The sequence below is a fragment of the Shinella sp. HZN7 genome (assembly GCF_001652565.1).
GTDB lineage: Bacteria > Pseudomonadota > Alphaproteobacteria > Rhizobiales > Rhizobiaceae > Shinella > Shinella granuli.
In genome coordinates, this window is record NZ_CP015736.1 from 396,825 (window position 1) to 442,500 (window position 45,676).

The window sequence follows — 45,676 nt, forward strand, 5'->3', positions numbered from 1 at the left end:
CGGCGTGTGGGCCTACGGCGGCGGCGAATTCGTCCGAAATCTCGCTGAACCGGCCCTCCGCATCGATCTTCCAGACGAAGCGGATCGGTCGGCCCTGCGGATTGAAGAGGAAGCTGGCCTTCGTGTTGCCCGTCCCGCCATTGTCCGCGACAGGTGTTTCCCGTTCGGCACCAGCCTCACCCGCATGCGCCGCAACGTGCTCCTCGGCAATGACCTCCGGCAGGCTTTCGGCTGGTGCACCGGCCTGCGGAAGATCGTCGGAGGCCAGCGCCTCGATGGCGTCGTCGTCGGAAGCGGCGATGGGCTCCACGGGGGAGGCCGAGGGCACGGCGCCGTCGATTGCCGCCTCGTCCTCGGCACGGCTGGCTTCGGGATCGGAAACCGGCTCCGCCGCCTCGACGATCTGCTCGTCCCGAACCTGTGTCTCCTCGGCAGGCGCCGGGATTTCGGTGTCCGCCGTCGCTGCCGCCGGCGTCTCGGCAACGGGTTCCGCCGCGCCCCCATCGGGGTCGAGGTGGCCGAGGATCGTTTCGACGGCGAAGAGCAGGTGGAGCGGCGGATCGGCGGCGATGCGGCCGATGGCGGCGGGAAGGTGGCCGCGGCCAGTGGCGATCGGGCGCTTGACGAGCCGCTCGGCGCTGCGCCCGGCGGCCTCGACGAGGGCGCGGCGCGTTTCCGGGCTGATGGAGAGCCCGTCGAACCCGTCCGATGCGGCGACGATCGCGCCGGCACCGTCGAGCACGGCCATGTGCGTGTCCGGGTCGTCGAAGCCGGTGAGCATGGCGGCGGCGGCCTCCTGCGGGCTCTGCCGCCCGGTATCGACGGGCGCACTGAACAGCATCGCGTCGTCGCCGGGACGGATGGTGACGCTCTCGACGGCGGCCGTCACCGGCACGCTGCGAAAGCCGCTGCCGATGCGCATGAGGAAGGTGCGTCGATCGCCCGGCACCTGCACCTGCCGGGCGGTCGCGACCAACTGGCGGAAGGCGACGTCGGCGCGGTCCGGCCTGGCATCGAGGAAGTCATAGATATTGTCATGGCCGAAGAGGGCCGCGCCGCGGCCGTTGGCCCAGAGCACGCGGGCCATGTCCGTGGAAAACAGCACGACCGCCTCGCCCCGGGCGAAGGGCAGGCGCACCCGTTCATGGACGGCGACGTCGATAAAGGGATACTGCTTTGCGGACATGTTCAGGCCTGTCTCAATCCGGCGTCCCGGCTTTCGATTAACACTTTATTAATAGCGGCGCACCGGCGGAGGGTCCAGCGCCCGGCCCGCAAAGCCCCGGGCTTTCGGGCAGAAGGGTTAACGGCCTCGCGATTTATTGTGCGCTGCACAATTTTGTTGCAATGCGAAAGAAGATCGATTATATAGGGGCCATCCAAGAACACGGCGCCTCTAGAGAGGGCCAAACCAAGGAGCGCAGACAATGGCTACCAAGAAGACCGACGACGTATTCTCCATCGCATCCATCGACCCGAGCAAGTTTTCCGAGAGCTTCCGCGAATTCGCCGAAAAGGGCGCCTCGCAGACCAAGGAAGCCTATGCCAAGATGAAGGAAGCTGCCGAAGACGCCACCAAGACCGTCGAAGCGACGCTCGAAAGCGCCCAGGCCGGCTCCGTCGAACTCGGCCTCAAGGCCATCGAAGCGCTGCGTACCAATGCCGAGAACTCGCTTTCGCACATGGAAGCCCTGCTCGGCGTGAAGTCCGTTTCCGAACTCTTCGAACTGCAGACCGCCTTCCTGCGCAAGCAGGCAGAAGTTGCCGTCGAGCAGGCCAGGACCCTGCAGGAAACCTCCAAGAAGGTTGCCGAGAAGGTCGCCGCTCCCGGCAAGTCTGCCGCCGAGAAGGCCATGAAGTCCTTCAAGACCGTCTGAGCACCGTCTGGTGCGGGGCTGGACCCCATGATAAAATGGCCGGGCAGTCGCTCGGCCATTTTCATTTGAGCGCTTGCAAAAAACGCTTGAAAAATGGTGCGGCTCCCCTTATGTGACGCACCAAGCGCGCAGGACGCGCCGTGTGCGGTTGTAGCTCAGTTGGTTAGAGCGCAGGTTTGTGGCACCTGAGGTCAGTGGTTCAACTCCACTCAACCGTACCACTTCTTCTCCCTTGAAATCCGGATGTCTGCAGTTTTCCCGCGGGACGGCGCCGTTTTGGCGATGCCTTGCCTGTGCCCTCTTGACTTGCGTAGAAAATAGGTAGATCGGTCTACATAATTTGTGGAGAGGCCGATGGGTAAGCGAGTGCCTGCGCGCGAGCGTCTGCTGAAGGCGGCGGCCGAGCTGTTTTACCGGGATGGGGTAGGGGCTACGGGGATCGATGCGATCACCGCGCATGCGGGCGTCGCCAAGATGAGCCTCTACAACAACTTCTCCTCCAAGTCCGATCTCGTGAACGCCTACCTCGAGGCGCGCCTTGCGGAATGGCATGGGGTTTGCGGCGAGCGGCTGGCGAAGGCCGGGACGCCGCGGGAGCGGTTGCTGGCGGTCTTCGATTCCTATGTCGACCATGCCGAACGCGCCTATGACTGGGGATTTCGCGGTTGCGGCCTGCTCAATGCCGCCGCCGAGCTGCCCGTCGGCGATGCCGGCCGGGCGACGGTGGCGCTGCAGAAGGAGGAGGTCGAGCAATTCTTCAGGACCTGTCTGCGCGAAATGAAGCCCGATGGCGGCGCCGCGATCGACACGGTGGCGGAACACCTGTCCTTCGTGCTGGAAGGCGCCATGGCCCGCGCCGGTCTCGACGGGCATGACGGGCGGTTGAAGGCGGCCCGCAGGATCGCCATCTCGATCATGGACCAGCTATGAGCCCCACCGATCTTGCGGCGCCGTCTTCCCTCCGTCCGAACCGGCTCTGGGCGCTCGGCATCCTCGTCCTTCTCGAGGCGGCACTGGTCGTGAGCTGGAGCGCGGGCTTCGTCGGCGTGCGCTTTGCCAGCGACCATGCGCCGATCTTCCTCATCCTCTTCTGGCGAAGCCTCGTGTCCGGGCTGGTGCTTCTGCCCTTCGCGCTCGCCCTGGGACCAAGGATGTGCGGCAGGGACATCGCCTTCCAGATGCTGCTCGGCGCGCTGGCCATGGCCGGCTATCTCTCCGGCTTCGCGCTGGCGATCGGCCTCGGCGTGCCCACCGGCCTCGTCGCGCTCATCACCGACATGCTGCCGCTGGCCGTCGCCTTCCTGTCCTGGCCCATTCTCGGCCAGGCGCTGACGGGTCGCCAGTGGATCGGTTCGTTCATCGGCCTTGCCGGCGTGCTCATCGCCTCCGGCTGGTCGCTGGAGATCGGCCATGTGCCGCTCTGGGCCTATGGTCTTCCCGTTCTCGGCACCCTGTCCCTGGCGCTGGCGACGCTCCTGCAGAAGCGCAGCCCGGTCAATGCCATGCCGGTCTATCAGAGCCTCTGCATCCAGTGCCTGTCGGCGGCCGCGATCTTCGCCGTGCCGGCCTGGTACGAGGGCGGCGTGCTTCCGGTTCTCGACCGGGGCTTCATCGGTGGCATCCTCTGGCTTGTCTTCGTCGCGACCTTCGGCGCCTGGAGCCTCTATTATCTCGCGCTTCGCAAATCCTCGCCCGCACGGGTGACCGCCGTCCTCTATCTCAGCCCGCCGGTGACGATGGTCTGGGCCTGGCTGATGTTCGGCGAGCCCCTGTCCTGGGCCATGGCCGGCGGGCTGGTCGTGTCCCTCGCCGGCATTCTCATCGTGGCGAAATCGCAGGCACCCGCTCACCCCTGACACCGCGTAAACCCTTCCTTTACCACGCTTTTGACGCCGTTCCCGATTTGGCACTCCATTAGGAATCCATTGACCAATGAATCCCTAGTGTCATCCCGTTCCTGTGTGGGACCGGTCCGCATGACGCGCTGCCGCGATGCAAATGGGGTTCTTCAAATGCACATGACGTGCGTCAAGTGGCTGGCGGTTCCCGCCGGCATGTTCGGGCTGTTCCTTCTCTGGCTGCCGATCAGCCTTCAGGCACAGCTCATTCTAAGTTTCGCCGTGCTCGGCGTGATGTTCCTGGCGATGACCCGCCCGAAGAACACCACCTTCCGGCTCGTCACCTTCATCTTTGCCGGCATCCTCGCCATGCGCTATGCCTTCTGGCGCACGACAGAGACGCTGCCGAGCATCCACGAACCGCTGAACTTCATTCCCGGCCTGATCCTCTATCTGGCGGAAATGTACTGCCTCGCCATGCTGGCGATCAGCTTCTTCATGCTGGCCGATCCCGTAAAGCGCGAAAGCCCGGAGGCGGGCGATGCGGCGAGCCTGCCGACCGTCGACGTCTTCATCCCGTCCTACAACGAGGAGCCGGAGCTGCTTGCCGGTACGCTTGCGGCGGCGAAGTCGCTGCTCTATCCGAAGGACAAGCTGAACGTCTATCTGCTCGATGACGGCGGCACGGAAGCCAAGCGCAACCACAAGGACCCGCGCATCTCGATCGCGGCGATCCGCCGCCACGAGCAACTGAAGGCGCTCTGCGCCTCGCTCGGCGTGCACTACCACGCCCGCAAGCAGAACGACCACGCCAAGGCCGGCAATCTCAACGAGGGGCTGAAGGTCTCGAACGGCGAACTCGTCGTCGTCTTCGACGCCGACCATGCGCCGGTACGCGAGTTCCTGCGCGAGACGGTCGGCTACTTCCGGCAGGACAAGAAACTCTTCCTCGTCCAGACGCCGCACTATTTCCTCAACCCGGATCCGCTCGAAAAGAACCTCCAGACCTTCGCGCGCATGCCTTCGGAAAACGAGATGTTCTATTCGATCCTGCAGCGCGGGCTCGACAAGTGGAACGCCTCGTTCTTCTGCGGCTCGGCGGCGGTGCTGCGCCGCTCGGCGCTTGCGGCGGCGAACGGCTTTTCCGGCCAGTCGATCACAGAGGACTGCGAGACGGCGCTGGCGCTGCATTCCAGGGGCTGGCACAGCCTCTATGTCGACAAACCGCTGATCGCCGGCCTCCAGCCGGAAACCTTCGTGTCCTTCATCGGCCAGCGCGCCCGCTGGTGCCAGGGCATGCTGCAGATCCTCATCCTCAACCGGCCGTTCCTCGCCAGGGGGCTGACGCTCGCCCAGCGCGTCTGCTATGCCGGCATCAACCTGTTCTGGTTGTTCCCGCTGTCGCGGCTCGCCTTCGTCTTCTCGCCGCTGCTCTACATCTTCTTCTCGCTGGAGATCTACCAGGCGAACATCCTGGAATTCGCCTCCTATGCGGTGACCTACCTCATCGGCTCCTTCGCCATGCAGAGCTATCTCTACGGCCGCGTGCGCTGGCCCTGGGTCTCCGAGCTCTATGAATATGTCCAGTCGGTGCTGCTCTTCGGCTCGATCGTCAGCGTGATCCGCAATCCGAGGAAGCCCACCTTCAACGTCACGGCCAAGGGGCAGACGCTCGACCGCAGCATGCTGTCGCCGCTCGCCCGGCCCTATTTCATCATCTTCTTCCTCCTTCTGGCGGCCGCGCTCTATTCCGGCTACCGCTTCCTGACCGAGCCGGTCGCAACCGAACTCCTGATGATCGTGGCGGGCTGGAACCTCATCAATCTCGGCCTTGCCGGGGCCGCCCTCGGCGCCGTCGCCGAGCGCCGCGAGCTGCGTCGCAACCAGCGTCTGCCGGTCAAGCGCCATGCGCTGATGAAGGCCGACGGCAAGCTCTGCAACATCATCATCCAGGATGCCTCCTTCGGCGGCGTCTCGGTGGAATTCGTCGACAAGGCGCCGGAGATCGACCTTGAAAACCCGCTCGAAGCGACGATCGAGCTTCGTCGCGCCGGTCAGGTCATCACCTTCGACGTCGTCTGCCGTTCCAGCCGCGCTGCCGGCGAGGGCGCGGTGCACGGCTTCGCCTACAAGGAGCGCACGCCGGAAACCTTCCTGGCGATCGCCGAGCTGATGTATTCCGACCAGGCTGTGCTGCAGGAGCGCATCGCCCGCCGCCAGGTGCGCCGCAGCTTCTTCTGGGGCACCTCGCGCTTCGCCCTCTGGAGCATCCGCGAGACGCTGCGGGCGTTGCAATATTCCGCCGGCCTCATCCGCGAAAGCGCCGTCCAGTCCTTCGCCGATGCCCCCATCGTGGTGAAGGAAAACAATGCCAAGATCCCCGGCCGCGCAGCCGACCTGCCGCCGGTCCTCACAGGAACCCAGGCCTATGGCTAAGACATTTCTTCTCGGAACGCTGGGGCTTGCGCTCCTTGTTGCCTCCGCCGCCCCCGGCCGGGCCGAGGGCCTGGTGGCCGACGCCGTCATGCCGCTTCTCGACGGTACGGCGCTTGCCGGCGGCCTGCTGCCCCAGCCGGTAGAGGCCGGGAAGGCCACGACGGCGCAGGATGCCCCCGCCACCATGCTCGTGCCCTTCGAACAGTCGGCGGGCGCCTTCACGCTCTCCGGCGAGGATGCCGTCGCGACCTTCACCTTCCGGCTCGACGGCCCGCAGGTCTCCGCCGGCGGTGCGCTGAACCTTGCCTATATCAATGCCGTCTCGGTGCTTCCCGACACGGCGAAGGTGGATGTCGAGGTGAATGGCCGGGAGGTCGGCAGCTTCGCCATCGCCGCGCCGAACGGCACGCTGACGCAGACGATCGCCGTCGCCCCGGAATACCTCCGGGCCGGCCGCAATGTCGTGCAGGTCCGCGCCCGGCAGCATCACCGGGTCGATTGCTCGCTCGATGCGACCTATGAACTCTGGACGAAGCTCGACCCGGCGCTGAGCGGCTTTGCCACCGGCGTTGCGGCGCCCTTCACCGATTTCGACAGCCTGCTCGCCGTTCGCCGCAACGCGGCGCAGCGCACGGAAATCCGCGTCGTCGTTCCCGGCGCGTCCGGTGCCGAGGCGCTGAACGAGGTCGCACCGGTGCTGCAGGCGCTCGTGCTGTTCCTGAACCGCGACGACGTGACCGTATCGGTCGCGGACAGGCCGGGCACGGGTCCCGGCATCGATCTCGTCATGGCCATGGACCGCAGCGGTGCCGGCGTGCTTTCCGGGCTCGGCCTCTCGGCCGCCCCGCGCGGGCTTTCCGTGCAGGCCGGCGCCTCGCCCGATCGCGCCGCGGTCGTGATGCGCGCCGCCGGCCTCGGCGATGTCAACGCGGCCGTGCTTGCCGCCGTGAAGGGGCCGATGGCCGACGGGCTGAAGTCCGGCATCTTCGAGAAGGGCAGGGGCGTGATCGCGGTCGATGCCGGCGAGCGCCGCACGCTCCGGGAGGCGGGCTACGAGACCCGCGTCTTCTCCGGCCGCCTCTCGCGCACCGAATTTGCCGTGGAGATGCCGGCGGATTTCTATCCGGCGGAATATGCGACGCTCGATCTGCGACTCTCCGCCGCCACCTCGCCGGGCCTCGATCAGACCGCCCAGCTTCTCGTGCGCGTCAACGACAAGGTCGTGAAGAGCTATCCGTTCCGCAACCGCGCGGGCGAGCAGTTCGACGGCAAGCGCATCGAACTGCCGCTGCGCGCCTTCCGCCCCGGCGCCAACCGTGTGGAATTGCTGGCCGAGCTGCCGATTGCGGCGGATGCCGCCTGCCGGCCGGAAGAGCGCGACGACGGCAAGCCGCGCTTCATCCTGCTCGACACCACGGCCATCGAGGTTCCCGCGCTCGCCCGGGTCGGCCGGCTGCCCGATCTCGCCGCGCTTGCCGGCAAGGCCTATCCCTATGGTGGCGGCAAGGCCTTCGATCTCGTCATCGACCGGGCGGATCACCAGTCGGTCGGCGCCGGGCTGACCATGCTGTCGCGCCTTGCCCTTTCCGCCCGTGCGCCGCTCAACGCGCGGATCGCTATCGGCACGCCCGCCGAGGGCACCGGCCGGGATGCGCTGGTCGTCGCCTCGCAGAACGATTTCGCCGAGCTCGGCACGGCGGACAAGGCGGCTTTCCCGACTACGGACGACATCGGCGCCTCCGTCGCCGATCTCCTGAAGCCCGATATGCTCGTCACCGCCTCGGTATCCGGTGCCGCGACGGGCAACGAGACCGCGGATCTCCTGCAGGCCTTCCACGATTCGACGGCGGGCGGAGAGGATGCGCTTTCCTTCGGCGACCGGGCGCAGCGCTGGCTCGCCGCCGCGACGAACAGTTTCGGCCGCTGGCTGAACTATGAGGGCGAGGATGCCACGCGGCTTTCGCCCCACGGTAAAGGTTCGCTCGTGACGCTCTCCCAGATGCGCTCGCCCGACGGGCTGGCCACCTGGACCGTCATCAAGGCCGATGCGCCGCGGGATGTGGAGGCGGGCGTCAACCGGCTCGTCGAACCCGCCGTCTGGCGCGACCTCCAGGGTGGCACCGCGGCGATCGAGACGGCGGGCCTTGCGCTCGTCAGCCTGCCGGCCGCCGATCACTACATCGCCGACCTGTCGGACCGCAGCCCCGGCAACCTGCGCCGGGTCGCGGCCGCCCGGTTCTCCGACAATTTCCAGATCTATGTGCTGCTCGTGCTCGCCTGCCTCGGCGCCTTCGCCGTCTGGCTCGGGCTGACGGTGCCGAAGAAGGGCGTGAGGTCCGACCGATGAGAACGCTGTTCCTTGCGACCCTGCTGCTCGGCTCCTCGGCGCTGTCATCGATGGCGCTGGCGGCCGATGCCAAGGCCGGCCCCGACGCGGTGGAACTGGCCGCGCTCTACTATTATGCCGGACAGAAGCAACAGGACCGGCTGGAGGCAGAGACGAACCGGCTGCGGCTGAAATATCCGGATTTCGTGGTGCCTGCCGACGTCTATTCGCCGGCCGCCCGGCAGGTGGATGAAAGCGCGCTCTGGGCGCTCTACGACAAGAACGATTTCACCGGCATCGAGGCCGAGATCGGCCGCCGCCGCTCGGAAAACCCGGAATGGACGCCGAGCGCGGATTTTTCCGGAAAGCTCGCCCGCCGCAAGCAGCGCGTCGAGATGATGGCCGCCACCGCCCGCAAGGACTGGATGGGCGTCATCGAGGCCGGCAAGGCCGTCGATCCTGCCAGGGAGACGGAAGTCGATCTCGTCTGGATGCTGCTCGATGCCTATGCGCAGACCGGGGCGAAGGATGCGCTGTCGGGTGCCTATCGCGGCCTGCTCTTCCGGCAGGGCGACAAGCGCCTGCCGGACCCGCAGATCCTCACCACCCTGCAGAAATCGACGCGCGATTTCCCCGCCGGGGACGTGCGCAAGGCGATGCGCCTGCTGGCGACCTCGCCGCTGCTGCAGGCCGGTCTGCAACCCGTCGAGCTCGATCTCACCCGCAAGGACGTCGCGGACTTCAATGCGGACGCGACGCGCCAGGCACCGATTGCCGAAGGAGAGGTCGGCACGCTGCGGGCGGCGGCGGAACGGGGCGAACGTCTCGAAGACCTCTCGCTGCTCGGCTGGTACGACCTGAAGCTCAAGGCGCCTGAAAATGCCGAGCGCTGGTTCAAGGCGGCGCTCGCAAAGCGCCGCGACGTGGAAAACGCCAAGGGCCTTTACCTCTCGCTCGCCGCGCAGAACAAGCAGGACGAGGCCTATGCCGTCGCGGAAGATCATATCGACGATCTCTCCGCCGACCCGGAATTCCTGATGAATGCGCTGTCGCTGCGCTTCTCCAAGCCCGACCAGCCGGATGCGGACGTCAGGACTGTCACCGCCTACAGCAATGCCATCCTCGCGACGTCGAATGCCGACCATGCAGAAATCCTCGCCTGGTATGCCTACAATTCCCGGCAATACGAGGCGGCGAAGGCCTGGTTTGAAAAATCGCTCGACTGGGAAAGTGCGCCGGTGCGCGTCAAGGGCCTCGCCCTCAGCCTGCTGCGCCTCGGCGCCAGGAAGGACTATGCCGCGCTGGAGGCAGAGTACCGCGCGATCTATCCGGAGATCTGGGCCGAGATCAAAGTTGCGACCCCGCCGAAGGGCCGGCGCAGCGTCGCCGTCGAGATGCCCGTCGCCTCCGCCACGGGCGGCGGCACCGGCTACCTCGCGCATTTCAAGGCAAAGCGCTTCAGCGCCTGCATCAAGGAGATCTCCGCGCTGGAAACGCGCGGCGCGATCTCCGCCGATGCCATGTTGATCAAGGGCTGGTGCCATCTCGAACTGAACCGGCTGGCCGAAGCCCGCAACGCTTTCGAGGCGGCGCTCGGCAACAGCCGCACGCAGGCGGATGCCGCCTATGGCGCGGCGCTCACCCTGCTGCGCGGCCGGCTGACGGACGATGCCGAGGCGATGATCGGCCTCTATCCGCTAACGGAAAAGCGCGATCGCGAGGTGCGGGCCGAGATCTACTGGCAGCGTGCCCGCTCGGCCTTCGACCACAAGCAGTACCAGCGCGTGCTCGATGCGCTGAACGCGCGCGCCAGCCTCGTCGCCGAGCCGGCGGACCTCAGCCAGCTGCGCGGCTGGGCCTACTACCATCTCGGCAATCGCGGCCAGGCGCAGGCGGTCTTCGCGCGGCTCAACATGCATCTCTACGACCCGGCGGCCGCCCGCGGCCTTGCCGTCTCCACGGCCCCCATCCGATAGGTTCCTTCATGCGCTGGCTGCTTCTCGCTGCACTTCCGCTCCTTGCCACGGGCTGCACCGCCGTGCACGACCCATTCCTCGAAACCGGCTCCATCCGGCCGGATGCGCCGCCGATATCGACGGAGGTCTCGCCGGAATTCGCCGCCGCCTACCTGCCGTCGATCTCCGGGCGCATCGAAAGCGTGCGACAGACGGTGCGCGGCGAATTCTTCGAGCAGGCGATCGTCTATTCCAACGCGACGGCTTCCGCCGGCGAGAACGTGCTGACGGTGCGGGTCGGCACGCCCGCCGAGGGCGTCGCCTTCCTGCGCGCGCCGACGCGGCGGGCGATCCTTGCCGAGATGCGGCAGGCCCTGCCGGGTGTGGCCATGAAGATCAACGCGGCTGCCGGCCAGAACATGCACGGCGTCTACGGCTATGCGACAGGGCCGCTCGGCACCTCCGGAAGCTGCCTCTATGCTTGGCAGTTCGCCAAGCGGACGGCGCCGCCCAGCGAAACGGCGATGGGTCGTATCGGGGATGGCAATTATTCCGCGCAGGTGCGCCTGCGCTTCTGCCATCCCACCATGCCGGAGGAGCGCATCGCCGCGCTGATGGGCGGCATGCGGCTGAAGCCGGTGACGCGCCAGACCTTCGACATGCTGCGCTATGCCGGCGGCAGCGGTATCCTGCGCAGTCAGCCCGTATCGGTGCGCGCCGAGCCCGTGGCGATGATCGACGATGGCGCAGAGCCGCGCCACACGCCGAAGCGCCGGGTTGTCGAGGAGACGCGGGTGGAGAAGCCGGCCGTCATCCGCAATGCCGTGCGCGTGCCGCTCCCGGGCGAGGCCGGCCAGAAGAAGGTTAAGATCGCCGTCGCCGAAAAGCCGGCAGAGCAGGCCGGAGAGAAGCAGACGCCGCGGACCAGAAGCGTTCTGGTGCCGATGCCCGAGACGGCCGCGCTGACCGCGGGCGACTGACGCTCACAGGAAGATGTGGTGCTCCTGCTGCACGATCTCCTGCACGAACTCGGCGACGGTGCGCACGCGCGTCAGGTCCCGCGCGCTTTCGTGCCAGGTCGTCCAGTAGGCACGGCGGATGGCGGTGCGGGGCAGCAGGCGGACGAGCTCGTCATATTGCCGGGCAATGTAATCGTGCAGGATGCCGATGCCGGCGCCGGAACGCACGGCCTCCGTCTGGCCGGTGGCGCTGGAAATCTCGAAGCCCGCATCCCAGCTGCGCATGATCTCGCCCGTGAAATTGAGCGAGGCGGTGAAGATCAGGTCTTCCACATAGCCGACCCGCCGATGGGCCTTGAGGTCCTCGACGGTTTGCGGCGTGCCGTTCTCTTCGAGATAGGCGCGCGAAGCATAGAGGCCGAGCGTATAGTCCGTCAGCTTGGAGGAGACGAGGCGCCCCTGTTCCGGCCGTTCCAGCGTGATGGCGATGTCGGCCTCGCGCTGGGAGAGAGAGAAGGAGCGCGGCACCGGCACGAGCTGGATCTTCAGCTCCGGATGGCGCGCCGTCAGCCGGCCGAGGCGCGGCGCGAGGAAGGAGACGCCGAACCCGTCCGGTGCGCCGACCCGCACCGTGCCGGCGACGGCGGTATCGATGCGGCCGATGCTCGCCTGCACCGTCAGTATCTCCGTCTCCATCCGCTCGGCTGCGCGCAAGAAGGCCTCGCCCTCGGCGGTGAGCTCGCAGCCATTGGTGCGGCGGATGAGGAGGCGCGTCTTCAAGGCCTCCTCCAGCGCGCTGACCCGGCGGCTGAGCGTGGCATGGTTCACGCCGAGGCGGCGGGAGGCGGCGAGGATCTGCCCGGTGCGGGCCACCGCCAGGAACATGCGGGCGTCATCCCAGTTCATCTTTGCCTCCGGCTTTAATTTCTGCACAACGGTTCCTTATCCAAGGTGATTGAGTTGTGCAAATTGAAGTGCGATGATCCTCTCACAACAAACGGAGGACTCCCCATGTACGAGATCGGCCATTTCATCAACGGCGAGAAGGTCGCCGGCACCAGCGGTCGCACCGCAAACGTCTACAACCCGGCGACGGGCGAGGTTCAGGCGACGGTCGCGCTCGCCAGCGATGCGGATCTCCAGGCCGCCATCGACAGCGCCAAGGCCGCGCAGCCGAAATGGGCCGCCACCAACCCGCAGCGCCGCGCCCGCGTCTTCATGAAGTTCGTCGAGCTTCTCAACCAGAACATGGACGAGCTCGCCCTGCTGATCTCGCGCGAACACGGCAAGACCATCGAGGACTCGAAGGGTGACGTCATCCGCGGCCTCGAAGTCTGCGAATTCGTCATCGGCATTCCGCACCTGTCCAAGAGCGAATTCACCGAAGGCGCCGGCCCGGGCATCGACATGTATTCGATCCGCCAGCCGGTCGGCATCGGCGCGGGCATCACGCCGTTCAACTTCCCGGGCATGATCCCGATGTGGATGTTCGCCCCGGCGATCGCCTGCGGCAACGCCTTCATCCTCAAGCCGTCCGAGCGCGATCCGTCGCTGCCGATCCGCCTTGCCGAACTGATGATCGAAGCCGGCCTGCCGGCGGGCATCCTCAACGTCGTCAACGGCGACAAGGGTGCGGTCGACGGCATCCTTGCGCATCCGGACATCGCCGCCGTCTCCTTCGTCGGCTCCACGCCGATCGCCCGCTACGTCTACAGCACGGCCGCCGCCAACGGCAAGCGCGCCCAGTGCTTCGGCGGCGCGAAGAACCACATGATCATCATGCCCGACGCCGACCTCGACCAGGCCGCCAACGCCCTGATCGGCGCCGGCTACGGCTCGGCGGGCGAGCGCTGCATGGCGATCTCGGTCGCCGTGCCGGTCGGCGAGGAAACCGCCAACCGCCTCATCGAAAAGCTGACGCCGATGATCGAGAGCCTGCGTATCGGCCCCTATACCGACGAGAAGGCCGACATGGGCCCGGTCGTGACCAAGGAGGCCCAGGCGCGTATCCTCGGCCTCATCGACAAGGGCGTCGAGGAAGGTGCAAACCTCGTCGTCGACGGCCGCGGCTTCAAGCTGCAGGGCTATGAGGACGGCTATTTCGTCGGCGGCTGCCTGTTCGACAACGTCACGCCGGACATGGAAATCTACAAGACCGAGATCTTCGGCCCGGTCCTCTCCGTCGTTCGCGCCAAGAACTACGAGGAAGCCCTCGACCTGCCGATGAAGCACGAATACGGCAACGGTGTCGCGATCTACACCCGCGACGGTGACGCTGCCCGCGACTTCGCCAGCCGCATCAACATCGGCATGGTCGGCATCAACGTTCCGATCCCGGTTCCGCTCGCCTACCATTCCTTCGGTGGCTGGAAGTCCTCGGCCTTCGGCGACCTCAACCAGCACGGCACGGACTCGATCAAGTTCTGGACCCGCACCAAGACCGTGACGAGCCGCTGGCCGTCCGGCATCAAGGGCGGTGCGGAATTCTCCATCCCGACGATGAAGTGATCCGTTCGACCGGATAGGATTGAAGGGGCTCCCGCATGGGGGCCCTTTTTCATTGCCGGTTTTTTGTGCTCTGCAAAGAATAGCCATACGGCCCGGCCCGTTAAGCCCTCGTGTTCTATGCATTTGGAAGGGGCAAACGACATGGCATTTGCAGCATCCGCTGCGCCCGCGGGACAGGCGGGCGGCTTTCACCGCATCACGTTTACCGGCAAGGCGTCGGAATATTTCGGCATCTGGATCGTCAATGTGCTGCTGACGATCCTGACGCTCGGCATCTATTCGGCCTGGGCGAAGGTCCGGCGCAACCGTTACTTCTACGGCAACACCGTGCTGCTTGGCCGATCCTTCGAATACCATGCCAAGGGATTGCAGATCCTCATCGGACGCCTCATCGTTCTCGGCGCCTTCGTCGTGCTCAACATCATCGCGACGCTGGTGCCGATCCTCGTCCTGCTGCCGACGCTGGTCGTGCTGATCGCGCTGCCCTGGCTCGTCGCCAAGGGGTTGCGCTTCAGCGCGCGCGTTACGAGCTATCGCAATGTGCGTTTCGATTTCGTCGGCGGCGCGGGCGGGGCCTTCAAGGCCTTCATTCTCGGCAGCCTGCTCGCCGTCATCACCATCGGCATCCTCACGCCGCTCGCCAGCCGCTGGGTCTCGCGCTATATCGGCTCGAACCTGCGCTACGGCGGCAAGGCCTTCGATACGGATCCGAAGCTCGGCCCGCTCTACAAGTCCTGGCTCCTGTCGCTCCTCATCGTCATCCTCGGCCTCGGCATCATCGCCCTGATCGCCTTTCTCAACCTGCCGCTCATCCTGGCGATGATCGAAACGCCCGGTGCGCTGTCGCCGGAACAGCAGATCCCGCTCTTCATCGCCGGCGCGATCGGTTACATCGTGCTCTTCGCCACCTTCGGCATTTCGGGTCTCTTCTACCGCGCGGGCGTGCGCAACATCGCCTGGTCGGCAACGACCTTCGATGGCCAGCACCGCATGCTGAGCGACGTCTCGCGCACCCGCTACACCTGGATCGCCATTTCCAACGTCATCGTCACGCTGCTGACCTTCGGTCTGATGCGGCCCTGGGCAGCGGTGCGCATGGCGCGCTATACATGGGAGCATACCGGCGTGAACTTCACGGGTGACATCGGTGAACTGTTCAGCCGCATCGAGGCGCAGGGCTCGGCCGTCGGCTCGGAGTTCATGGACTTTGAAGGTTTCGACTTTGGCTTCTGACAATGCCACCATCGTCGGCGGAGACTGGCATCCCGCCGGCTCCAGCCGCTCGGTCGAGGCCCGCCTCGTCGAGCGGGCCGGGGAAATCGCGGCCGTGCCCGTCGGCGGAGAAAAACCGCTTGCCGGCGCGGGCCTCTCCTGGGTCGAGATTTCCGGCCGCGTCGGGGCCATCCCGCGCCGGGTGACCTTTCCCGACGGCTCGGTCTTCGAGACCTGGGACAATGACGGCATCGACCGCTACCTCGCCGCGCGCGGCAAGGGCGGTGCCGGCCTCGTGCACTGGCTGGAGCAGTTCCGGCTCCGCCTCGTCGTCGTCGTGCTCGCCGCCTTCGTGCTCGGCGGCGCGGTTTATCGCTGGGGCGTGCCGGCGCTTGTCGAGCTCGCCATCCTCACCACGCCGCCGATCGTGCCGCAGTTGATGGCGCAGGGCACGCTGGAGGCGCTCGACCAGACGACCTTCTCGCCGACGAAACTGACGGACGGCCGCCGCAAGGAGATCGCCGATGGTTTCGCGCGCATCGCCGCCCAGTCGCCGCGCGGGGCAGGCGCCTACAATCTCAACTTTCGCGACGGCGGCGTGATCGGCCCGAACGCCTTCGCGCTGCCGGACGGCACGCTCGTCATCACCGACCAACTCGTCGAGCTGGCGGGCACCGACACGGAAATGATCGTCGGCGTGCTCGCTCACGAGATCGGCCATGTCGAACTGGAGCACAGCCTGCGCCAGTTCTACCGCGCCGCCGGCATGACCGGCCTCATCATGCTGATCGCCGGCGATGTCGGCTCGGCGGTAGAGGACGTGCTGGTGCAGGGCGGCGGTCTGCTTGCGCTCTCCTATTCGCGCAGCGCGGAAGCGGAAGCCGACCGGCGTTCGGTCGAGCTGATGGCGAAGGCCGGCTTCGATCCCGCAGCGATCGCCCGCTTCTTCGGCCTCTTGGAGGAAAAGCTCGGCGACAAGGGGAACACCAACATTCTCTCCACCCATCCGGGCACGCCGCAGCGCAAGAAGGACATCATCGACTACAGCCGGATCATCACCGGCCAGTCGGATCCGGACCTGCAATAACGAAAACGGCGGCCCGAGGGCCGCCGTTTCCTATCGCCTTGGAAGGCTTGCATGATTACTGCGACGGGCCGTCGTTGAAGCCGACCTTGTCCACCAGTTCCGACGCCTTCTTGCGGTTCGCCGCGATGTCGACGAGCGGCAGGGCATCCGGCTTCAGCGTGCCGAAGGACTTGACGATGTCGGAGGGCTCGGCGCCCGGCAGGACCGGGTATTCGTAGACCTGCTCGGCATAGATCTGCTGCGCGGTGCCGGCCGACAGGAATTCCATCAGCTTCAGCGCATTGTCCTTGTTCGGGGCGTTCTTGGCGAGCGCCATGCCCGAGACGTTGACATGCGAGCCGCGGTCGCCGGCATTCGGGAACAGCACCTTGATGGCGGCCGCCCAGTCCTTCTGCTCCGGCTCCTTCTCGTTGGTCATCATCAGACCGACATAGTAGGAGTTGCCAAGCGCGATGTCGCATTCGCCGGCGAGGATCGCCTTGGCCTGGTCGCGGTCGCCGCCGTCAGGCTTCTTGGCGAGGTTGTTCTTCAGGCCCGTCAGCCATTTTTCGGCTTCGGCTTCGCCGTGGTGGGCGATCATCGAGGCGATCAGGCCGATATTGTAGGAGTGCTGGCCGTCACGGGTGCAGATCTTGCCCTTCCACTTCGGGTCGGCAAGCTCCTCATAGGTGATCTCGTCCTGTGCGACGCGGTCCTTGGACGCGTAGACGACGCGCGAGCGCGTGGTCAGGCCGAACCAGTCGCCGTCCGGATCGCGATACTGGGCCGGGATGTCCTTGTTGATGACGTCGCTCTGGACCTGCTGCGTGACGCCGCCTTCCTTGGCTTCCGTCAGGCGTGCGATGTCGACCGTCAGGATGACGTCGGCCGGCGAGTTCGCACCTTCCGCCTGGATGCGCTCCACCAGGCCCTTGTCGAGGAAGAGCACGTTGGTGGTGATCCCGGTTTCCTTGGTGAATTCGTCGAGCAGCGGCTTGATCAGGTCCGGCTGACGGTAGGAGTAGATGTTGACTTCACCATCTGCAAAGGCGGGTGCGGCAAGCGCCAGACCGGCTGTCGAGAGGGCAAGGGCGGCGAGGGACGTCTTAAGCAGTTGCATCTGGTCCTCCTGGGTGCATTTATTCTTAACTGCTAAAGTCGTGTTTAACGGCTTGCCCCCCGCAGTCAACCGTGCGATCCCTGCCATAACATGAATGTGATTTTCCGCTTTTTGGAATTGTTCTAAACAGTGAAGTATCCTATATGTGTTTGGACTTGAAAACCGGATTCGGAGTTCCCGATGCGTCTGACGAAACAAACCAACTATGCGGTGCGCATGTTGATGTACTGCGCGGCGAATGGTGACAAGCTCAGCCGCGTTCCGGAAATCGCCAGGGCCTACGGTGTCTCCGAGCTGTTCCTGTTCAAGATCCTCCAGCCGCTGACGCGCGCCGGCATCATCGAGACCGTGCGCGGCCGCAATGGTGGCGTGCGCCTGCCGAAGCCCGCGTCGGAGATCACACTGTTCGACGTCGTGCGCGTGACGGAGGATTCCTTCGCCATGGCCGAATGTTTCGAGGCGGGCGAGATCGAATGCCCGCTGGTCGACAGTTGTGGCCTCAATTCGGCGCTGCGCAAGGCGCTGAACGCCTTCTTCGAGGTGCTGCAGCAATATACGATCGACGATCTCGTCAAGGCCCGCCCGCAGATCGGCATGCTGCTCGGCCTGGAAGACGTGGTCGCGCGCCAGCCCGCCGCCTGAGGCCAATAGGCCCTTCCGCTTTCTTCCATTGTGGAAAAACCCGGCCTTTCCGACATCGCGTGATGTCGGACCGGACCGGTTTCACAATTCTCTGGAATCGCACCAGGCGCCAGCGATCATTCTCCGGCGCTGATGTCGTGCTTGACGTATTCCCTGAGGATGAACTCGATGGCCGTCGGATCGAGTTCGGCCTTGTCGATGCGGAAATCGACGCCGTAGTCGTCGATCTTCTGGAAATAGGCATCGCTGATCGATGAGGAAATGACGCCGACCGGGCCGATATAGCCGTTGCGCCTCAGTTCCGGCACGGTCTCGCGAAAGTCGGCCTGGGGCTGGAGGCGGTTGTCCATCAGGATCATGTCGAGCCGCACGCCGGCCGCGCGGATGAAATCCAGCGCCGCCTCCACCGTCTCTACATAATGCAGGGTGATCGCATAGCTCGTCACCTTGCGCATCAGCGCACTGAGGATGACGTTTTCCGCGGGGTCGTCATCGACGAGCAGGATATGCACGGTTGCGGTCATGGCGGTGAGTGAACCTGATTGCATCGAATGGTTGGCCGGAGGCCGCGGTTACTCTCATCCAGGCCGCGACCATTAACAAGTCCCTAACTCTGCTATCCCCGGCATCGCGGCGATGTTTTGCGACGTTACTGGATGATCTGCTCGCGGATCGCCTTCGCCACCATCTGCGTGCGGTTCACCACGTCGAGTTTTTTCAGGATCGTTGCCGTGTGCGAGTTCACCGTATGCTCGGAAACCGAGACGATGAGAGCGATCTCGCTGGCCGTCTTGCCGTAGGAGATCCAGCGCAGGATTTCCGTCTCGCGCGGCGTCAGGCCCATGCCCGCCTTGTTGGCAAGCACCTTGCGATAGAAGTAGTCGAAGGCGCAGTTCGCCTCGTAGCAGATCTCGTAATGGGCATTGCGGCCGATATCCTCGCCGTCGCCGAGGAAGAGCACCACATAGCGTGTGCCGGCGATGGAGTGGACCGGAATGGCGAGGGCCATGTCGAAGCCGATCTGCTCGAGGAAATCGCTGCTGCCGGCCGCGCCGTTCTCCGCCGGATCGTCTCCCAGCCAGACGGTGGGGATCGTCGACTTGTAGAAGCTCTTGAAGATGGCGGAATCGTTGAGGCGGTGGCGCTTGTCATAGGCTTCGGCAAGGCCGGCCGGCAGGTCGTGCAGCACGAGGCGGCCCGCAAGGTGACTGGTCTCGTGCTCGTTGGCCAGTTGCAGGATGCCGAAATGCTCGAAACCGTAGCGCAGTGCCAGGGTATGGAAGATGCGAAAGAAATCGACGCGATTGAGAGCCTTCTCAAGATCGCTTTCGAAATCATAGCGCCGGTAATGTTTGTTCAAGACGGGCACGTGGTCTCTATCCCTGGGATTCCACGCGTTCAAATCTAACGCCACAATCTCTGGCGGCAAAGGGTTTTGCCGGACAATTTCGTGGGGGCGGGCCACTTTTTTGCGGCCGTTCAGTCAACATTTTGAAAATAAAGGGAAAATAAAAGAAGGGCTGCCCTTCGCTCTCTTCGTCCCGCCCTGCCGCCACAGGGAAGGACAGCGAAAGGCAGCCCCTCTTGCCTCGTTGTCCCGTTATGGCACGCCGCCTGTGCCGCCGCTATCCATTCAGGTCGGGATTGACAGGGCCGGGGGTAGGTGATTCGGAATGCTTTTGAAGCCGTTTCTAATGCTGTGGAGAATAATCTTCCGCGGTTTTTTCCGGTTGGACAAATTTGTTCGCGGACTTATTGCAATCCTGCGGCAAATGTCGTTCCATCCCCGGCAAGGTCGGGGCCGGAAGTGCACCCGAGCCTGCACAAGAGAACAAAAAAGCAAACCTGGGAAGCTCACTATGAAAAAGCTGACTACTCTCCTCGCAGCGACGGCGCTTGCCTCGTTGATGGGTACGGCCGCCTGGTCGAAGACCTTCGTCTACTGCTCGGAAGCGTCGCCGGAAGGCTTCGATCCCGGTCTTTATACCGGCGGTCAGACCTTCGATGCCGCAGCGCACACGGTTTACAACCGGCTGGTGGAGTTCAAGCGCGGCACGACCGAGATCGAGCCTGCACTGGCCGAGAGCTGGGACATTTCCGCTGACGGCAAGGAATACACCTTCAAGCTCCGCAAGGGCGTGAAATTCCAGACGACCGAGTACTTCACCCCGTCGCGTGAGCTGAACGCCGACGACGTGATCTTCTCCTTCGAGCGCCAGTACAAGGAAGACAACGCCTGGAACAAGTACGTGCCGGGCGCGTCCTGGGAATACTTCTCCGGCATGGGCCTGCCCGATGTCATCGAGAAGATCGAGAAGGTCGACGACCTGACGGTCAAGATCACGCTGAAGCGCCCGGAAGCGCCGCTGCTCGCCAACCTCGGAATGCCCTTCATCTCCATCGTCTCCAAGGAATATGCCGACAAGCTGCAGGCTGACGGCAAGATGGAGCTGATGAACCAGCAGCCGCTCGGCACCGGTCCGTTCACCTTCGTCGCCTATCAGCCGGATGCCGCCATCCGCTACAAGGCCAACCCGGATTACTGGGGCGGCAAGCAGCCGATCGACGATCTCGTCTTCGCGATCACCACGGATGCCGCCGTTCGCGCGCAGAAGCTGAAGGCCGGCGAATGCCACCTGATGTCCTACCCGAACGCCGCTGACGTCGCCGAGCTGAAGGCCGATCCGAACCTGCATATCTCCGAGCAGGCCGGCCTCAACGTCGCCTACCTCGCCTACAACACGCTCGTCGCGCCGTTCGACAAGGTCGAGGTCCGCAAGGCCCTCAACATGGCGGTCAACAAGCAGGCCATCGTCGACGCCGTCTTCCAGGGCGCGGCAACGGTCGCCAAGAACCCGATCCCGCCGACCATGTGGTCGTACAACGATGCCGTCGAAGACGACAAGTACGATCCGGAAGCCGCCAAGAAGATGCTCGAAGACGCCGGCGTCTCCGGCCTCAAGATGAAGATCTGGGCGATGCCCGTCGCCCGTCCCTACATGCTGAACGCCCGCCGTGCAGCGGAACTGATGCAGGCCGACCTTGCCAAGATCGGCGTCGAGGTCGAGATCGTCTCCTATGAATGGGCCGAATACCTGAAGCTCTCCTCCGACAAGGACCGCGACGGTGCGGTCATGCTCGGCTGGACGGGCGACAACGGCGACCCGGACAACTTCCTCGACACCCTGCTCGGCTGCGATGCCGTCGGCGGCAACAACCGCGCGCAGTGGTGCCACAAGGAATTCGACGACCTGATGACGAAGGCGAAGGAAACCGCCGATGTCGCAGAGCGCACGAAGCTCTATGAGGAAGCCCAGGTGATCTTCAAGCGCGAAGCGCCGTGGAACACCATCGACCATTCGCTCGCCGTCGTTCCGATGAGCAAGAAGGTTTCGGGCTTCGTCCAGTCTCCGCTCGGCGACTTCGTCTTCGAAGGCGTGGACATCGCCGAGTAATATCGGCTACGAGAAAGCGCACGCCGCAAAGAGCGTGCAGTGGCCGGCGGCTCGAAGACATTCGGGCCGCCGGTTTTTCAAAATAAGAAGGGATTGGCTCCCATGTTGCGCTTTATCTTCGGACGGCTTGCCGTCCTGATACCTACGTTCCTCGGGGTATCGCTCATCGCGTTCTCCTTCATCCGCCTTCTGCCGGGCGACCCGGTCATGCTGATGTCGGGCGAGCGCGTGATGTCGCCGGAACGGCACGCCGAGCTCATGAACCAGCTCGGTCTCGACCGGCCCATGTACATCCAGTACTTCGACTACCTCGCCGGCCTGCTGACGGGCGACTTCGGTTCGTCCATCGTCACCAAGCGGCCGGTGCTCGACGACTTCCTGCAGCTCTTCCCCGCGACGCTGGAGCTCTCGCTCTGCGCGATCATCGTCGCCGTCGCGCTCGGCATTCCGGCCGGCGTGTTCGCCGCGGTGAAACGCGGGACCTGGTTCGACCAGTCGATCATGGGCGTCGCGCTCGTCGGCTATTCGATGCCGATCTTCTGGTGGGGCCTGCTGCTCATCATCTTCTTCTCCGGCTATCTCGGCTGGACGCCGGTCTCGGGACGCATCTCGCTGATGTACTTCTTCCCGCAGGTCACAGGCTTCATGCTGATCGACAGCCTGATCTCGGGCCAGGCGGGGGCGTTCAAATCGGCGCTGACCTACCTGATCCTGCCGACGATCGTGCTTGCGACGATCCCGCTCGCCGTCATCGCGCGCCAGACCCGCTCGGCCATGCTCGAAGTGCTCGGCGAGGACTATGTCCGCACCGCCCGCGCCAAGGGCCTGTCGCCCTTCCGGGTCGTCGGCGCGCATGCGCTGCGCAACGCGATGATCCCCGTCATCACCACGATCGGCCTGCAGGTCGGCGTGCTGCTCGCGGGCGCCATCCTCACCGAGACGATCTTCTCCTGGCCGGGCATCGGCAAGTGGATGGTCGACAGCGTCTTCAAGCGCGACTATGCCGTGGTGCAGGGTGGCCTGATGCTGATCGCCGCCGTCATCATGATCGTCAACCTCGTGGTCGACCTGCTGTACGGCTGGGTCAACCCGCGTATCCGGCACTAGGAGGCGATCCATGAGCACGGTTCAAAACACGGCCGACACCAAGACGGGTGGCACGCCGCCCTCGGGCCTTTCCGAATTCTGGTTCTATTTCTCGCGCAACAAGGGCGCCGTCATCGGCCTCTTCGTCTTCCTGGTCATCCTGTTCGTGGCGGTCTTCGCACCCTTCGTCGCGCCGCACAGCCCGAGCAGCCAGAACCGCGAGCTGCTTCTCCTGCCGCCGGTCTTCCAGCAGGGCGGCATGTGGGGGCATATTCTCGGCACCGACGCCGTCGGCCGCGACATCCTCTCGCGCCTCATCTACGGCGCGCGTTTCTCGCTCTTCATCGGTCTCGTCGTCGTGACGCTGTCGGTGGTCTCGGGCGTGCTGATCGGTCTCGTCGCCGGCTATTTCCGCGGCAAGGTCGATACCTTCATCATGCGCATCATGGATATCATCCTGGCGTTTCCCTCGCTGCTGCTCGCCCTCGTGCTGGTGGCGGTCCTGGGCCCGGGCCTCTTGAACGCCATGATCGCCATCTCGCTCGTCAACCAGCCGCATTTCGTGCGCCTGACGCGCGCGGCGGTCATGACCGAGAAGTCGAAGGATTATGTCGTCGGCTCCAAGGTCGCGGGCGCCGGCACGCTGCGCCTGATGTTCCTGACGATCCTGCCGAACTGCCTCGCCCCGCTCATCGTCCAGGCGACGCTCGCCTTCTCGGCAGCGATCCTCGACGCGGCGGCGCTTGGCTTCCTCGGCATGGGCGCCCAGCCGCCGACGCCGGAATGGGGCACGATGCTCGCCGAAGCGCGCGAATTCATCCAGCGCGCCTGGTGGGTCGTCACCTTCCCCGGCCTTGCCATCCTCATCACCGTGCTTGCCATCAACCTCATGGGTGACGGCCTGCGCGACGCCCTCGATCCCAAGCTGAAGAGGTCGTGATGTCGCTTCTCGAAGTCAAAAACCTCACCGTCGAATTCCAGACGGCTTCCGGTCCCTTCCGCGCCGTGGACGGCGTCTCGCTCAAGGTCGACGAGGGCGAAGTGCTCGCCATCGTCGGCGAATCCGGCTCGGGGAAGTCGGTCTCCATGCTCGCCGCCATGGGGCTCCTGCCCTGGACGGCGAAGGTGACGGCCGACGTGCTCACCTTCAACGGCCGCGACATGCAGGCCATGTCCGACAGCGACCGGCGCAAGATCATTGGCAAGGACATCGCCATGATCTTCCAGGAGCCGATCGCCAGCCTCAACCCGTGCTTCACGGTCGGCTACCAGATCGAGGAAGTGCTGCGCATCCACACGGATCTTTCCCGCAAGGCGCGGCGCGACCGGGCGATCGAACTGTTCCAGTCGGTCGGCATTCCGAACCCGGAAGAACGCCTCGGCCACTTCCCGCACCAGATGTCGGGCGGCCAGTGCCAACGCGTGATGATCGCCACTGCGCTCGCCTGCAATCCGAAGCTGCTCATCGCCGACGAGCCGACCACCGCGCTCGACGTGACGATCCAGAAGCAGATCCTCGACCTCCTGATGAAGCTGCAGGCCGAACACGGCATGGGCCTCATCATTATCACTCATGACATGGGCGTCGTCGCCGAAACCGCCGACCGCGTCATCGTGCAGTACAAGGGCCGCCAGATCGAGGAGGCCGACGTGCTGTCGCTCTTCTCGGCCCCGAAGAGCGTCTACACCAGGGCGCTGCTTTCGGCCCTGCCGGAAAATGCCACCGGCGAGCGCCTGCCGACGATCACGGAAAAGTTGACCGACGCCGAGATTTTTGCAGGAGCAGTCCGATGACCCCTGTTCTCGAAGCAAAGAACCTGAAGCGCGACTACCATATCCCCGGAAGCCTGTTCAAACCGGCCAAGACCGTTCACGCCGTCAAGGGCGTGAGCTTCAAGGTGGAGCAGGGCAAGACGCTCGCCATCGTCGGCGAAAGCGGCTGCGGCAAGTCCACCCTTGCCCGCATGGTCACGATGATCGATCCGATCACCGAGGGCGACATGCTGATCGACGGCCGCAAGGTCGACATCGCGCAGGAGCCGCTGACGGCGGAAATGCGCAGCAAGGTGCAGATCGTCTTCCAGAACCCCTATGGTTCGCTCAACCCGCGCAAGAAGATCGGCGACATCCTGACGGAACCGCTGATCATCAACACCAAGGTGCCGGCGGACGAGCGGCGCGACCGCGCCATGGCCATGCTGAAGAAGGTGGGCCTGGAGGAGAAGCATTACGGGCGCTACCCGCACATGTTCTCCGGCGGCCAGCGCCAGCGCGTGGCGATCGCCCGCGCGCTGATGCTCAATCCGCGCCTGCTCGTGCTCGACGAGCCGGTCTCGGCGCTCGACCTTTCGGTCCAGGCGCAGGTGCTGAACCTGCTCGCCGACCTGCAGGACGAGTTCAAGCTCACCTACGTCTTCATCAGCCACGATCTTTCGGTCGTGCGCCACATCGCCGACGACGTGATGGTGATGTATTTCGGCGAGGCGGTGGAATATGGCAGCCGCGACCAGGTGTTCGGGAACCCGCAGCACAGCTACACGAAGACCCTCTTCGCCGCGACGCCCCGCGTCGACGTGGACGCCATCCGCGCCCGCATCGAACGCCGCAAGCGCGTGGCGTAAGGATAACGGCCCATGACGACGGTCCGCGTGATCGTCGTCATGGGCGTTTCCGGCCTCCGGCAAGGCCTCGATCGCCGAGCGTCTTGCCGGAACCCTCGGCGTCGCCTTCGTCGAAGGCGATAGCCTGTCGATGGATTGAATGCGCCCGGCCGACCCGTGGTGCATGCGAATTTCCCGTCCTGCCACTGGCGCCCGTGCGCCGGGCCTCGTATAGACGGCCCACCGCCGGCCTTTGTGCGCCCGCGGCCTCCCGCCCAGAATTCCAAGACCTGACAGGAACGAGACATGGACATCAAACGCTTTGAAACCGGCCCGCGCATGAGCCAGGCCGTCGTGCACAACGGGACCGTCTACCTGGCCGGCCAGGTCGGCAAGGCGGGCTCGGACGTCACCGAACAGACGAAGCAGGCGCTGGCCGAAGTCGACCGCCTGCTGGCGCTCGCCGGCACGGACAAGACCCGCATCCTCTCCGCCCAGATCTGGCTTGCCGACATGGCCGATTTCTCCAAGATGAACGCCATCTGGGATGCCTGGGCGCCGCAGGGCCACACCCCGGCCCGCGCCACCGGCGAATCCAAGCTGGCAACGCCGGACTATCTCGTCGAAGTCATCGTCGTCGCCGCGCTCTGAGTTGCGCTGCGGCTGAAACGGAAAGAGGCCGCGCAAACCGCGGCCTCTGCCATGAAAGCGTGCGCTTCAGGCGACGCTTCGAAGCCTCTCCGCCCCGGTCGGGCGCAGCGCGGCGGGAATCTGCTGGAGCACCTCCAGCGCCAGCGCCCTTGCATTCTCCTGCGCCTTGTCGAGGTTGCTGACACGCCGGGCGTCCATCGTATAGAGCGTGCCGCCGCAGCCGAAGATATCGCGGAAGGCGGAGCGTTCGATGATCGGCGTCTGCAAAAGGTGGACGCGTCGGGCGGCGAGCAGGTCCTTGACCGCATGCATGGCGCGCGTCGTCACCATGGAGTTGACGCGGGTGAGCACGACGGAATGGCGGATGCGGATATCGGCCTTGTCTTCCAGATATTGCAGGAGCTCGATGACATTGGCGCCGCCCTGCGCGTCCATGGCGGAACCCTGCACGGGGATGAGCACGTAGTCGGAATGGCCGACAGCCTTGGCGAGCAGGGAACTGCGCGAACCCGGAAGGTCGATCAGCACGAAATCGGCGCGCGCCTTCTCGTCGGCCAACTGCCGGTCGATCGTGCCCATGGTGACATAGGGCACCACGGAAAGGCGGTTGCCGAGAACGCCTTGGGAATTCTCGTGCCAGCGGGTGATCCAGTGCTGCGGGTCGGCGTCGAGCACCGAGACGCGGAAGCCGAGGCGGGCAAGCTCGGTCGCAAGCAGCAAGACGGCCGTGGTCTTGCCGGCGCCGCCCTTGGTGTTAGCGAAGGTGATGACGGGCATGGGGCTCCCCGGAACGGTTCTTGAGCCGGTCATCGCTCGCAAAGCACCTCGCATGGTGCACCGCCATCCTCGCCAATCATGGTTAACGGCCGGTGAAAACACCCGCAAACCGTGGCGCTTTCATCTCCGCCGGTCGGCGGCCAGGATCTCGCGGGCGATCTGGTCGAGCGGCAGGATCCTGTCAACGCCGCCATGGGCGATCGCCTCCTTCGGCATGCCGAAGACGACGGAGCTCGCCTCGTCCTGCGCCACCGTATAGGCGCCGGCCTGATGCATCTCGTTCATGCCACGGGCGCCGTCGTCGCCCATGCCCGTCAGGATGACGCCCATGGCATTCGCCCCGGCCGAACGGGCGGCGGAGCGGAAGAGCACGTCGACGGACGGCCGGTGGCGCGAGACGAGGGGGCCTTCGCGCACGGCGACATGGTAGCGTGCGCCCTGCCGCTCCAGCATCATGTGGCGGTCGCCGGGCGCGATCAGCACATGGCCGCGCAGGACGGGATCACCATGCACGGCTTCCTTCACCGCCACCTCGCACAGGCTGTCGAGGCGCCTGGCGAAGGCCGCGGTGAACTTTTCCGGCATGTGCTGCACGATGACGATGCCGGGCGAATTGGCCGGCAGTTGTTCCAGCAGCACGCGCAGCGCCTCCGTGCCGCCGGTCGAGGCGCCGATGCAGGCGACCATTTCGGTCGTCTTGGCCATGGCGCGGCCGGAGGGCGGGGGCAGCACGGCATCGGCGGTGAGCTTTGCGCTCGGCCCGCTTGCGGCGGCCGTGCGCCGGTTCTGGCCGAGGCGGGCGACGGCGGCGCCCTTGACGGCCTCGCGGATGCGCGTGCCGGATTCGGCGAGATGGTCGGCCGCGCCGATCTTCGGTTTCAGGATGATGTCGACGGCGCCGGCCTCCAGCGCCTGCATCAGCGTCTCCGAGCCCTCCTCGGTCAGCGAGGAGCACATGACGACGGGGATCGGCTTCTGCGCCATGATCTTGCGCAGGAAGGTGATGCCGTCCATGCGCGGCATCTCCACGTCGAGCGTGATGACGTCGGGGATTTCCTCCTGGATCTTCCGGGCCGCCATGAAGGGATCGGAGGCCGCGCCCATCACCTCGATCTCCGGGTCCTGCTCCAGGACATGGGTCAGTGCCTGGCGCACGCTCGCCGAGTCATCGATGATGAGCACGCGGATCTTCTTGCCGGGAGGGACCATCAGATCTTCTTGAAAACCGTGTTGGCGACCTGGCGCACCGGCAGCGAAATGCCGGTCACCGTTTCGGAATGGCCCAAATAGAGGAAGCCGCCGGGCACGAGGCAGTCGCAGAGCCGCGCCAGCACCTTGGCCTGCGTCGGCTTGTCGAAATAGATCAGCACGTTGCGGCAGAAGATCATGTGCATCGGCTCGCCCACCCTGTAGGCGCTGTCCATGAGGTTCATGCGGGCAAAGCCGATCGTCGAGCGCAGGCGCGGATGGATGCGCACCTCGCCGCGTCCGGCATCGCGCGAGACCATGACGTAGCGGCGCTGCATTTCCGGCGGCACGGGCTGGATCATGTCGCGCGGATAGACGCCGCGCCGTGCGGCGGCAAGCACGTCGGTCGAAAGGTCCGTGGCGAGGATGCGGTAGTCGAGGCCGGGGCTCGCATCGACGAAATCCTGCATCACCATCGCCATCGTATAGGGCTCGGCGCCGATGGAGCAGGCGGCGCTCCACAGCCGCAGCCGCTTGTGGCCGGCCGCGACGAGTTCCGGCAGGCCGGTCCGCTCCATGAACTCGAAATGCTTCGGCTCGCGGAAGAAGTCGGTCTTGTTCGTCGTCACGGCATCGATGAGGAAGATCGCCTCCTTCTCGATGCCGCCATGCTTGAAGAGATAGTCGCAATAGTCGTTGAAGCTGGGAATACCGGTCGCCCGCAGGCGCCGGCGCAGCCGGCCCTCCAGCATCGTCAGCTTCGTGATCGGCATCTTGATGCCGCTGTAGTCATAGATGTAGCGCGACAGGGCCTCGAAGTTCCGGCTGCTCAGCCCGTCCTCCGCCCCTTGCATCCGCAATGCTGCTCCCACGCCGGTCCTCCCGAAACTATGCCGTCGCGGCGAGGCGGCCCGCCGAACCCATCATCGCCATCTCGGCACCGGAGAACAGGCGCGCGAGGTCGACGATGACGACGAAACCGCCGTTGCGGCGCACGACGCCGGCAATGTAGTCGGACGGCCAGCGCACGCCGATGTCGGGCGCCCCCTCGATCTCGTCGGTGCGGAAGGGGATGACCTCGAAGACCCGGTCGGCGACAAGGCCGAGGGTGAGGGTCTTCTCGCCGATCGGCACGTCGAGCACCAAAGCGCGCGTGTGCGGCGTCTTCTCGGTCTTCGTCATGCCGAGGCGAAGCCGCAGGTCGATGACCGGCACACCCTGGCCGCGCACGTCCCTGAGACCGAGCAGGTATTCCGGCCCATGCGGGATCTTGAAGGCATCCTCGTGGTCGAGGATTTCCCGGACGACCGAGACGGGCACCGCAAAGACCTCGTTGTCGAGACTGAAGGTGACGAACTGGGATTCGGAGGACGGAGCGGCCATGATCAAGCGCTTTCCCTGAAATCTGCGTCGTCGGCATCCGGGCCGCCCATCGACATGTCGAGGGCAAAGCCGCGGGCGCGGGCCTGCTGGCCGTTGACGCTGTTGTCGGACTTGCGAAGCGGCGCGGCGGCCGCCTTGGCGACCGGGCGCGAGACCGGTGCCGCGCGACGGTGCTGGGCGGCCGGGGCGCCGGAAGCGCGATCGACGCGGAAGAAGGCGATCGAGGTCTGCAGTTCCTCGGCCTGGGCGGCAAGCTCTTCCGAGGTGCCGGACATTTCCTCCGAGGCGCCGGCATTCTGCTGGGTCACCTTGTCGAGCTGCTGGATCGCCTCGTTGATCTGCGAGGCGCCGATATCCTGCTCGCGGCAGGCGGCGGAGATTTCCGATACCAGTTCCGCGGTCTTGCGGATATCGGGCACCAGCCGGTTCAGCATCTCGCCGGCCTCGGTGGCGACGGAGACCGTCTGGCCGGACAGCGTGCTGATCTCGGCAGCGGCCGCCTGGCTGCGTTCGGCAAGCTTGCGCACTTCCGAGGCGACGACGGCAAAGCCCTTGCCGTGCTCGCCGGCACGGGCCGCCTCGACGGCCGCGTTGAGGGCGAGAAGGTCGGTCTGGCGGGCGATTTCCTGCACGATGGAGATCTTCTCCGCGATGGTGCGCATCGCGCCGACCGCACGGCCCACGGCCTCGCCCGACGCCTCGGCGTCCTTGGCGGACTGGCGGGCGATCTTCTCGGTCTGGGCGGCGTTGTCTGCGTTCTGCTTGATGTTGGCGGCCATCTCCTCCATCGAGGCGGAAGCCTCTTCGGCGGAGGAGGCCTGTTCCGTCGCGCCCTGCGACAGCTGTTCCGAGCTTGCCGAAAGCTCCTGGCTGCCGGAGGAGACGTTGTCGGCGGCCGAAAGCGCGTCGGCGACGACGCCGCGCAGGCGCTCCACCATGCTTTCGAGCGACAGGCCGAGCGTGTCCTTGTCGGACAGCGGTTTCGGCGTCACCGTCAGGTCGCCATTGGCGATCTGGTCGGCGATGACGGCCGTTTTGCGCAGGTTGCCGGTCATCACGTTGATCGTGTCGACCAGGTCCTTGATCTCGTCGTTCGTCTTGATCTCGACCGTTTGGTCGAGATCGCCGATCGCGACGGCTTCGGCGGCAGTCTTGATCTTCTTCAGCCCGCTGTTGATGCCGAACGCGAGCCAGACGGCGGCGCCGATGGCGAGCAGCAGCGCGGCGCCGGCAATCGTCACGATCAGGTTGCGCGTATGGGCATATTGCGCGTCGGCGTCCTCTTCCGCCTTCACCAGCAGCGCCTTGTTGTTTTCGATGCGGGCGTCGATCGTCTCTTCGATCTCGTCCATCAGGCGACGGCTCTCGGTCGTCGCAAGGCGGAGCGCCTCGGCCGAATTGCCCGCGCCGGCGAGCGCGCGGACCTGGTCGTCGATGCGGATGAGCTGCTTTTCCCTTTCGCCGATGGTCTGCCATTGCTGGAGGGCGGCCGGATCGGTCGACAGCCCGACCAGCGTGTCGAGGGTTTCCTCGAAGCCCTTGCGATAGCGGTCGCCGGCCTCGGCGGCGGCGGCGATGTCGCGGGGGTTGGTGGCGGTCGCGAGGTTCATCTGCGCCCGCGCCAGGCGGAGCTGGTAACTGGCAAGGTTCTGTGCGGCCTCGAGGCGTGCGGCGGGACCGGCGATCAGGTCTGAGATTGCTTGGTTCAGCGAGGACAGGCTCAGAATGGCGTAAACGGACGTGCCGGCCATCATCAGGATGATGACACCGAAGGCGGCCGCCAGCTTCAGTTTGATGGTTGCGCGCATCTTGGGGCTCCTTTGGTAGCAGATGCCGTTTGGGCGGGGCGCCGGAAGCCGGGGCCCGTCATGCGAGAAGACCGATACACTCACCCTTTCGCGGGCCGCAGGCGACCCTTTCGCCGGCGCCTACACGCGCCGGGCCGATTGGGCGGCGCATCCGTTGCCGGATGCACCGCGATCCTTCGTTCAGGCGCTTTCGCGGAAGTCCGCGTCGTCGGCATCCGGACCGCCCATCGACATGTCGAGGGCAAAGCCGTTGCCGTTGCGAGTCGCCTTGGTTGCCGTCGGGGCCGGGCGGTAGGCCGGGGAAGCGGCCGGACGCTTGGCGGCGACGGGAGCGGCCATCTTCGCCGCGGTCGCGCGCAGCTTCTCGGCATGGTTCGGTTCCTTGCGGGCCGAATTCTCGACGCGGAAGAAGGCGATGGAGGCCTGGAGCTCTTCCGCCTGGGCGGCCAACTCTTCCGAGGTCGCCGACATTTCCTCCGAGGCGCCGGCATTCTGCTGGGTCACCTTGTCGAGCTGCTGGATCGCCTCGTTGATCTGCGAGGCGCCGATATCCTGCTCGCGGCAGGCGGCCGAGATTTCCGAAACCAGTTCGGCGGTCTTGCGGATATCAGGCACCAGCCGGTTCAGCATCTCGCCGGCTTCCGTCGCGACGGAGACCGTCTCGCCGGACAGTGCGCTGATTTCGGCCGCAGCCGCCTGGCTGCGCTCGGCAAGTTTGCGCACTTCCGAGGCGACGACCGCAAAGCCCTTGCCGTGCTCGCCGGCACGCGCAGCCTCGACGGCGGCGTTGAGGGCGAGAAGGTCGGTCTGGCGGGCGATTTCCTGCACGATGGAGATCTTCTCCGCAATGGTGCGCATCGCGGTGACGGCGCGGCCGACGGCCTGGCCGGAGGCTTCCGCATCCTTGGAAGACTGGCGGGCGATCTTTTCCGTCTGGGCGGCGTTGTCGGCGTTCTGCTTGATGTTGGAGGCCATCTCCTCCATCGAGGCGGAGGCCTCCTCGGCGGAGGACGCCTGTTCCGTCGCGCCCTGCGAGAGGGTTTCGGAGCTGGCAGACAGTTCCTGGCTGCCGGAGGAGACGTTGTCGGAGGCCGAAAGGGCGTCCGCGACGACGCCGCGCAGGCGCTCGATCATCGTGTTGACGTGGCCGAGCAGGTCGCCGATCTCGTCCCTGGTGGTGATGTCGGCAAAGCGGGTGAGGTCGCCGTCCGCCACGTTCTGTACGACGCCGACGGCCCGGGAGATGCCGCGGTTGATCGACAGGACGATCCAGACGGCGGCGAGGCCGGCGATCAGGAAGGCAATGGAAGCGGCGGCGATCATGATGGTGCGCGTGTCGGCATATTGCGCTTCGGCATTGTCGTCCGCTTCCTGAAGGCGGGTCTGTTCGAGCGTGACCACCTCATCGAGCAGGGCGTCGATCTCGTTCGTCACCGTGCGGGCATCCGCCGTGGAAACGCGCAACGCCCCGGCGCTGTCGCCGGCGAGCATCAGGCTGCGGACCCGGTCGTCCTCGCGGCGGAATTCGGTGGAGAGGCCCTGGAGCTTGGACCAGAGGACCTTGCCCTGTTCCGTGGCTTTCGCCAGCACCTGCTCGAAGGCCGCGTCGAAATCCGCGCGGGCCTTGTCGCTCAGCACGATATATTTGTTGGTCTCGGCATTGCTGGTCGCCGAGAGCATGTTTTTCTGCTGGCGGATCTGCTGGAGCTGCAGGACGTTGAGTTCCTGGGCAAGGCGCAGCCGCGTGGCCGGCCCGGTGAGCACGTCGCCGAGCGTCGCATTGAGGCCGCCCAGGCTCACGATGCCATAGCCGGCGGTGCCCGCCAGCATGGCCATGATGAAGCCGAAGGCCAGGAACAGTTTCAGTTTGATGGTAAAGCGCATGGGTTTCTCCTGATCGCCTAATTCGGCGCTTGCGCCGCGCGCTCTTTCCGGGAGGAAAAGATCGCGGTGAGGTTCGGGACGATGATGAATTCGCCGCCCCGCTTGACGAGGCAGTTGATGTAGTCGGCGCGCCAGCGCATGCCGACGCTCGGCGGCGGTTCGCTGGCGACCTTGGGAAGCGTGGTGACTTCGTTGACCTTGTCGGTGCGGATGCCGATCAGCGTCGCCTCCTCGTCGAGGTCGAGCTCGATGACGACGATGCGGCTGTCGATGGTCGTTTCCGTCGCGTCCATGCCGAAGGCGAGGCGGATATCGGCAAGCGGGATCACCTTGCCGCGGAAATTGATGACGCTGGAAACGAAGGGCTTGCTGCCGGGAACATGGGTTTCCGGCAGAAGATCGAGGATCTCCTGCACGACGATCGCCTCTATCGCGAAGGTCTCGCCGTTGAGGTTGAAGGTAAGCACCGAGAGGTCTTCCTCCGCGCCCCAGATCGCGTCGTAGTCGCGTTTTCGTGCCGCTTCGCTCATCCTGCCGCCCGCAATTGCGCCTCCTGCTGCTGTCCTGCCGCGACCAGATGGGTGACGTCGAGGATCAGCGCCACGCTGCCATCGCCGAGGATGGTCGCGCCGGAGAACGTGTCGACGTCATGGTGCAGCTTGGACATGGATTTGATGACCGTCTGGTGGTCGCCGATGATCTGGTCGACGACGAGGCCGACGCGCTCCGACCCGGTCGAGATGACGACGACCTTCTGGTGCGGATCGGGCTCGGTGCGCGTCTGGAAGAGTTCGCGCAGGCGCAGGAACGGCACCAGGCTGTCGCGCAGCGAGATAAAGCTGCGCCCCCGCGAGCGCAGGTCGTCTTCGAGCGAGAGTTCCAGGCACTCCTCCACCGCCGAGAGCGGGATGACGTAGCAGCCCTGGCCGACGCGCACGAGCAGGCCCTCGATGATGGCGAGGGTCAGCGGGATGCGCAGCGACACTTCCGAGCCTTCGCCCGGCTTGCTGGCGATGTCGATCGTGCCGCGCAGCGCCTCCACCGTCTTCTTGACGACGTCCATGCCGACGCCGCGGCCGGACAGGTTCGTCACCGCCTGGGCGGTCGAGAAACCCGGCTGGAAGATGAGCTGGAGCAGGTCCTGGTCGGTCAGCGTCGCGCCCGGCTGGATGATGCCCGACGATTCCGCCTTGGCGCGCACCCGTTCGCGGTTGATGCCGCGCCCGTCGTCCTTGATGGTGATGATCACCTCGCCGCCCGTCTGGTGCGCCGAGAGGATGACCTGGCCCTTTGCCTCCTTGCCGGCGGCGATGCGCTCCTCCGGCTTTTCGAGGCCATGGTCGATGGAATTGCGCACGAGATGCACCAGCGGATCGGCGAGCCGGTCGATGACCGTCTTGTCGACCTCCGTGCTCTCGCCCTCGGTGATGAGCTCGATCTCCTTGCCGGTCTCGCGCGACAGGTCGTGCACGAGGCGGCGGAAACGGCTGAAGAGGCTGGCGACCGGCATCATGCGCAGCACCATCATCGTGTCGCGCAGCTCGCCCGAAAGACGTTCGATTTCTTCGGAGACGGAGCGCAGGCCGAGATCGGCCGCCGTGCCGGCGAGCTGGGTGAGGCGCGACTGGGCGATGACGAGCTCGCCGACGCGGTCCATCATCTCGTCGAGCCGTTCGGCCGGCACGCGCACGTTCTCCGCGGATTTCGCCTGTTTGGAATCATTGGCGGCCTGCACCGCCGGGGCGTCCCGCTCGGCAACGACCACGGCCCTGGCGATCGGTGTCTCGGCGGGCTTCGCTTCGGCGGCGGGCTGTTCGACGGCGACCTCGGTGATTTCGAGCTCCATGTCGTCCATGACGAAGATGAAGACGTCCTCGATATCGGCACGCGGCCGCTCGGTCTTCAGCGTCACGTCCCAACTGATATGGATGTCGCGCGGCTCCAGCGCGGAAAGCTCCGGCACCTTTGCCGTATCGGCGACGATCCGGCATTCGCCGAGGTCGCGCATCTCGTCGAGCAGGCCGAGCGGATTGGTGCCGTTCGCCATGGCATTGACCGGCAGGCTGAAGCGGATGCGCCATTCGCTGAGACCGCCAGCCGCCTCGGCAACGGGCGCAGCCGTAGCCGCAACGGCCGCCGGGGCAGGGGAGCCCGCGCCGTTGACCGCCCGGTGCAGGCCGTCGAGCAGCGCGGCGCTCATCGCGTCGTGGTCGCCGTTCGGCGTTTCGAGCAGCGCGCGCATATGGTCCTGCGCCGAAAGAACCGCCGAGACCAGCTCGTGCGTGGCGGGCACGTCGCCCTTGCGCACACGGTCGAAGGCGGTCTCGCAATGGTGGGTGAAGGCGGCGAGCGCGTCGAAGCCGAACATCGCGCCCGACCCCTTCAATGTGTGCAGGCCCCGGAAGACCGCGTCGATCTGGTCGCGGTCATCGAGGCTGCGGGTGAGGTCGAGGAGGCCGGACTCGATCTGTTTCAGCAGTTCGGCCGCTTCTGTCCGGAAGACGGAGATCGGGTCCGGGTTCGTCATCTTCCGAGGACCTTCCTGGCGATCTTGACGAGGCTTTCCGGATCGAACGGCTTGGTCAGCCAGCCGGTCGCTCCGGCGGCTTTGGCCTGCGCCTTCAGTTCGCCGTCGGATTCGGTGGTGAGGAAGATGACCGGCACGCCCGTATGGGCGGGCAGCTTGCGCAGCTCGCGGATCATCGTCAGGCCGTCCATGTTCGGCATGTTGAGGTCGGTGACGACGAGGTCGTATTCGCCGCCCTTCAGCTTGTTGAGGCCGTCAAGGCCGTCGACCGCCTCGGTCACGCTGTAGCCGGCATTGCTGAGGGTGACGCGCGTCGTCAGCCGGATGCTGGCGGAATCGTCGACGGTCAAGATCTTCGCGGTCATCAGTTCTTCTCCTGGTGCAGCCAGAAATGCGCGGCGTCGGGTGTCATCCCCTCGAGAAAGCCGCCGCGTTTCAGCACGTCGTAAAGGTCGCCGGAGGCAGGCCGGGCAAGTAGAACGCGCCCGTCCCTGGCCTCGGCCTGTTTGCGGGCCGCCATGACAAGCTGGACAAAGCTGAGGTCAACCTGCGCCGCCTCGTCGATATCCAGTACAGCAGCGGGATTCTTGTTCAGGAAATCCAAGATCAACTCTTGAATGGACACTATAGTCTTGATGGTGAGCGTCGTGGGTAAGGTTAACGGCGCGTCACCGGGCAGGGTTGACGACATGGAGGCCTCGATAGTCGTTTCGAGAGAGAGTATTTCCCGCGCCAGAATCCCCAGTCACGCTTAATGAAGAGTAAAGCGCGGTTGCTAATTTCATCCATTGGTAGTTCGATCGTTGTCGATACACCGCCTCACCCTACGGCAGGAAATTGCATCAAGTGTTTGTATATAAAGAGTAATATTTAAAATTAGATATGAGTGATATTATTTATAAATCCCTAATTCTAGGGATGCCTGCATCCACGGGTGGTGGCGCCGGAATCGCCCTGGTTTTGCGGAATTTCATTACATGAGGAAAGGCGAATTTACTGCGCGTTACATTGTTGGCCCTAGGGTTCGCTCACGGGTTCTTGCAGATGGGGTATGGCGTGTCAGGAATAGCGAGCGCAATGCGCGTGGAGCGGCAGACGGCGGAAACTGAGCTTGTTTCCCGTCTCGAAGGGGCCCGTTCCCGCATCGAGCAGCGGTTCCTCGATGGCGGCGTCGTGCTGCTTTCGGTTCTGGACGTGCTCAACCGGCTGGTCGTCTCGCTGGAGAACCTTTCCGGCTCGCTCGGCAACGAGGCGGCGGAGGCGACAATCGGCCGGCTCATCGCCACCGTCGACCAGTTGACCGCGCTGCCCGGCATCGAGGAACAGCGCCAGCAGCGCCTCGCCAATGTCGCCGTCACGGAAAAGTCGCTCGGCACCCACATCGCCGACATGCAGGAGACGCTGCGCTACCTGCGCACCTTCGCCACGACCGCCAAGATCACCGGCGCCGCCATTCCCGATTTCGCCGGCTTTGCGGAAGAAATCCTCGAGCGCATCCAGTTCGGCACCGGCGAGGTCAATGCGCTCGGCGCGAAGATCGGCACGCTCGGTGCCGTCATCGAGACCGCCTCGGCCGGGGGCGGGGAGGCGCTGGAGCGCTTCCGCCGTTCCGTTCCCGATATTGCCGGCAACCTCTCGCGCAATGCCGCGGACCTGACGGCACAGCGCCGCCACCTCTCGCAGCTTGCCGCCAAGGTGGGTGCGGCGGCGCGCGGGGTGCAGGGCAAGGTCGCCACCACGCTGTCGGCCATGCAGATCGGCGACATCACCCGCCAGCGCATCGAGCATTGCCAGTCCGCCTTCACCTTCCTGGACGAATATCTTGCAGCGGGAGCGCTCGACGCGGAAGCCGCCGGCCGCCTCACGGGCCTGATCCGCCACCTCGTGCACGAACAGCTCGTCGAGATCGCCAGCGATTTCGCGCGCGAATGCAGGACTGTGGTCGGCACGATCCGCAGTTTCGGGGCCGATATCGACGGCCTGATGGCGCTCTACGGCGACATGGATGCCGCCGACGGCCGCTCCGCCGATCGCGCCATGCGAACCCTGGAAGCCGACATCGCCGCCGCCCGCGCCGTCGTGCGCGATATCGAGCAGGCGGCCGACAAGGCCAACGTCCTGGGTGCAAGCACGGTCGAGACCGTGCAGGGCCTCCTGAAGGGCGTGAAGACGATCCAGCTCGTGCGCACCGACATCCATTACATGGCGCTCAACACCAACCTGCGCTGCAGCAAGCTCGGCGAAGAGGGGCGGGCGATCAATGTGGTGACGGCGGAGCTGCGCCTGTTTTCCAGCCAGCTCGACGAGACGGCGGAGCGTATCCTCGTCGCCTTGCAGTCGCTCGAAGGGGATGCCGGCAAGCTGCGCGAGGCGGGCACGGCCGCCGGCGGCTCGCTCGACGCGCATCTGGACGAGGCGCTGGAGCATATCCGCCGGGCGGGCGACCGCATGGAAGAGGACATGACGGCCCTGCGCGCCTGCGGCGCGGACGTTTCCGCGAAGGCGGGCCGGACGGTCGCCGACCTCGATTTCAACGCCGAGCTCGGCGACGTGCTGGCCGATTGCTCCGCCCGCGCGGGCGAACTCATCGGCCACGACCTGCCGGACACGTCAGGCCTCGAAGAGGCGATGGCCGATCTCGGCAGCCGGATCGCGCGCACCTATACGATGGTCTCCGAGCGCGAGGTGCATGCCCGCGTCTTCGGCACCGCCCTGGACGTGCCTGCAGTGCCCGCCGCTGCGCAGAGCGATGAAGACCTCTTCGACGACGCGCTGTTCTAGGATCGTGATCCTGCGCATGCGGTTCCGCGCAAGGCTCGGCGCCGTCATTTTCCGCCTCATCTGGGCTCAATGCCACCTGGTTCGGAGCCCCTCGCTCGGCCCGCTTGGCTGCTTTCGCCATTCCACCGAATGGCCGTGGTCTGTTTCCCTGTATTTTTGAAAATATAGCGCTGGCAAAGCCGCAAGTGCCGATATATTCAAGGAGATATCACGCTGCCTTCAGGCAGGAAAAGGGAGAACAGGAATGAACCGTCGTCTGCTTCTGAAACTCGTCGTCGCCGCCTTCGCCTCGCTGCCGCTTGTCCTGCCGGCGGCCGCCGCCGAGAAGGTCACCGTCTTTGCCGCCGCAAGCCTGAAGAACGCGCTGGATGCGGCGAATGCCGCCTGGTCGAAGGAAACCGGCAACGAGACGACGGTCTCCTATGCCGCAAGCTCGGCGCTCGCCAAGCAGATCGAGGCGGCCGCCCCCGCCGATCTCTTCATCTCGGCCGACCTTGCCTGGATGGACTATGTCGCCGAGAAGAAGCTGATCAAGGACGACACCCGCTCCAACCTTCTCGGCAACCGCATCGTTCTGGTCGCGTCGAAGGACAAGGCCTCGGACGTCGAGATCAAGGACGGTTTCGACCTCGCCGGCCTCGTCGGTGACGGCAAGCTCGCCATGGGTGCGGTCGACAGCGTGCCGGCCGGCAAGTACGGCAAGGCGGCGCTCGAAAAGCTCGGCGTCTGGTCCTCGGTCGAAGGCAAGGTCGCCGGCGCCGAGAGCGTGCGCGCCGCGCTCGCCCTCGTCTCGCGCGGCGAGGCGCCCTACGGCATCGTCTACCAGACGGATGCCGCGGCCGATCCGGAGGTCGCCATCGTCGGCACCTTCCCGGAAGACAGCCACCCGCCGATCATCTACCCCGTTGCCATCCTCACGGAATCGCAGAGCGCCGCGGCTGCCGCCTATCTCGACTTCCTGAAGTCCGACAAGGCTGCGCCCTTCTTCACCGAGCAGGGCTTCACCATCCTGAAGTAAAACGAGCCTCGCGACAGGTCCCGGCGCTAGACCGGGACATCGCGGAATTTGCTTGCCCCTCATCCCGCTGCCGCGACCTTCTCCCCGCACGCGGGGAGAAGGAGTTTGTGGCAATGTCGCACCAGGACGAGCCTCGGGATTGATTCCTGGGAAAACGGTGCGGCATCCCCCTCTCCCCGCTTGCGGGGAGAGGGTGCCGGCAGCGGGATGAGGGGCTTGCCGGCAAACGAGGCTTGGGGCGAACCTCTCGCGCCATGTGTTTTACGAGGAATCGACGTGGACTGGCTTGCCTTGAGCAACGAGGAATGGACGGCGATCCGGCTCAGCCTTCGGGTCTCGGCGGTCGCGGTCCTCGTCAGCCTGCCGCTCGGCATCCTCGTCGCGCTGGCGCTGGCGCGCGGCCGCTTCTGGGGCAAGTCGCTGCTGAACGGCCTCGTGCACCTGCCGCTGATCCTGCCGCCCGTCGTCACCGGCTTCCTGCTGCTCATCCTGTTCGGCCGGCGCGGTCCCATCGGCTCCGTGCTGGACGAATGGTTCGGCATCGTGCTCTCCTTCCGCTGGACCGGCGCGGCGCTCGCCTGCGGCGTGATGGGCTTTCCGCTGATGGTGCGTTCGATCCGGCTTTCCATCGAGGCCGTCGACCGCAAGCTGGAGGAGGCGGCCGGCACACTCGGCGCTAGCCCCCCCTGGGTCTTCCTCACCGTCACCCTGCCGCTCATATTGCCCGGCGTGCTCGCCGGCATGATCCTCGCCTTCGCCAAGGCGATGGGCGAGTTCGGCGCCACAATCACCTTCGTCTCCAACATTCCCGGCGAGACGCAGACGCTGTCGGCCGCCATCTACACCTTCACCCAGGTGCCCGGCGGCGATACCGGCGCCATGCGCCTCACCCTCGTCGCCATCGCCATCTCCATGGTCGCGCTCATCGCCTCCGAGGCGCTCGCCCAGCGCCTCGGCCGCAAGGTGCACCTCGAATGAGCCTTGTCGTCGAAGCCCGCCACCGGCTCGGCGATTTTTCGCTGGAGGCCGCCTTCACCTCCGACGGGGGCGTCACCGCCCTGTTCGGCCGCTCCGGCTCGGGAAAGACCTCGCTGGTCCGCATCATCGCCGGCCTGACGCGCCCGGCGGAAGGCCGCGTCCTGCTTGGCGACGAGGTGCTGGTCGATACCGCCCGCCGCATCTTCGTACCCGCCCACCGCCGGCGTTTCGGCTATGTCTTCCAGGAGGCACGCCTCTTCCCGCACCTCACCGTGCGGCAGAACCTCAATTACGGCCGCTGGTTCTCGCCGAAGGGCGCGCGCATGGAAAATCCGGACCGCGTGGTCGACCTGCTCGGCATTGCCGGCTTGCTCGATCGCCAGCCGGCCAATCTTTCCGGCGGCGAAAAGCAACGTGTCGCCATCGGCCGCGCGCTGCTCGCCTCGCCGCGCCTGCTGCTGATGGACGAGCCGCTCGCCGCGCTCGACGAGGAGCGCAAGGCGGAGATCCTGCCCTATCTGGAGCGCCTGCGCGACGAGGTCGGCATTCCCATCGTCTATGTCAGCCATTCGGTGGCCGAGGTCGCGCGCCTTGCCGACCGGGTCGTGCTGATGGCGGACGGCCGCATCGAGGCGATCGGCGCGGCATCGGACGTGCTGAGCGGCCCGCGCCTTTCCTCTGCCGCCGAACGCCGCGAAGCCGGCAGCGTCCTTGCCGGTCGTGTCGAGGCGCGCGATGCCGCGCACGGCCTCGCCACCATCCGCTTGGATGGCGGCGCGACGATCCTCGTGCCGGGCGCCGCGGTCTCGCCGGGCGAAACGGTGCGGCTGCGCATTCCCGCCCGCGACGTGATGATCGCGACGGTGCGCCCGGAAGGCCTCAGCGCGCTCAACATCCTGGAAGGCGCCATCGAGGCGATCGAGCCGGACGGCGAGGGCATGGCGAGCCTGCGCATCGCCTGCGGCGGCGATGTCGTGCGCGCCCGCATCACCGCATTCTCCGTCGAGCGCTTCGGCCTTGCGCCGGGCCTGCCGGTGCACGCCGTCATCAAGACGGTGGCGCTGGAATAGGTGTCAGTCGGCAAGGTTTTCGACGATCCAGCCGATGTCCTCGGCCAGCGCCGCGCGCGCCTTCTCCTCCATGGTGTGGTAATGCGCGATCAGCGCTTCGCCGAAGGGGGTCACGACGGCGCCGCCGCCCTGTTTTCCGCCGCGCTGCGATTCCACCACGGGCGTGCGGAACAGCCGGTTCATCTCGTCGACCAGCAGCCAGGCCCGGCGATAGGACATGTCCATCGCCCGTCCGCCGGCCGAGATCGAACCGGTCTCCCGGATATGCGCGAGAAGCTGGATCTTGCCGCGCCCGATCCGCCCGTCCGGCTCGAACTGGAGGCGGAAGATGAGTTTCGGTTCGGTCTTGGCGGATGCTGACATGAAACTGGGCCCGTATGGATACGGGCCCAGATATAACAGCGTTTTCCGCGATGTGCAGTGCCAAGCCGCTTCTGGCCAAGCCCGAATTCAGGCGGCGCGCTTCAGGGCGTCGCCGAGGATCGAGACGATGTCCTCGAAATGCTTCTTCTCGGCGATCAGCGGCGGCGAGAAGGCGATGATGTCGCCGGTGACGCGGATCAGGAGGCCTTTCTCGAAGCAATCGACGAAGACATCATAGGCCCGCGCGCCCGGTGCGCCGTCGCGCGGGGCAAGCTCGATGCCGGCGATGAGGCCGATCGTGCGGATGTCGATGATGTGCGGCAGGCCCTTCAGCGAATGCATCGCGGCATGCCAATTGTCCTGCAGCGCCGCGCCGCGGGTGAAGAGGTCCTCATCGCGGTAGATGTCGAGCGTCGCGATGCCGGCGGCGCAGGCCACCGGATGGCCGGAATAGGTGTAGCCGTGGAAGAGCTCGATGGCGTTTTCCGGCCCGTGCATCAGCGCGTCGTGCACCTTGCGGCTGGCGAAGACCGCACCCATCGGGATGGCGCCGTTGGTGAGGCCCTTGGCGGTGGTCACGATGTCGGGCGTCACCCCGAAATAGTCGGTGGCGAAGGCGGCGCCGAGGCGCCCGAAGCCGGTGATGACTTCGTCGAAGATCAGGAGGATGCCGTGCCTGTCGCAGGTCGCGCGCAGCTTTTCGAGATAGCCCTTCGGCGGGATCAGCACGCCGGTGGAGCCGGCGACCGGCTCGACGATGCAGGCCGCGATGGTTTCCGCGCCGTGCAGTGCCACCAGCCGCTCCAGGTCGTCGGCAAGCTCGGCGCCATGCTCCGGCTGGCCCTTCACATAGGCGTTCCTCGCAAGGTCATGGGTGTGCCGAAGGTGATCGGAACCGGGAAGCTGCGGAAAGACGCGGCGGTTGTTGAGAATGCCGCCGACCGAAATGCCGCCGAAGCCGACGCCGTGATAGCCGCGCTCGCGGCCGATGAGGCGCGTGCGCGTGCCCTGGCCGATGGCGCGCTGGTAGGCGATGGCGATCTTCAGCGCGGTATCGACCGATTCCGAGCCGGAGCCGGTGTAGAAGACGCGGTCGAGCTTGGCGCCGTCGGGGCCGGGGGCGATCTCGGCCAGCCGCTCGGCAAAATCGAAGGCGACCGCATGGCCCATCTGGAAGGAGGGCGCGAAATCCATCTCGGTGAGCTGGCGCTCGACCGCCGCGGCGATCTGCCGGCGGCCGTGGCCGGCATTGACGCACCACAGGCCCGCGGTGCCGTCGAGCACCTGGCGGCCGTCGGCGCTGGTGTAATACATGCCTTCGGCGGCGGCGAGCAGGCGCGGCGCGGCCTTGAACTGGCGGTTGGCGGTAAAGGGCATCCAGTAGCTGTCGAGCACCGGTGCATTGGGCTTGTTGTGAACGTTCATGGCAGATCTCCTCTGGCTGGCGGGATTGACGCCATGATTTGCGATGCCGAACAAGTCCTTTTCTTCTTGACGTCAACTAATTGAAAATAAAGGATACGAAGAAGCCGATTTTCGATATTTCGAACATCTAGAACAGGAAATGGCCATGTCGGTCGATATCGGGGGCAGGCTGCGCCATCTGCGCATGGCCCACAATCTCTCCCAGCGGGAACTTGCCAAGCGCGCCGGCGTCACCAATTCGACGATCTCGCTGATCGAATCGAACGCCTCCAACCCGTCGGTCGGCGCGCTGAAGCGCATCCTCGACGGCATCCCGATCGGCCTTGCGGAATTCTTCGCCTTCGAGCCGGAGCGCCCGAAAAAGGCCTTCTACCGGGCGGACGAGCTTGTGGAGATCGGCAAGGGCCCGATTTCCTTCCGCCAGATCGGCGAGAACACCTTCGGCCGCAGCCTGCAGATCCTGAAGGAGTGCTACCAGCCGGGCGCCGACACCGGCAAGGTGCTGCTGGTGCACGACGGCGAGGAGGGCGGCATCGTGCTCTCCGGCCGGCTGGAGGTGACGGTGGACGACGAACGGCGCATCCTCGGCCCGGGGGATGCCTATTATTTCGAAAGTCGCCGTCCGCACCGCTTCCGCTGCGTCGGCCCGGTGCCCTGCGAGGTCATCAGCGCCTGCACCCCGCCGACCTTCTGACAGATGGAGGCAACGGCGCCTGATCGTGCGCGCCGTTGCGTTTTCGGTCCGGCCCGGTGCTCAGGCCGATTTCGCCAGCCGCGCCTGCTCGTCGAAGAACAGTGCCTGGCTGATCAGCGCCTTCACCATGTCCGGATTGAACGGCTTGGTGACGAGGAAGGCCGGCTCGGGCTTCTCGCCGGTCAGCAGCCGCTCCGGGAAGGCGGTGATGAAGATGACCGGGATCGTGCTGTTCTTCAGGATGTCGTTGACGGCGTCGATGCCGGAACTGCCGTCGGCCAGCTGGATGTCGGCCAGCACCATGCGCGGCGACGTGCGGTGGTAGAGTTCGACCGCCTCCGCATGGGTGCGCGCGATGCCCGTCACATTGTGGCCGAGGCCCTTCACCATGTCCTCGATGTCCATGGCGATCAGCGGCTCGTCCTCGATGATCATGATGTCGGTCGCCACCTGCCGCGAGATGTCGCGCGAGGCTTCGTCGAGCAGGGCGGCGAAGCGTTCCTCCGGCACGTCGAGAATATCGGCGCCTTCGGCAAGGTCGAAACCCTCGACGGCGACCAGCAGGAAGGCCTTGCGCTCGGCCGGCGGCAGGTTGGCAAGGTTGGCGGCCGCCTGGCGCTCCCAACCGAAGGGGGAGGTGTTGTCCGGCAGCGTCACGTCGAGATTTTCGAAGAGCGTGCAATAGAGCCGGTAGAGCGCGATCCGGTCGCTCCTGCCCTCCGGGTAGAGCGTGATATCGGCAACGAGCGCTTCAAGCATGGCCGCGACATAGGCGTCGCCCGAGGTCTGGGAGCCCGTCACGGCACGGGAAAACCGCCTCAGATAGGCGAGATGCGGTGCGATACGGGTGGAAAGTGACATTTAGTTCTCCCTGAATATGTTCCGCATCGGAACCGTTTCCGCTAGAGTTCACCATGCGGAAACCTATTGGTAGCATTCTAAGTCTGACTTGCTATTGGGAATCTTGGGCAAAAGGAAGATAGCGAGTGGCATCGGATGGAAACAAGACCATGATCGAGCCCGGTAAAGACAAGAAGCGCGCGGGGCGGGATGCACCCGTCAAGGCTGCGTTCGACCCCAACGGGCCGATCGGCCGCAAGCTCAAGTCCTTCTACGACGTCATCGAGACGGAGCCCGTGCCCGACCGTCTTCTCGATCTTCTGGAAAAGCTCGACGAGGCCGAGCGCAGGGCCAAGAGCGGTTCCTGAAAACATTCTTCCTTCCAGTCCCAGACATCAAGAAACGGGCCCGAGGGCCCGTTTCCCGTTTGTTGGTCTTCGATCGCTTCAGCGGCAGCGTGCTTCGTAGCGGCGGCCATACCGGTCGCGGTAGATGCAATAGCCGCTGCGGTCGGAGCGGGCGATGAGATAGCCCGCAGCACCGCCGATGGCCGCACCCGCGAGCGCGCCGCCGGCACGTCCCGTGACGACGCCGCCGATGACGGCGCCCGTGCCCGCCCCGATCGCCGTGCCGCGTTCAGTCTGAGTGCAGGCGGTGAGTGTCACCGTGGAGGCGACGACGGCAAGCGCGATGATGATGTTCTTCATGGTTCCGGCTCCTGGCTTGGTTGGGGATCAGATACGTCCCATGAGGACGAGGATGAGAAGGATGAGCACGATCAGCCCGAGGCCGCCGGAGGGCCCGTAGCCCCAGCTTCGGCTGTATCCCCAGTTCGGCAGGGCGCCGATCAGAAGCAGGATGAGAATGACGAGGAGAATGGTGCTGAGCATCGGGTGCTTCCTTTCGCGTCCGGTTCGCTTTCGAGCGATGGGCCGACAACGGGCCGCAATGGATTTTGTTCCCGAAAATGTGACAGTGCCGTCACCACGCTGTACCGGAACTTTCGTCGCGTCCCTCCGTTTCCCGGTCAATCCGATGGGTGATGGAGAGTGAAATGGAACACATAGCCGCAATCATGCTTCTAGTCGGCTGCAGCCATGGCGGCCTCACCTGCGAAGAACTGCAAGCGCCCCAGGTGGCGTTCGAGTCTATGGAAGACTGTGTCGGCGCCCTGCCGGCCGCGCTAGGCGGGGCAGGGGCGGAAAAGCG

Annotated in this window: 44 protein-coding genes and 1 tRNA gene (2 of these 45 only partly in view); 25 read left to right on the forward strand and 20 right to left on the reverse strand. The window is 65.4% G+C overall.

Annotated elements, in window-relative coordinates:
- Positions 1-1,186, reverse strand: the start of a protein-coding gene (locus shn_RS01905; protein ID WP_064328931.1) for a PAS domain-containing sensor histidine kinase. Its footprint begins 2,507 nt before the window's first position; the window shows 1,186 of its 3,693 coding nt (coding positions 1-1,186); it begins with the start codon at positions 1,184-1,186; its stop codon lies beyond the left edge, outside the window.
- 241 nt (positions 1,187-1,427) lie between these two features.
- On the opposite strand from shn_RS01905, the gene shn_RS01910 reads away from it, so the two are divergent.
- The 8 genes from shn_RS01910 (at position 1,428) to bcsN (ending at position 11,412) form a co-directional block, all read left to right on the forward strand.
- A complete protein-coding gene (locus shn_RS01910; RefSeq protein WP_064328932.1) occupies positions 1,428-1,877 on the forward strand; it encodes a phasin in 450 nt (149 codons plus the stop codon).
- Positions 1,878-2,021: 144 nt separating this feature from the next.
- Positions 2,022-2,098: transfer RNA gene (locus tag shn_RS01915), tRNA-His, on the forward strand.
- A 133-nt stretch (positions 2,099-2,231) separates the two neighbouring features.
- Positions 2,232-2,807: a TetR/AcrR family transcriptional regulator gene (locus shn_RS01920; protein WP_064328933.1), complete on the forward strand. Its 576-nt coding sequence runs from the start codon at positions 2,232-2,234 to the stop codon at positions 2,805-2,807.
- Complete coding sequence (locus tag shn_RS01925) at positions 2,804-3,733, forward strand: DMT family transporter (RefSeq protein ID WP_064328934.1); 930 nt, start codon at positions 2,804-2,806, stop codon at positions 3,731-3,733. Before shn_RS01920 ends, shn_RS01925 begins: the two co-directional genes overlap by 4 nt.
- 156 nt (positions 3,734-3,889) lie before the next feature.
- Positions 3,890-6,151 (forward strand): UDP-forming cellulose synthase catalytic subunit, encoded by a 2,262-nt coding sequence (gene bcsA / locus shn_RS01930; protein ID WP_245337350.1) that lies wholly within the window; start codon positions 3,890-3,892, stop codon positions 6,149-6,151.
- Complete coding sequence (locus shn_RS01935) at positions 6,144-8,498, forward strand: cellulose biosynthesis cyclic di-GMP-binding regulatory protein BcsB (protein WP_064328935.1); 2,355 nt, start codon at positions 6,144-6,146, stop codon at positions 8,496-8,498. Before bcsA ends, shn_RS01935 begins: the two co-directional genes overlap by 8 nt.
- Positions 8,495-10,453, forward strand: a complete 1,959-nt coding sequence (locus tag shn_RS01940) for a hypothetical protein (protein WP_064328936.1) — start codon at positions 8,495-8,497, stop codon at positions 10,451-10,453. The genes shn_RS01935 and shn_RS01940 overlap by 4 nt, the downstream gene beginning before the upstream one ends.
- Before the next feature lie 8 nt (positions 10,454-10,461).
- A complete protein-coding gene (gene bcsN, locus shn_RS01945) occupies positions 10,462-11,412 on the forward strand; it encodes a cellulose biosynthesis protein BcsN (protein WP_064328937.1) in 951 nt (316 codons plus the stop codon).
- Positions 11,413-11,415: 3 nt separating this feature from the next.
- On the opposite strand, the gene shn_RS01950 is transcribed toward bcsN, so the two are convergent.
- Positions 11,416-12,297 carry a LysR family transcriptional regulator gene (locus shn_RS01950; protein ID WP_064328938.1) on the reverse strand — a complete coding sequence of 294 codons (882 nt, stop codon included), beginning with the start codon at positions 12,295-12,297 and terminating at the stop codon, positions 11,416-11,418.
- Positions 12,298-12,402: 105 nt separating this feature from the next.
- Here shn_RS01950 and shn_RS01955 point away from each other — a divergent pair, with 105 nt between their 5' ends.
- The 3 genes from shn_RS01955 to shn_RS01965 all read left to right on the forward strand — a co-directional run bounded on the left by shn_RS01955 (position 12,403) and on the right by shn_RS01965 (position 16,198).
- On the forward strand, positions 12,403-13,899 hold the full coding sequence (locus tag shn_RS01955; RefSeq protein WP_064328939.1) for a CoA-acylating methylmalonate-semialdehyde dehydrogenase: 1,497 nt from the start codon (positions 12,403-12,405) through the stop codon (positions 13,897-13,899).
- A gap of 141 nt (positions 13,900-14,040) precedes the next feature.
- Positions 14,041-15,132 (forward strand): YjgN family protein, encoded by a 1,092-nt coding sequence (locus shn_RS01960; RefSeq protein ID WP_064328940.1) that lies wholly within the window; start codon positions 14,041-14,043, stop codon positions 15,130-15,132.
- On the forward strand, positions 15,122-16,198 hold the full coding sequence (locus tag shn_RS01965) for a M48 family metallopeptidase (protein ID WP_064328941.1): 1,077 nt from the start codon (positions 15,122-15,124) through the stop codon (positions 16,196-16,198). The genes shn_RS01960 and shn_RS01965 overlap by 11 nt, the downstream gene beginning before the upstream one ends.
- A 55-nt stretch (positions 16,199-16,253) precedes the next feature.
- On the opposite strand, the gene shn_RS01970 is transcribed toward shn_RS01965, so the two are convergent.
- Positions 16,254-17,297 (reverse strand): Fe(3+) ABC transporter substrate-binding protein, encoded by a 1,044-nt coding sequence (locus tag shn_RS01970; RefSeq protein WP_064328942.1) that lies wholly within the window; start codon positions 17,295-17,297, stop codon positions 16,254-16,256.
- 180 nt (positions 17,298-17,477) lie between these two features.
- On the opposite strand from shn_RS01970, the gene rirA reads away from it, so the two are divergent.
- Positions 17,478-17,939 carry an iron-responsive transcriptional regulator RirA gene (rirA, locus tag shn_RS01975; RefSeq protein ID WP_064328943.1) on the forward strand — a complete coding sequence of 154 codons (462 nt, stop codon included), beginning with the start codon at positions 17,478-17,480 and terminating at the stop codon, positions 17,937-17,939.
- A 116-nt stretch (positions 17,940-18,055) separates the two neighbouring features.
- On the opposite strand, the gene shn_RS01980 is transcribed toward rirA, so the two are convergent.
- The gene (locus shn_RS01980) at positions 18,056-18,463 is read right to left on the reverse strand and encodes a response regulator (RefSeq protein WP_064328944.1); all 408 of its coding nucleotides are present in this window, start codon (positions 18,461-18,463) and stop codon (positions 18,056-18,058) included.
- A gap of 125 nt (positions 18,464-18,588) precedes the next feature.
- Positions 18,589-19,308, reverse strand: a complete 720-nt coding sequence (locus shn_RS01985) for a LuxR family transcriptional regulator (protein WP_064328945.1) — start codon at positions 19,306-19,308, stop codon at positions 18,589-18,591.
- 490 nt (positions 19,309-19,798) lie between these two features.
- Here shn_RS01985 and shn_RS01990 point away from each other — a divergent pair, with 490 nt between their 5' ends.
- From shn_RS01990 to shn_RS02015, 6 genes are all read left to right on the forward strand, one after another.
- Complete coding sequence (locus shn_RS01990; RefSeq protein WP_064328946.1) at positions 19,799-21,394, forward strand: ABC transporter substrate-binding protein; 1,596 nt, start codon at positions 19,799-19,801, stop codon at positions 21,392-21,394.
- Positions 21,395-21,496: 102 nt separating this feature from the next.
- Positions 21,497-22,501: an ABC transporter permease subunit gene (locus shn_RS01995; RefSeq protein WP_064328947.1), complete on the forward strand. Its 1,005-nt coding sequence runs from the start codon at positions 21,497-21,499 to the stop codon at positions 22,499-22,501.
- A 10-nt stretch (positions 22,502-22,511) separates the two neighbouring features.
- On the forward strand, positions 22,512-23,420 hold the full coding sequence (locus shn_RS02000) for an ABC transporter permease subunit (protein ID WP_064328948.1): 909 nt from the start codon (positions 22,512-22,514) through the stop codon (positions 23,418-23,420).
- Entirely contained in the window at positions 23,420-24,274 is an 855-nt protein-coding gene (locus shn_RS02005) for an ABC transporter ATP-binding protein (RefSeq protein ID WP_084437712.1), read from the forward strand. Before shn_RS02000 ends, shn_RS02005 begins: the two co-directional genes overlap by 1 nt.
- On the forward strand, positions 24,271-25,101 hold the full coding sequence (locus shn_RS02010) for a dipeptide ABC transporter ATP-binding protein (protein WP_064328949.1): 831 nt from the start codon (positions 24,271-24,273) through the stop codon (positions 25,099-25,101). Before shn_RS02005 ends, shn_RS02010 begins: the two co-directional genes overlap by 4 nt.
- A gap of 285 nt (positions 25,102-25,386) precedes the next feature.
- On the forward strand, positions 25,387-25,731 hold the full coding sequence (locus shn_RS02015) for a RidA family protein (protein ID WP_064328950.1): 345 nt from the start codon (positions 25,387-25,389) through the stop codon (positions 25,729-25,731).
- A 66-nt stretch (positions 25,732-25,797) separates the two neighbouring features.
- On the opposite strand, the gene shn_RS02020 is transcribed toward shn_RS02015, so the two are convergent.
- The 10 genes from shn_RS02020 to shn_RS02065 form a co-directional block, all read right to left on the reverse strand.
- Positions 25,798-26,508, reverse strand: a complete 711-nt coding sequence (locus shn_RS02020; protein ID WP_064328951.1) for a ParA family protein — start codon at positions 26,506-26,508, stop codon at positions 25,798-25,800.
- 120 nt (positions 26,509-26,628) lie between these two features.
- Positions 26,629-27,717, reverse strand: coding sequence for a chemotaxis response regulator protein-glutamate methylesterase (locus tag shn_RS02025; RefSeq protein ID WP_064328952.1), 1,089 nt, complete (start codon positions 27,715-27,717; stop codon positions 26,629-26,631).
- Positions 27,717-28,550 carry a protein-glutamate O-methyltransferase CheR gene (locus shn_RS02030; protein ID WP_064328953.1) on the reverse strand — a complete coding sequence of 278 codons (834 nt, stop codon included), beginning with the start codon at positions 28,548-28,550 and terminating at the stop codon, positions 27,717-27,719. The genes shn_RS02025 and shn_RS02030 overlap by 1 nt, the downstream gene beginning before the upstream one ends.
- Before the next feature lie 34 nt (positions 28,551-28,584).
- The gene (locus shn_RS02035) at positions 28,585-29,079 is read right to left on the reverse strand and encodes a chemotaxis protein CheW (protein WP_064328954.1); all 495 of its coding nucleotides are present in this window, start codon (positions 29,077-29,079) and stop codon (positions 28,585-28,587) included.
- Positions 29,080-29,081: 2 nt separating this feature from the next.
- Positions 29,082-30,887 (reverse strand): methyl-accepting chemotaxis protein, encoded by a 1,806-nt coding sequence (locus shn_RS02040; RefSeq protein ID WP_064328955.1) that lies wholly within the window; start codon positions 30,885-30,887, stop codon positions 29,082-29,084.
- Positions 30,888-31,067: 180 nt separating this feature from the next.
- Positions 31,068-32,771 (reverse strand): methyl-accepting chemotaxis protein, encoded by a 1,704-nt coding sequence (locus shn_RS02045; RefSeq protein WP_064328956.1) that lies wholly within the window; start codon positions 32,769-32,771, stop codon positions 31,068-31,070.
- Positions 32,772-32,788: 17 nt separating this feature from the next.
- Positions 32,789-33,301 carry a chemotaxis protein CheW gene (locus tag shn_RS02050; protein ID WP_064328957.1) on the reverse strand — a complete coding sequence of 171 codons (513 nt, stop codon included), beginning with the start codon at positions 33,299-33,301 and terminating at the stop codon, positions 32,789-32,791.
- The gene (locus shn_RS02055) at positions 33,298-35,298 is read right to left on the reverse strand and encodes a chemotaxis protein CheA (protein WP_064328958.1); all 2,001 of its coding nucleotides are present in this window, start codon (positions 35,296-35,298) and stop codon (positions 33,298-33,300) included. Before shn_RS02055 ends, shn_RS02050 begins: the two co-directional genes overlap by 4 nt.
- Complete coding sequence (locus shn_RS02060) at positions 35,295-35,663, reverse strand: response regulator (protein ID WP_064328959.1); 369 nt, start codon at positions 35,661-35,663, stop codon at positions 35,295-35,297. Before shn_RS02060 ends, shn_RS02055 begins: the two co-directional genes overlap by 4 nt.
- Positions 35,663-35,989: an STAS domain-containing protein gene (locus tag shn_RS02065; protein WP_064328960.1), complete on the reverse strand. Its 327-nt coding sequence runs from the start codon at positions 35,987-35,989 to the stop codon at positions 35,663-35,665. The genes shn_RS02060 and shn_RS02065 overlap by 1 nt, the downstream gene beginning before the upstream one ends.
- A gap of 386 nt (positions 35,990-36,375) precedes the next feature.
- Between shn_RS02065 and shn_RS02070 the strand changes: the two genes are divergently transcribed.
- From shn_RS02070 to modC, 4 genes are all read left to right on the forward strand, one after another.
- On the forward strand, positions 36,376-38,079 hold the full coding sequence (locus shn_RS02070) for a type VII secretion target (RefSeq protein ID WP_084437714.1): 1,704 nt from the start codon (positions 36,376-36,378) through the stop codon (positions 38,077-38,079).
- Between the two features lie 244 nt (positions 38,080-38,323).
- Positions 38,324-39,097, forward strand: coding sequence for a molybdate ABC transporter substrate-binding protein (modA, locus tag shn_RS02075; protein ID WP_064328962.1), 774 nt, complete (start codon positions 38,324-38,326; stop codon positions 39,095-39,097).
- Between the two features lie 276 nt (positions 39,098-39,373).
- Complete coding sequence (gene modB, locus shn_RS02080) at positions 39,374-40,075, forward strand: molybdate ABC transporter permease subunit (RefSeq protein WP_064328963.1); 702 nt, start codon at positions 39,374-39,376, stop codon at positions 40,073-40,075.
- Positions 40,072-41,145: a molybdenum ABC transporter ATP-binding protein gene (gene modC / locus shn_RS02085; protein WP_064328964.1), complete on the forward strand. Its 1,074-nt coding sequence runs from the start codon at positions 40,072-40,074 to the stop codon at positions 41,143-41,145. The genes modB and modC overlap by 4 nt, the downstream gene beginning before the upstream one ends.
- Positions 41,146-41,148: 3 nt before the next feature.
- On the opposite strand, the gene shn_RS02090 is transcribed toward modC, so the two are convergent.
- Both shn_RS02090 and shn_RS02095 read right to left on the reverse strand, forming a co-directional pair.
- Positions 41,149-41,508, reverse strand: coding sequence for a winged helix-turn-helix domain-containing protein (locus shn_RS02090; RefSeq protein ID WP_064328965.1), 360 nt, complete (start codon positions 41,506-41,508; stop codon positions 41,149-41,151).
- A gap of 87 nt (positions 41,509-41,595) precedes the next feature.
- Positions 41,596-42,933, reverse strand: coding sequence for an aspartate aminotransferase family protein (locus shn_RS02095; protein WP_064328966.1), 1,338 nt, complete (start codon positions 42,931-42,933; stop codon positions 41,596-41,598).
- 145 nt (positions 42,934-43,078) lie between these two features.
- On the opposite strand from shn_RS02095, the gene shn_RS02100 reads away from it, so the two are divergent.
- A complete protein-coding gene (locus tag shn_RS02100; protein WP_064328967.1) occupies positions 43,079-43,627 on the forward strand; it encodes a cupin domain-containing protein in 549 nt (182 codons plus the stop codon).
- Positions 43,628-43,687: 60 nt separating this feature from the next.
- Here the strand turns inward: shn_RS02100 and shn_RS02105 are convergent, their stop codons facing one another.
- Positions 43,688-44,488 carry a response regulator gene (locus shn_RS02105; RefSeq protein WP_064328968.1) on the reverse strand — a complete coding sequence of 267 codons (801 nt, stop codon included), beginning with the start codon at positions 44,486-44,488 and terminating at the stop codon, positions 43,688-43,690.
- 125 nt (positions 44,489-44,613) lie between these two features.
- On the opposite strand from shn_RS02105, the gene shn_RS02110 reads away from it, so the two are divergent.
- Entirely contained in the window at positions 44,614-44,835 is a 222-nt protein-coding gene (locus shn_RS02110; RefSeq protein ID WP_245337351.1) for a NepR family anti-sigma factor, read from the forward strand.
- Positions 44,836-44,913: 78 nt separating this feature from the next.
- Here the strand turns inward: shn_RS02110 and shn_RS02115 are convergent, their stop codons facing one another.
- Positions 44,914-45,174, reverse strand: a complete 261-nt coding sequence (locus shn_RS02115; protein WP_064328969.1) for a YMGG-like glycine zipper-containing protein — start codon at positions 45,172-45,174, stop codon at positions 44,914-44,916.
- Positions 45,175-45,201: 27 nt separating this feature from the next.
- Entirely contained in the window at positions 45,202-45,357 is a 156-nt protein-coding gene (locus tag shn_RS34775) for a DUF3309 family protein (protein WP_023514830.1), read from the reverse strand.
- Positions 45,358-45,521: 164 nt separating this feature from the next.
- Between shn_RS34775 and shn_RS02120 the strand changes: the two genes are divergently transcribed.
- A protein-coding gene (locus shn_RS02120; protein WP_064328970.1) for a hypothetical protein crosses the window boundary here: on the forward strand, positions 45,522-45,676 show its start. The gene runs 184 nt beyond the window's last position; the window shows 155 of its 339 coding nt (coding positions 1-155); its start codon is at positions 45,522-45,524; its stop codon lies off the right edge, out of view.

Bases quoted from the DNA above. Each gene is read 5' to 3' on its own strand.
- shn_RS01995 (WP_064328947.1), top strand. From the start codon at position 21,497: ATGTTGCGCTTTATCTTCGGACGGCTTGCCGTCCTGATACCTACGTTC.
- shn_RS02000 (WP_064328948.1), top strand. From the start codon at position 22,512: ATGAGCACGGTTCAAAACACGGCCGACACCAAGACGGGTGGCACGCCG.
- rirA (WP_064328943.1), top strand. From the start codon at position 17,478: ATGCGTCTGACGAAACAAACCAACTATGCGGTGCGCATGTTGATGTAC.
- shn_RS02030 (WP_064328953.1), bottom strand. From the start codon at position 28,550: ATGCAAGGGGCGGAGGACGGGCTGAGCAGCCGGAACTTCGAGGCCCTG.
- shn_RS02045 (WP_064328956.1), bottom strand. From the start codon at position 32,771: ATGCGCTTTACCATCAAACTGAAACTGTTCCTGGCCTTCGGCTTCATC.
- shn_RS02095 (WP_064328966.1), bottom strand. From the start codon at position 42,933: ATGAACGTTCACAACAAGCCCAATGCACCGGTGCTCGACAGCTACTGG.
- shn_RS02070 (WP_084437714.1), top strand. From the start codon at position 36,376: ATGCGCGTGGAGCGGCAGACGGCGGAAACTGAGCTTGTTTCCCGTCTC.
- shn_RS02105 (WP_064328968.1), bottom strand. From the start codon at position 44,488: ATGTCACTTTCCACCCGTATCGCACCGCATCTCGCCTATCTGAGGCGG.
- shn_RS02090 (WP_064328965.1), bottom strand. From the start codon at position 41,508: ATGTCAGCATCCGCCAAGACCGAACCGAAACTCATCTTCCGCCTCCAG.
- bcsA (WP_245337350.1), top strand. From the start codon at position 3,890: ATGCACATGACGTGCGTCAAGTGGCTGGCGGTTCCCGCCGGCATGTTC.
- shn_RS02040 (WP_064328955.1), bottom strand. From the start codon at position 30,887: ATGCGCGCAACCATCAAACTGAAGCTGGCGGCCGCCTTCGGTGTCATC.
- shn_RS01940 (WP_064328936.1), top strand. From the start codon at position 8,495: ATGAGAACGCTGTTCCTTGCGACCCTGCTGCTCGGCTCCTCGGCGCTG.
- shn_RS01920 (WP_064328933.1), top strand. From the start codon at position 2,232: ATGGGTAAGCGAGTGCCTGCGCGCGAGCGTCTGCTGAAGGCGGCGGCC.
- shn_RS01950 (WP_064328938.1), bottom strand. From the start codon at position 12,297: ATGAACTGGGATGACGCCCGCATGTTCCTGGCGGTGGCCCGCACCGGG.
- modA (WP_064328962.1), top strand. From the start codon at position 38,324: ATGAACCGTCGTCTGCTTCTGAAACTCGTCGTCGCCGCCTTCGCCTCG.
- shn_RS02035 (WP_064328954.1), bottom strand. From the start codon at position 29,079: ATGGCCGCTCCGTCCTCCGAATCCCAGTTCGTCACCTTCAGTCTCGAC.
- shn_RS01980 (WP_064328944.1), bottom strand. From the start codon at position 18,463: ATGACCGCAACCGTGCATATCCTGCTCGTCGATGACGACCCCGCGGAA.
- shn_RS01960 (WP_064328940.1), top strand. From the start codon at position 14,041: ATGGCATTTGCAGCATCCGCTGCGCCCGCGGGACAGGCGGGCGGCTTT.
- shn_RS02055 (WP_064328958.1), bottom strand. From the start codon at position 35,298: ATGACGAACCCGGACCCGATCTCCGTCTTCCGGACAGAAGCGGCCGAA.
- shn_RS01990 (WP_064328946.1), top strand. From the start codon at position 19,799: ATGAAAAAGCTGACTACTCTCCTCGCAGCGACGGCGCTTGCCTCGTTG.
- modC (WP_064328964.1), top strand. From the start codon at position 40,072: ATGAGCCTTGTCGTCGAAGCCCGCCACCGGCTCGGCGATTTTTCGCTG.
- shn_RS01935 (WP_064328935.1), top strand. From the start codon at position 6,144: ATGGCTAAGACATTTCTTCTCGGAACGCTGGGGCTTGCGCTCCTTGTT.
- shn_RS02050 (WP_064328957.1), bottom strand. From the start codon at position 33,301: ATGAGCGAAGCGGCACGAAAACGCGACTACGACGCGATCTGGGGCGCG.
- shn_RS01910 (WP_064328932.1), top strand. From the start codon at position 1,428: ATGGCTACCAAGAAGACCGACGACGTATTCTCCATCGCATCCATCGAC.
- shn_RS34775 (WP_023514830.1), bottom strand. From the start codon at position 45,357: ATGCTCAGCACCATTCTCCTCGTCATTCTCATCCTGCTTCTGATCGGC.
- shn_RS02010 (WP_064328949.1), top strand. From the start codon at position 24,271: ATGACCCCTGTTCTCGAAGCAAAGAACCTGAAGCGCGACTACCATATC.
- shn_RS02015 (WP_064328950.1), top strand. From the start codon at position 25,387: ATGGACATCAAACGCTTTGAAACCGGCCCGCGCATGAGCCAGGCCGTC.
- shn_RS02060 (WP_064328959.1), bottom strand. From the start codon at position 35,663: ATGACCGCGAAGATCTTGACCGTCGACGATTCCGCCAGCATCCGGCTG.
- shn_RS02115 (WP_064328969.1), bottom strand. From the start codon at position 45,174: ATGAAGAACATCATCATCGCGCTTGCCGTCGTCGCCTCCACGGTGACA.
- shn_RS01955 (WP_064328939.1), top strand. From the start codon at position 12,403: ATGTACGAGATCGGCCATTTCATCAACGGCGAGAAGGTCGCCGGCACC.
- shn_RS02005 (WP_084437712.1), top strand. From the start codon at position 23,420: ATGTCGCTTCTCGAAGTCAAAAACCTCACCGTCGAATTCCAGACGGCT.
- shn_RS02025 (WP_064328952.1), bottom strand. From the start codon at position 27,717: ATGGTCCCTCCCGGCAAGAAGATCCGCGTGCTCATCATCGATGACTCG.
- shn_RS02065 (WP_064328960.1), bottom strand. From the start codon at position 35,989: ATGTCGTCAACCCTGCCCGGTGACGCGCCGTTAACCTTACCCACGACG.
- bcsN (WP_064328937.1), top strand. From the start codon at position 10,462: ATGCGCTGGCTGCTTCTCGCTGCACTTCCGCTCCTTGCCACGGGCTGC.
- shn_RS01970 (WP_064328942.1), bottom strand. From the start codon at position 17,297: ATGCAACTGCTTAAGACGTCCCTCGCCGCCCTTGCCCTCTCGACAGCC.
- shn_RS02100 (WP_064328967.1), top strand. From the start codon at position 43,079: ATGTCGGTCGATATCGGGGGCAGGCTGCGCCATCTGCGCATGGCCCAC.
- shn_RS01925 (WP_064328934.1), top strand. From the start codon at position 2,804: ATGAGCCCCACCGATCTTGCGGCGCCGTCTTCCCTCCGTCCGAACCGG.
- shn_RS02020 (WP_064328951.1), bottom strand. From the start codon at position 26,508: ATGCCCGTCATCACCTTCGCTAACACCAAGGGCGGCGCCGGCAAGACC.